This is a genomic window from Brevundimonas sp. UBA7506 (assembly GCF_002479495.1).
In the GTDB taxonomy this organism is placed as follows: domain Bacteria; phylum Pseudomonadota; class Alphaproteobacteria; order Caulobacterales; family Caulobacteraceae; genus Brevundimonas.
On sequence record NZ_DLNQ01000011.1, the window covers coordinates 721 to 54,566 of the forward strand.

Sequence of the window (53,846 nt, forward strand, 5' to 3'; positions counted from 1 at the left end):
ACGCCGATCTCGCCGCCCTGCAGTTCGGTCAGCCGCTTGGCCAGGGCCAGGCCGATGCCATGGCCTTCGATGGCCGAGCGTTCCAGTCCCAGACGGTTGAAGGGTTCGAACAACTGGGCCTGCTTTTCGAGCGACAGCCCCGGGCCGAAGTCGATCACCTCGATGCGCACCCGATGGTCGGCCCATGCCGTCTTCAGCAGCACCCGGCCGCCGGACGCGCCATACTTCACCGCATTGCCGGCCAGATTTCCGATCACCTGGGCCAGACGCTGCGAGTCCGCCTGGGCGATCAGGGCGTCGCCCTCGACCAGGACTTCGATCGAAAGGCCCTTGGCCTCCGGCTTCAGGATCAGAGCGCGTCGGACGTCCTCCAACAGGCCCGCCACGTCGGTCGGCCGCAGCTCGACCTTGACCGCCCCGGATTCGGCGCGCGCCACGTCCAGCAGATCATGCGCCAAAGTCTCGACCTGACGGGCGGTCTTGACCAGCATCTGCGCCATCTCGACCTGGTCCGGCGAGGTCGCGCCGAGTTGGCCGCCGGCCCAGAGCTCGCCTATGCCGATGATGCCGCCGACCGGGCTCTTGATCTCATGGGCGACGTTGGCCAGCAGCCGCGACTTGGCCGCTGAGGCTCTCTCGGCCCGTTCGCGCCCCGCCCGCGCCCGTTCGGCCAGACGATCGCGTTCCTCCAGCAGCGCCGCGACCATCAGGATCGGCATATAGCCCAGCAGCACGAGAAGCTGCGCCAGCAAGGCCCGGTTCTCGGCCGAAAACGAATGATAGGGGCCATGGCCCGCCATGGTCCCGCCGATGGCCATTACCGTCACCAGCACCAGGGCGGCCGCAATGCCGGACACGCGGAACCTAACGGCCATCATCAACAGCAGCGGCATCAACAAGAAGCCGTAGGGCAGGCTCAGATGGGAAAAGATCGCATAGCAGGCCGAGCCGATCAGCCCCAGCAAAGTCGCGCCTTCGACCAGACGCCCCGGCTGGCGAACGATCAGAAGATGACGCCGCTGAAGGGCCAATCCGAATGCGCCGATGACGGCGAAACCGAGCGCATGGCCGCACCACCAGATGCGGAATCCATCCATCATGTCGGCGCCGACCATGGCGTCCAGCGCCAGCGCGCTCAGAACGGCGGAAGGCAGGGGCGCGACGGCGCAAATGGCCAGGAACCGGGCCAGCCCCTCCACGGAGTTCACGCTCAAGCCGGGCACGAAACGTCGAGCGAGAACCACCGCCAGAACAATCTCAAGCAGGTTCATCGCCATGAACATGATGGACAGGGCCGGACCGTTGCCGACCAGGAACTCGCCTGCCAGCACGCCCGTCACCACCAGGACGCCGAACCCAAGGTCATAGGTCAGACCCCGGCCGCCCCGCAGCCAGACCGCCATCGCCAGACCGCCTGCGCCCCAGAGGGCCGCGACCAGGCCGTTGGTCCGGGCGAAGCTGATGGCCAACACGACCAGAATGGTCACGCCGACCGCCGTCAGGATCGGCGCCAGAGGCTGTCGGAAGAAGGCGGCATTGGGCGGAGACATGACGGCGCCGACGTCCGCGGATACGGCGTCGAGAACGGGTTCAGCCCTGTCGAGCGCTCGGCTCATCGTCATGATCGGGTCCGGAAGAGTACGCGACTAACGCCCCATCCTGCCGGACCTTTCCTAAACATCCTCTGAAGTCAGAAGGCGCTGGCGAGCACGGCGTTGAACGCTCGAACCGCCGCCGCCGGTCCCTCGGGATGGTTCCAGACGCCGGCGCTGACGGCCACGAAGTCCGCACCCGCCGCGGCCACCCGGGCCGCGTTCTGAACCGTGATGCCGCCGATGGCGACGCAGGGCGTCTCCATGGTCTCCTGCCAGATGGTCAGCTCGATCAGCTCGGGCCGATGCGTGGTGGCCTTGGTGTCCGTCGGGAAGAAGGCGCCGAAGGCCACATAGTCCGCGCCCGCTTCCGCCGCCTCCATCGCCAGATGGCGGCTGTCGTGACAGGTGGCCCCGATCATAGCGTCCGGCCCCATGATGCGCCGCGCCTCGGCCACCGGCGCGTCTTCCTGACCGACGTGAACGCCGTCGCAGCCCGTCGCCTTGGCCAGATCAGGCCGATCGTTCAGGATGACGGCCACATCGTGCGCCCGGGCGATCGGCGCCAGCCGCGCCACGGCAGCCGTGATCTGATCGTTCGAGGCGTCCTTGAGCCGGATCTGCAGGGCCGCGACCGGCCCCGCCGACAAGGCCTGATCCAGCAGGCTGGCGAAGACCTCCAGATCGGCGATGGCCGGGGGCGTGATCAGATACAGCTGACAGGGCGGACGGGGCGGTGTTGCGGGTTGACGAGCCATGCCCTGCCCTGCCCGTCCCCGCGCCGGGCGTCAATGTCGCAACCCCATGCGAACGATTTGCACTCGCCTTAATAAATGCTATAGCGAGCCATTCTCAGTAACTGCTTCGGGGCTTGTCGCCTTGTACGTCTGCAACTGTAACGGCCTTCGCCAGCGTGACGTCGCCCAGGCCATCGAGGCTGGCGCGACCCGTCCCAAGGATATTTTCGCGTCCAATCAATGCGCTCCGCAATGCGCCAAGTGCGTCTGCGAAATGCGCCAGATGATCCAGGACACCCAGGCGGCCTTCGCCCTGGCGGCGGAATAGAACCCCGCTTCTGAAAGTCGATTTCACTCGCATTATCAATGCAGTGATAAGAACTCGCAAATGATCCACGGCCATCAAGCCGTGCTATGAAAGTCGTCACGGGCGGTGTTCAGAGCCGCGGCGTCATGACGACGTCGTCCAGCGCCGCCGCATCAAGAGGACGACGACCATGAAGGGCGATCCGGCGATCATCCGCACCCTCAACGCGGTGCTGACCAACGAGCTGACGGCGGTCAACCAGTACTTCCTGCACGCCCGCATGTTCGAAAGCTGGGGCCTCAGCCACCTCGGCAACGTCATCTACGAAGAATCGATCGGCGAGATGAAGCACGCCGACATGCTGATCAAGCGCATCCTCTTCCTCGACGGCCTGCCCAATCTGCAGGACCTGCACAAGCTGAAGGTCGGCGAGGATCCGATCGAATGCCTGGGCGCCGACCTGAAGTTGGAGATCGACAGCCGCGCCACCACGCGCGACGCCGTCACCCAGTGCGAGGAAGCCCGCGACTACGTCAGCCGCGACCTGCTGATGAAGATCCTGGCCGACACCGAAGAGCACGTCGACTTCCTGGAAAACCAGCACAAGCTGATCGAACTGCTGGGCGCCCAGAACTACCTTCAGTCCGCCATGAGCGAGATCAAGACCGACGGCGCCGCCACCGGCAACTGACCGCCCAAGCCGCGGTCGGAACATTAGAGGGGCGGCCATTCGTCGGCCGCCCCTTTTGCTTGGGCTACAGCACCTCGCGCCGCGCTAGGTGGATCACGGCCAGGATCAGGACGATCAGGCCCAGCCCCCCGCCCAGCGCCAGCGCCGTCTGCATCCGCCAAGCCTCGCCGGCCAGGATATTGACCGGCATCTGCCAGGGCATGAAGACGCCCTGCTTGGCTGAGGTTGCGACGACGGCGAAGAAGGTGCCGCCGATGCCCACGATCAGGGCCGGCACGAAGCTGGCGAACCGCATGGCGACCCAGAACTGTATGGCGATCATCAAGGTGCCCGCCACCGCCATCAGCCCCAGCATCCTGGCGTAGCTCGCCAGTTCAAACGCCCCCGTCGGCGCCACGGCGGGCTTGATCAACGCCGCCAGCGACACCGAGGCCGCCGTCAGCCCCAGCACGCCCGCACTCATCAGCAGGACCAGGCCGATCACGCAGATGGCCTTGGCCGCGTAGAGGCTCCAGCGCGGGGTCGGCAGGGCGCGCAGGTGGTCCCAGGACTTCGGCCCATGCTCCATGTGCGCGACCAGGGCGGTCAGGGCCGTCACGCTCATCGGCATCATGAAGTAGGCCCAGATGGCCGAGCCGCTCATCATCCACATCTCCCATGGCGCGGACGCCTTGGCGCGCAGGGCCATGAAGAAGCCGAAGACGGCGATCAGGCTGGGCGCGGCGACGGCCAGCAGCAGGGCCAGCGAACGGTTTAGCTTGTGAACCTCGACAGACAGAACGGACAGCATTACGCGGCCTCCGGCAGGGGGTGGGCGTTTTCGGTGACCTGGCGATAGAGGGTCTCCAGCGAATGGGGGCGCGCGCCGATGGCGAAGACGGCGACGCCCTGCTCGACGAGGCTCCGGTTCAGGCGCGCCGTCACGGCGTCGTGGTCCTGGCCCGCGCGCAATCGCGCCGTCAGGCCCTCGGCGACCTCCGTCACGTCCAGATCGTGCCGGGCCAGCAACGCCGCCGCCCGAATGCGGTCGTCCACGCGCAGATGGATTTCCGGCGCCTCGGCCGCCTTCAGCGCCGCCAGTTCGCCCTCCAGAACCAATCGCCCCTGATGGATCACGCCCACATGGGTGGCGATCTGCTCGATCTCGCCCAGCAGGTGGCTGGAAAGCAGCACCGTCGCTCCGGTCCGGGCGGGCAGGTCACGCAGAAAGCGGCGCATCTCGGCGATGCCGTCCGGGTCCAGGCCGTTGGTCGGCTCGTCCAGCACCAGAACCGGCGGCGCGCCCAGCATGGCCCGCGCCAGACCCAGCCTCTGCCGCATCCCCAGAGAATAGCCTGCGACCCGCCGCCCCGCATCGGCGCGCATCTCGACCACGCCCAGCACCCGGTCGATCTCCGAGGTCGGCAGGCCCATCAAACGGCGGCTGAGATCCAGGTTCTCGCGCCCGGTCAGGTTGCCGTAGAAGCCGTGCGCCTCCAGCAAGGCCCCGACCTTGCGCGCCGCGCCGATGCGGTCGCGCGCCACGTCGACGCCGCCGATCCGCGCCGCCCCGGCCGTCGGCCGGATCAGACCCAGCAGCATCTTCAGCGTCGTCGTCTTGCCCGCGCCATTACGCCCCAGGAAGCCATAGACCGCCTGATCCGGCACCGTCATCGACACCGCATCCACCGCCGGTCGCGCGCCGAAGCGCCGCGACAGCCCCTCCGTCTCCACCATTCCGGCCATCGCCGCCTCCATTTAACTCTTAGATAAAGTTGCGAAGGCGCAATCTTTAAGTCAAGATTAAAGAAACGTCAGAATCGGAACCCGCCATGACCCGAGACCTCGACCGCTTTCGCCGCCTGTGCGGCCAGTACCGCTGGCTGGCGGTCTTCATGGTGGCCAGCGTGGGGCTGCTGTTGGTCGCGGCCAACCTGATCGCTCCGATCGTCCTGTGGGCGCGCGCTCCGACCCTGGTCAGCGGACGCGCCGTCGCCGCCTCGCTGATCTGGATCACCCCGGCGCTCTGCTATCTGTTCGGCGTCTGGTCGATCGGCGGCGGCATGGGGCAGCTGGCCAAGGGACGACTGATACAGCCGACCCTGGCTGCGACCCTGCGTCGGGTCGGCCTGGCCCTCGGCTTCGGCGGCGTGATCAGCGTCTTCGTCGTCACCAACCTGCTGCGCCTGATCGGCTCCACCCAGGGCGGCTATCTGCATTTCGACGTGGCGGGCATGACCCTGGGCATGATCGGCGGCGCCCTTTTCCTGCTGGGCCGCGTCGTGGATCAGGCGGGGGCCGTTCAGGCCGAACTGGACGAGATGATCTGATGGCGGTTCGCGTCACCCTCGACGCCCTGATCGTCGCCAAGGGCATCAAGGCCCGCGACCTGGCCGCTCAGGTCGGGCTCAGCGAGACCCAGTTGTCCCTGTTTCGCTCCGGCAAGGTGAAGGGAATCCGCTTTCGCACCCTGGCCCGGCTATGCGCCGCCCTGGGTTGCCGCCCCGGCGACCTGCTGGACTACGATTTGGACCCGGCCGACCTAGAGCCGCCCGGCGGCGATGAGGCGGACTGACGGAACCGCCTAGAGGGCGGGCGACTTGATTTCCTGACCCTTTGCAGGAGCCGCCATGTCCATCGAAAACGCCCTCGACACCGCCCGCGATCAGGCCTCCGGCCTTCTCAACGCCGAGGGGCGCAGCTGGGCTCATGTCGGACTGGGCCTGGCCCTGACCGCCGGCTTCGCCCTGGCGGCCACGACCGCAGCTTCAAAGCTGATCCGCCCCCAGCCGCGCCGAGCGCTGCAGCCGCTGGGCGGCGACGCCCCGATCACCGAACGACCGCGCGGCCCGATCAGCCTGATCCTGCCGGCCATGTTCTCGGCCACCACCCTGTCAGCCGTGCGGGTGTGGAACGCCCCGGCCCGCCCCGAGCGGCGCAGCGCCATGGCCCTCTGGCTCGCTGCCCAGACGGTCAGCGCCGTCTGGCTGGCCGTGCGGCCGACACGCCTGACGACCCAGGTCCTGGCGGCCATGTCCTCGGCCGGTCTGGCCGCCGCCTTCGCCCACGAGGCGCGCAAACTGGACCCCGGAGCCGGCAAGCTGGCCTCGCCCACCGGCATGGGCGTGCGCCTGGCCAATCGCGCCGAGGCTCGGCTTCGCGACAGGCCGACCGTTCACTGATCCGCAGGCCGGCGATCAGCGCCCCCATTGCCCTTTTTCCACTGTTCCTCTACGGCTCGCCGCGATTTCGCGCGCCCGCCTGTGAAGCGGCCGGGCCGCCCCCTGCCCTCACATCCAGCGGTTTCTATGAAAATCAACGGCAACACCATCAAGCCCGGCATGGTCCTGCAGCACAACGGCGGCCTCTGGGTCGTCACCAAGGCCAGCCACGTCAAGCCCGGCAAAGGCGGCGCCTTCGCCAACGTCGAGGCCAAGAACCTCGAGACCGGCAACAAGCTGAACGAACGCTTCCGTTCGGAAGACAAGGTCGAGCGCGTCACCCTGGAACAGAAGGACTTCTCCTACCTGTTCGACAACGGCGACAGCCTCGTCTTCATGGACGACGCCACCTACGAGCAGATCGAACTGCAAAAGGACTGGGTCGGCGACGAACGCATCCCCTATCTGCAAGAGGGCATGAAGGTCGTCATCGAGATGCATGAAGACCGTCCGATCGGCCTGGAGCTGCCGGAACAGGTCACGCTGGAAGTCGCCGAGACCGAGCCCACCGTGAAGGGCCAGACCGCCTCGTCCTCCTACAAGCCCGCCATCGCCAACAACGGCGTGCGCATCATGATCCCGCCCTACATGTCGGCCGGCGAGCGCATCATCGTCGACACCACGACCGGCGAATACGTCCGCCGCGCGGACTAACAAAGACCGTCTTTCCCGGCCAAGGTCGGGCGCTTAAGACATATCTACAGGGGCGCGGATGGTCCGCGCCCCTTTTGCTTCTCCGTCTCTCCGGGCCGACAGGGCCTTCAAGGACAGCCGGACCAGGAGAACCCCATGGCCCTCGCCTCTGCTCTCGTTCAGGTCATCATCGGCGCCGTGCGCAAGACCGCCCGCCCCATGCTTCGCGATTTCGGCGAAGTCGCCCAACTTCAGGTTTCGCGCAAAGGGCCCGGCGATTTCGTCACGGCCGCCGACCTGAAGGCCGAGGACACCCTCTTTGAACTGCTGATGAAGGCCCGCCCCGGCTACGGCTTCCTCGGCGAGGAACGCGGCCTGATCGAAGGCACCGACAAGTCGCACACCTGGATCGTCGACCCGATCGACGGCACCACCAACTTCATGCACGCCATGCCCCACTTCGCCATCACGGTGGGCCTGGAGCGCAAGCACCCCGACGGCTCGTCCGAAATCGTCGCCGGCGTCACCTACAACCCGGTGATGAACGAGCTGTTCTGGGCCGAAAAGGGCAAGGGCTGCTACCTGAACGACCAGCGCATCCGCGTCTCGGGCCGCCGCGACCTGTCGGAAAGCCTGATCTCGACCGGCCTGCCCTTCATCGGCAAATCGGGCCACGCCCAGTCGATCAAGGACATCCATGCCGTCGGCCAGCGCGTCGCCGGCATCCGTCGCCTGGGCGCCGCCTCGCTGGACTTCGCCTGGGTCGCCGCGGGCCGCTACGACGCCTTCTTCGAGCGTAACCTGCAACCGTGGGACGTGGCGGCGGGCATCCTGTTCGTCACCGAAGCCGGCGGCCTGGTCACCACCATCGACATCGACGGCGACCCGAAGAACGGCAAGCAGATCGTCGCCGCCAACCCGGAACTGCAGCCGCAGCTGCGCAAGATTCTGCAAGCGGCTTAAAAATCTCCCTCCCCTTCATGGGGAGGGTGGCCGAGCCGTCAGGCGAGGTCGGGTGGGGGCGGCGCGGTCATTGACCCGCCGCCTTTTGCTTGCCTGGCCCTCCCCAACCGATCACCGCTTCGCGGCGACCACCCTCCCCATGAAGGGGAGGGAGAAATCACACGCGCGTCACGTCACGCCCCTACCCTCAAGGCATGATCCGCTTCATCCTGACCGCCGCCCTCCTCCTCAGCGGAACCCCGGCCATGTCTGCGCCCGCCCCTCAAGTCATCGCCCATCGCGGCGCTTCCGGCGAACGGCCCGAGCACACGGCCGCGGCCTATCGCCTGGCGGTCGAACAGGGCGCGGATGTCATCGAACCCGATCTGGTCATGACCCGCGACGGCCAGTTCGTCGTCCGCCATGAAAACGAAATCGGGGGCGCCACCGACGTGGCCGATCGGCCAGAGTTCGCCGCCCGCCGCACGACCAAGGTCATCGACGGCGTCCAGACCACTGGCTGGTTCACCGAAGACTTCACCCTGGCGGAACTGAAAACCCTGCGCGCCCGCGAGCGCCTGCCCCTGCTGCGCCCCGCCAACACCGCCTGGGACGGTCAGGAGCTCCTCCTGACCTTTGACGAGGTCGTGGCCCTCGCCCGCGCGGAGACCGCCCGCACCGGCCGCGTCATCGGCGTGGCGCCGGAACTGAAACACCCCTCCTATTTCGCCAGCATTGGCCTGCCGATGGAGGACGCCTTCGTCGCCGCCCTGCAGCGCCACGACCTGACCGGGGCCGACGCGCCCCTCCTGATCCAGTGCTTCGAGGTCGGCCCGCTGCAAAGGCTCAAGGCCCGCATCGAGGCCCCCCTGCTGCAACTGATGAGCGTGGCGGGCGGCCCCGCCGACCGTCCCGACCTGAGCTACGCCGCCATGAGCACGCCTGAGGGCCTGCGCGCCGTCGCCGCCTATGCCGACGCCATCGGGGTCGAGAGCGGGATGATCCTGCCGCGCGACGCCGCAGGCCGCAGCCTGCCCGCCGCGCCTCTGGTCGCCGACGCCCACGCCGCGGGGCTCAAGGTCGTGGTCTGGACCTTCCGCGCCGAGAACGCCTTCCTCCCGCTGGAGCACCGCCACGGCGACGCCCCCGCCAACCACGGCGACCTGAACGCCTACCTCAAGACCTTCTACGCCCTCGGCGTCGACGCCGTGTTCAGCGACTTTCCAGGCGCGGCGGTCGCTGCGCGCTAGAGCTTACGTCCCCTGGAACTGCAGCTGCGCCAGACGCGCATAGAGGCCGCCGCGCGCCGTCAGTTCGGCGTGGGTGCCTTCTTCGACCACCTTGCCGCCGTCCATGACGACGATGCGGTCGGCCCGCAGGACCGTGGCCAGCCGGTGGGCGATGACCAGGGTGGTGCGCGCCTCCATAGCCTGATCCAGCGCCGCCTGCACCAGACGCTCGTTCTCGGCGTCCAGCGCGCTGGTGGCCTCGTCCAGCAGCAGGATCGGGGCTTCACGCACAAGCGCCCGCGCGATGGCCAGACGTTGCCGCTGACCGCCCGACAGGCTCTTGCCGCGCTCGCCCAGCGGGGTGTCGAAGGCTTGAGGCAGAGCCTCGATGAAGCCCAGGGCCTGGGCCTCGTCGGCCACGGCGCGAGCCTCGGCCAGGGTCGCGTCCTCGCGACCGAAACGGATGTTCTCCAGCGCCGAACCCGAGAACAGGGGCGCCTCCTGCGACACCCAGGCAAAGCGCTCTCGCACCGCAACCGGATCGGCGGCGCGCACATCCACGCCGTCCACCGAGACCAGACCCGACTGCGGATCATAGAAGCGCAGCAGCAGGCGGAAGACGGTGGACTTACCCGCGCCAGACGGCCCGACCAGGGCCACGGTCTCGCCCGGACGCACGGTCAGGCTGAAGCCCTTCAGCGCCGGCAGGTCGGGGCGGCCCGGATAGGCGAAGTCCACCGCCGACATCGACACCTCGCCCAACGGCGGCTGCGGCAGGGCCACGGGGTTGGCCGGCGGGGCGATGGCGGGCACGGCGCGCATCAGCTCGTCGATCCGCTCCATGGCCCCGGCGGCCTTCTGCACGTCGCCCCAGCTTTCGCCGAGCGCGCCCACGGCGGCGGCCGAGAAGACCGACAGGAGGACGAACTGCAGCAGGGCGCCCGGCGTCATGTTTCCGGCGAGCACGTCCTGCGCCCCCAGCCACAGCACCAGAGTCACGCCGCCAAACATGACGACGATGATCATGGCGGTCATGACGGCACGCGCCCGCATACGGATCAGGGAGACGCCGAACGCCTCCTCCACCGCCGCGCCAAAGCGGGCGATGGCGCTCTTTTCACGACCGAAGGCTTGCACCGTCTCGATGGCGTCCACGCTCTCGCCGGCGAACCCGACCGCCCCCGCGAAGGTGTCCTGGGACTTGACCGTCAGCTTGCGCACCTGACGTCCGAAGATGAACAGCGGCACGATCAGCACCGGCACAATCAGCAGCACCAGACCGGTCAGCTTGGGGCTTACGAAGAACAGAAGAATCACCCCGCCGATCAACGTCAGGAAGTTTCGCAGGGCGTAGCTGACGGATGTGGTCAGCAGGGTGTCGACCAACTGGATGTCGGTGGTCAGGCGCGACAGCACTTCACCGGTACGCATATGGGCGAAAAAGACCGGGTCCAGCGTCAGGATGCGCTTGAACAAACCGGTGCGCAGATCGGCGATGATCCGCTCGCCGGTCTTGGTGACATAGAAATAGCGCAGGGCCGTGGCCAGCCCCAGAATCAGGGCGTTCGCGCCCAGAATCAGAAACCAGGTGTTGATGTCCCGGCCGCCGTTCTCGAAGCCGTTGTCGATGGCCCCGCGCGCCGTCGCCGTCAGCGCCAGGGAAGCCACGGTCGAGCCGATCAGCCACAGACCCGCGATCGCCGCGTTCAGCCGATGCCGCATCATGAAGGGCAGCAACTGGGCCAGGGGCCTGATGTTGCGGGTCTTGGCGCGCTTGCCGCCCGCCTCCTCCATCTGCTCGGCCAGCAAGGCCCCGGCGCCGGGACGTCCCCGGGCGGCGGCGTCAGGCGAAGCGGAAGGCGAGGAAACTTGGGTCATGCCAGCGCTCTTGCCCCGGAACGCCCCCCGGTGTAAACGCCGCCGCTCATTCCCGCCGTTTAGCCTCGGCGGGTTTCTCTATTTACGCGCACTGACGGTCGGCATCGTCGAAGCGCAGAGACGGATCAGACCCATGAAAGCGGACACGCACCCCGACTACCACTTCATCACGGTTGTGAAGCCGGATGGCAGCACCTTCCAGACCCGTTCGACCTACGGCAAGGAAGGCGCGACGCTGGCCCTCGACATCGATCCGTCGACCCACCCCGCCTGGACCGGCGGCAACGCCCAGATGCTCGACCGCGGCGGCCGCGTTTCGCGCTTCAACAACAAGTTCGGCGGCTTCATCAAGAAGTAAGCCTTACGGCCTGCGACATAGTCGCCACAGAAGCGCCGGTCCGATGGGCCGGCGCTTTTTGTTTGCCCGGAACGTCGATAACATGGGGGCGTTCGATCCTTCGGGGCGCAGGCGACGGGTCTGGCGCCGGACCGGACTAAGAGCGTTAGAATGAATCGACGGGAATTGGGCTTTGGCGTCGCGACGACGACCCTGACCCTTGGCGCGACCACCTCCGCACTGGCGCAGAGCCGACCGGTCGATCCCCAGGTCTTCATCGCCGGCTTCGACGCCCAGGCCGCCCGCCTGCCCGAGGCTGTTCAGGCCGACGTGCGCGCGATCTATCAGCTGACCGGCGGCAAGCCGATCTGGACCGCCGACCGCCTGCGCATCCTGCGCGAGGTCGCAGCCGGCGCCGAGCGCCACGCCCTGCCCGCCGGAGACTTCTTCGACTTCGTCGGTCTGGCCGCCGATCCCGCCTCGGCCGAGATTCGCACCACCGCCGCCGCCGTGGCCTATGCCCGTGTCCTGGCCGAGGGCCGCGTCCGTCCCGAGACGGTCGAGGACCTGTGGGAGATGCAGAAGAACAGCGTCGACATCCCGACTGGCCTGACCCAGGCGGTCAGCGCCAATCGTCTGGCCCAGTGGTTTGACAACCTGGCTCCGACCGACATCGGCTACACCAACCTGTCGGCCGGTTACGCCCGCTATCGCCGCATCACGCGCGCCGGCGGCTGGCCCGCGTTCCGCCAGGGCGGCACGATCGAGCCGGGCGCCAGCGACAACCGGATTCCGGCCTTGATCGCCCGTCTGGTGGCCGAGGGCGACCTCAGCGCCGCCGCCGGCGAACGCCTGAAAGGCAATCTGGCCTACGGGACCGAACTGCAGCAGGCGGTCCGCAGCTTCCAGACCCGCCACGGCCTCGGCGCGGACGGCCGCATCGGTCCCGGCACCCAGCGCTCGCTCGGCGCCACGGCCGAGGACCGCGCCCGCCAGATCGCATTGAACCTTGAGCGCCGCCGTTGGCTGAAGCGCGAACTGAATCCCGAGCGGATCGAGGTCAACACCGCCGCGGCCATCATGGTCTACTGGAAGGACGGCAAGCCGGTTCACTCCAACCGCGTCGTGGTCGGCTCGACGGAAAACCAGACGCCCAGTCTCGAGAAGCCCTTCGCCTCGGTCGTGGCCAATCCGCCGTGGACCGTGCCCATGGGCATCGCCCGCCGCGAAATCCTGCCCAATGGCCCCGGCTATCTGGCCGCCCACGACATGTACATAAACGCCGACGGCTGGGTGGTGCAGCGCGCCGGCCCGCAGTCGTCGCTGGGCTATGTGAAGTTCGAACTGCGCGACAGCTACGCCATCTTTCTGCACGACACCCCGTCCAAGGGCGCCTTCAACCTGTCGGTGCGTCAGCGCAGCCACGGCTGCGTGCGGGTGCAGAACGCGGTCGAGTTCGCCCGCCTGCTGCTGCAGCCCGACCCGGCCAAGCTGGCCGACTTCGACGCGGCCCAGGACAGCCGCGAGACCAAACGCGTGACGACCGGCCGCGAGATCGCCGTGCGCCTGCTCTACTGGACCGCCTTCGTTGACGGACAGGGCCGCGTCGCCTTCCGCGAGGACGTCTATCGCCGGGATGAAAAACTGGCCCAGGCCCTGGGCATTGCGGTCAACCTGCCGCGTGTCATCGCCGACGGCCCCAGCGACGCCAACGACGTCGGCCCTTAGGCCTCGCTTGTCCGGGGATCGGGGGCCTAGCCCCCGAAAGCCGCCTGCAGGCGATCCAGCTGGCTCTGCACCGGATTGACCGGCTGCTCCTCGTCGCCGCCCAGATACATCCGCTGGTCCAGATGCAGGACGCGGTCGTACAGCTTCTCGGCGCGCACGGCGTATTCGATCAGAGCGATGGGCAGCTCGCGATGGCTGGGCTCGCTCTCGACCTTGCGATCGGCCAGACGATAGCGCGGCTCGCAGGCTGCGGCGGCGGTCATGTCCTCCTCGCGCACCGCCCGCTGGACCAGCAGCCAGGACGCGATCTGCATCAGCCGCGTGGTCAGCTTCATGCTTTCGCCCGCATAGGCCAGGGCGGCGGCGCGCGACAGCAGCCGCGAATCCTGACGCCCGTCGCCGTCCAGATAGGCGGCGGTCTCTTCGACCAGCTCCATGCCCTCACGGAAGGTCCGATCAAACAGCTCCGACCGCGCGAAATCCAGCACCTCAGCGCTGCGCGAACGCAATCCGACCATGTCAGCGTCGATGGCGGTCAACTCGATCCTACCCATGAAACGTCACGCGCGTCCGTCAAACTCGCGGGTCAGAACGACTCCGCACGGACTGGAACTGCAAACGTCATGCCACGGATTACGAAAGCGCGGGAGAGGCTGATCAGCGGAAATTGAACAGGGCGTCAGCGGCGCTGCGCTTGGAGGACTTGCCGTCGATGGCGGCTTTCGAACGCGCGATCTCGGCCTCCAGCGCGGCGATCCGCTCGTGCAGATCGTCGACGGCGTATAGGTCCAGGTCTTCCCGTCCCAGGGCCTTCAGCGCCTCGCCGGCTCGGGGCCGCGGCTCCAGATCTTCGAACGACATCATCGCCTCCGTGGTCAGCGACCGCACGAACCCGTATGAAAACGCCCCAATGACTAGGATTGCAAGCGGCGGAGGCATCATGCGGGTCATCGAGATCGAAGGCGGAAAGGGCCCCGCCGAGGCCCTGCGTCTGGCCGAACGCCCCTTGCCGGAGCCCGCTCCCGGCGAGATTCGCATTCACGTGCGCGCCGCGGGCGTCAATCGGCCCGATATTGTTCAACGCAACGGCCTCTACCCGGCGCCGCCCGGGGCCTCGGACATTCTGGGCCTCGAAGTCGCGGGCGAGGTCGATGCAGTCGGCGACGGCGTGACCCGCTGGCGCGTCGGCGACCGGGTCTGCGCCCTGCTGGGTGGAGGTGGTTACGCTGACTGCGCCGTGGTCGACGCCCGTCACGTCCTGCCTGTTCCCGACGGCCTGGACTTCATCCAGGCGGCCGCCCTGCCCGAAACCGCCTTCACCGTCTTCGCCAACGTCTTCGAGGGCGGGGGGCTGAAGGCCGGCGAGACCCTGTTGATCCACGGCGCCACCAGCGGCATCGGCGTCATGGCCATCCAGATGGCGAAGGCGGCAGGGGCCCGCGTCATCGCCACCTCGCGCGGCGCCGCCAAGGCCGAGGCGGCCCGCGCCCTGGGCGCCGACGTCAGCCTGGACGCCACGAACGGCGACCTGCTGGACGCCGTCAAGGCAGCAGGCGGCGCCGATGTCGTGCTGGACATGGTCGGCGCGGACTACGCCGAGCTGAACCTGAATGCGCTCAAGCCCGGCGGACGCTGGGTGGTCATCGCCACCCTGACCGGCGCCCTGGCCCAGATCGACCTGATGCGGGTCATGCTGAAACGGATCGTCCTGACCGGATCGACGCTGCGCAGCCGCCCCGCCGATGAAAAGGCGCGCCTGACCGCCGCTGTCGAGCAGACGGTCTGGCCATGGATCGCGTCCGGCGCCGTGCAAGCCCAGGTTCAGGCGACCTTCCCTCTGGATCAAGCCGCCGCCGCCCATCAGCGACTGGAGGCCGGCGACCATGTCGGCAAGATCGTTCTGACCGTCTGACAGTCCAAGAAAAAACGGGAGGCCGAAGCCTCCCGTTTCATCGTCCTTACCAGTTGCCGCCGCGACGGGCCGGCCGCAGCGATGAAATCCGGTCGTTCAGGCCAGAGCGCCCCAGATCGCGCACGTCGCTGCTGATGATCTGGCAGCGGCCGCGATAGTTGGCGTCCTCGCAGACTTCCCAGCTGCCGCGGCTCAGACGCATCGAGCTGATGGCGTCGTTCAGGCCGCTGTTGCGCAGGTTCGGGATCTCCTCGCGGAAGGTCATCGACTGGCCGCGATAATTGGCGTCGCGATAGACGGTGATGGAGGTGTTGCCCCAACCGCCGCCGTTGCCGCCGCCCGGGCCGCCCGGCCAGCCGCCGTTGCCGCCGCCGGGCCGACCATTGTCCTCATAGTCGCCCCGGTGATTGTAGCAGACCAGCAGGCCGTTATCGTTGCCGATGTCGCTGCTGGAGCAGCGGGCCAGTTCGATCGAGGTCTCGCGCATCCGGCCGCGCGTGTCGCGACAATCGGCATAGAGGCGCCCCTGATTGACGTAGGAGCCCGTGCACGACTGGGTGTAGCTGCCGCGCGGGGCGCCGCGCGCCTGCGCCTGAGCCTCGGCCGGACCGGACGGCACGGTGACGGCGCCGCCGAAGGCCATGACTGCGCCGGCGGCGATAATCGCGAACTGTCTCATGAGAGCTGTCCTTCCCTGAAATCCCTCAGCGCACCAACGCGCCACAAGCGAGACTGTTCAACACCCTCCATGAACCTTTGCTGTACGGGCAGTTCGGACAACGTTTTCTTTTGCCGAAAATGGGCCTATACAGAAGGCCTCAGCGCCCGGCCGAAAGGTCGGGCGCCGTCGATTCAAACGCCCGATTTTCGGGCCGCAAAGCCGGGACGCACGCCCCATGACCGACATCCTGATGCCCAAGGCCACCGCGGTCTGGCTGGTGGACAACACCTCGCTCTCCTTCGAGCAGATCGCGGACTTCTGCGGTCTGCACCCGCTGGAAGTGCGCGGCATTGCCGACGGCGACGTGGCCCGCGATATTCGCGGCGCCGACCCCATCGTCAACGGCCAGCTGACGCGTGAGGAGCTGGAAAAGGCCCAGGCCAACCCCGACTACCGCATGAAGGCTGTGGTCAGCCGCCACGCCGAACTGTTGAAGCCGTCCAAGACCGGTCCGAAGTACACGCCTGTGTCGCGTCGTCAGGACCGCCCCGACGCCATCGCCTGGTTCGTGCGCAACCACCCGGAAGTGACCGACGCCCAGATCGCCAAGCTGCTGGGCACCACCAAGTCGACCATCGAGACCGTGCGCAACCGCACTCACTGGAACTCGGCCAACATCAAGCCGGTCGACCCTGTGACCCTGGGCCTGGTCGGCCAGCTGCAACTGGACGAAATCGTCAAGAAGGCCGCCGACAAGAAGGCCAAGGACGACGCCAAGTCCGGCGGAGGCGTGCTGCAAGCCATCGAAGCAGAGCCGGAAGAGCCCGAGTTCGTCCCCGAGGAGCGCGTGCGCCCCGGCGCCGAGCCGACCGCAGAATCGGTCTTCGGCCGCAACGACGACTGATCGTTCCGACCTGAAATGGAAACGGCCCCGAAGAGCGATCTTCGGGGCCGTTCTCTTTTCATGGGGAGGCCTAGTGGGTCCTGGCCTCCAGACTAGTGATCTCTTCCTTCAACCTGAGCTTTCGCTGCTTGAGTTCCCTGAGGTGTGTCGGGTCCGCGGTGGGCCGGCGCGTCTCCTGCTGAATGGTCTCATCCAGCGTCCTGTGCCGATTTCCCAGTTCGCGAATACGAGCCTCGATGGTCATGGCTTGCGCCTCCATGTCTAAGGGACCACTACACTGAGCGCCCGGAACGACGGCCTGTGGAATCACATTGCGGTGACCCCTCGTCGCTCCGAACACGGAGACTGTGGAAGTCAAAATGGCCGATGATGTGAACTCGACCATACGGAACCCGAAGCCTTCGCGGTTGGTCGTTGGAATCTCTGGCGCTTCCGGCGTCATCCATGGCGCGCGGGTGCTGGACGCCCTGCGTGAACTGGGCGTGGAGAGCCATCTGGTGGTTACGAAGGCCGCCTTGCTCACATTGTCGCAGGAGACGGATCTGAGCCCCGACGACCTGATGTCGAAGGCGGACGTGACCTACAAGCTGGCCGACGTCGGCGCCGCCATCGCCTCGGGCTCCTTCCGCACCATGGGCATGATCGTCGCGCCCTGTTCGGTGCGGACCATGAGCGAAATCGCCACCGGCGTGACCTCGACCCTGCTGACCCGCGCCGCCGACGTCGTGTTGAAGGAGCGCCGCCCCCTGGTCCTGATGGTGCGTGAGACGCCGCTGCATCTGGGCCACCTGCGCACCATGACGGCGCTGACCGAGATGGGCGCGACCATCGCGCCGCCCTTGCCCGCCTTCTACGCCAAACCCGCCAGCATCGCCGAGATGGTCGATCAATCGGTCGGAAGGGCGCTGGACCTGTTCGGTCTGGACTGGGCCTCGGTGCGACGCTGGGAAGGGCTCAACGCCGGAACCCAGGCATGAGCGACCTCTGGACATGGGCCGTCGCGGCCTATGACGCCCCCGGCGTGGCCGAGGTCTGCCTGAGTCTGCAGGACCACAACGAGCAGAACGTGCCGCTGATGCTCTGGGCCGCCTGGGTCGCCGTCACCGGCCGCCGCCCGGACGAGGAGACGATCGAGGCCGCCTGCGACGCCGCCCGCGCCTATGACACCGTCGTCGTCGCCCCGCTGCGCGCCTTGCGGCGGACGCTGAAGGCGCCCATCCCCGACGTCGACAATGAGCACCGCGAGGCCCTGCGCCAACAGGTCAAGGCGTTGGAGCTGGACGCCGAACGCCGCCTGATGCTGGAGCTTGAAGCCTTGGCGCCCGCCCCGTCGGGCGCCCCACGCCGCGCCCTCGACGGCCTGGCCGAGACCGCGAAACTGTGGGCCCGAGTCGTGCCGCGTCCCGCGTTGACGACGCTGGCGGATCGCCTTCCCGCCTGACCGCCGGTCAGTTATAAGAGGGGGCTTCCGGGGCGAGCCATGAACGACGACCAACCTTTCCTGTCCGACGAGGACCAGCAGCTTCGCGATCAGCTGAAGGCGCTTCTGCAGGAGCATGCCGACCTCGACGCCTCGATCGAGGCGCTCGGCCACATGCCGATCCCCGATCAGCTGCGGATCGCTCGCCTCAAACGCAAGAAGCTGGCTCTGCGCGACGAGATCGTGAAGATCGAAGATCGCATCCTGCCCGACATCATCGCCTAGGCCCGCAAAGGCTCAGCGGGCCTTCTTCCGCAACCACATGGCGGCGTCGGCTTCCGACAGCCAGGCCTCAGGATCGGTCTGCCCCGCATAGGCGCGAACGCCGAATGAACCGCCCAGAGCGACGGTCGCGCCTTCCCAGACGAAGCCTTCGGTTTCCAGCGCGCTCGCCAGACGCTTCGCCTTTTCGCGCCCCTCGTCCGCGCCGGCATTCATCAGCAGCAGGGCGAACTCGTCGCCGCCCAGACGCCCGACCGCATCGGACTCGCGCACATTGGCCAGCAGCAGGTCCGCCACGGCCATAAGGGCGGCGTCGCCCGCCGCATGACCCAGGCCGTCGTTGACGCCCTTGAAGCCGTCCATATCCAGATAGAGCAGCGCCGCCTCGACCTCATGGCGGCGGCAATAGGCCATGCTGCGGTTCAGCACCGTCATGAAGCCGCGCCGGTTGAGCGCCCGTGTCAGAACGTCGTGGTCCGCCAAGGCTTCGGCCGTCTCGGCGCGAACGGTCAGGGCGGCGACTTCGGCGCGCAGCCGTTCGATCTCGGCGTGCAGATCAATGCCTGCAGTCGGTTCGGCCACGTCGGTCAAGTCAGGCTCCGGTATCGCGAATCGCGGGCGACTCAGGCCCTCGCGACGATGATGATTCTAACGACCTTGGTTGCGGGCGCAACGCGCGTGCTGTAACGGGCCGCTTTCCGTGTGGGGAGCCTTCGCATGACCGCCTCGACGCCGCCCGTTTCGACTCCAGAAGTCGCCATCATCATGGGCAGCCGGTCCGACTGGCCGACGATGAAGCTGGCCGCCGAACGCCTGGATCAGCTGGGCGTGACCTGGGAAGCCCAGGTCGTCAGCGCCCACCGCACACCGCAGCGCCTCTATGACTTCGCGACGAGCGCCAAGGCCAAGGGCCACAAGGTCATCATCGCCGGCGCCGGCGGCGCGGCCCACCTGCCCGGCATGGCCGCCTCGATGACCGACCTGCCCGTCCTGGGCGTGCCGGTCCAGTCCAAGGCCCTGAAGGGCATGGACAGCCTGCTCTCCATCGTCCAGATGCCCGGCGGCGTACCGGTCGCCACCCTGGCCATCGGCGAGGCGGGCGCCGCCAACGCCGGCATTCTGGCGGCGCAGATCCTGGCCCTGTCGGACCCCGACCTTGCCGAACGTCTGAGCGCCTTCCGCGCCGCCCAGACCGATTCCGTCGCCGAAACCGTCGAGGACTGACTTGCCCCAGCTGCCCCTGAGCCCCGGATCGACCCTCGGCATTCTCGGCGGGGGCCAGTTGGGCCGGATGCTGAGCCAGGCCGCCTCGCGCCTCGGGTTCGACGTGGTGATCCTCGACCCGCAGCCCGACTGTCCGGCCGCCCGCGTCTCGCGCGCCCAGATCACCGCCCCCTACAATGACCCCGACGCGCTTCAGGCGCTGGGCCGGCTGTGCGACGTCGTCACCTTCGAGTTCGAGAACGTCCCGGCCTCGTCGGTCGAGACCCTGGCCGAGGCCGGCGCCCTGGTCGCGCCCGGACCGACGGCTCTGGCCGTGGCTCAGGACCGGGTGGACGAGAAGACCTATCTGAACGCCGTCGGCGCCGTGACCGCCGACTTCGCCGCCGTCTCGACTCTGGACGACCTCGTCAAGGCCATCGACAGGCTGGGCCTGCCTGCCGTGCTGAAAACCCGGCGCGAGGGCTATGACGGCAAGGGCCAGGTCTGGATCCGCGACGCCGCCGACGCCGAGGCCGCCTTTGACGCCATCGGCCGCCGTCCCGCCGTGCTGGAAGCCGCCGCCGTCTTCAACCGCGAACTGTCGGTCATCGCCGCGCGCGGCCACGACGGCGCGATCGCCGTCTATCCCCTGGGCGAGAATATCCACGCCAATGGCGTGCTGAAGACCACCCTGGCCCCCGCCGCCGTCGACGCCAAGACACAGGCCCGCGCCGTGGAGATCGCCTCGGCGGTCCTCGACGGCCTCGACTACGTCGGGGTCATGGGCATCGAGTTGTTCGACATGGGCGCCGATTCTGAAGGAAAGCCCGTCCTGCTGGTGAACGAGGTCGCTCCGCGCGTCCACAATACCGGCCACTGGACCCAGGACGGCTGCGTCTGCGACCAGTTCGAGCAGCACATCCGCGCCATCGTCGGCTGGCCCCTGGGTCCCACCGAAGCTCACGCCCGCATCGGGATGACCAACCTGCTGGGCGACGAGGTCGATCAATGGCGCGCCCTGGCCGCCGAACCGAACGCTCGCCTGCACCTCTACGGCAAGCACGAGGCCCGCGCCGGTCGCAAGATGGCGCACGTGAACAAGATTCTCTGACCCTCTCCCAATAGGAGAGGGCTTGAGCGCACGAGCGCGTCAGCGATCGTCCTTGCGCGAAAGGGTGAGGGTTCGCGACTTGCCATGCCTGCGCGACGCTCGCACACTTCTTTCATGACGCCCCCGCGAACCGACCGCGCACGCAAGTTGCGCCAATCCTCCGGCCGTGCCGAGGAGCGCGTCTGGTCGGTCCTGCGTGGCGGTCGGATCGACGGCCACAAGTTTCGCCGTCAGCATCCCATCGGACCTTACTTCGTCGACTTCGCCTGCGACCGTCTACGCCTGATCATTGAGATTGACGGCGGCGTGCATCAGCTAGACGAGGTCATGGCGCGTGACCGCCAGCGACAACAAGCGCTTGAGACGTTCGGCTGGACAGTGATCCGAATGACCAATGATAAGATTTTCAGTGCGCCGGAGGTATTGATCGAGGCCGTCATGCAGCACGCCCGGCGTCTTCAAGGCTGACCGTCGCCCCTCACCCTTTCGCGCAAGAGCGGCGACTTCGCCGCCGCGCGCTCAAGCCCTCTCCCATCGGGAGAGGGAGGCTCAAGCTTCCTTCGCCCCATACCTCAGCCGCCCCAGGGCGTCCGTGACGGCCTTGATCGGGGCGTCGAAGTCCTTGCCGGCCTTCCACTTCTCGAAGGCCATGACGTTCTCAATGCGGCGGGCGACGAAGGCTTCAGCGGCCTCACGCCCCTCGAACCAGCGCATGGTCAGGGCCGGGATCAGGATGCCGCCAAGGATGGCGCGCTTGGAATAGTGGTTCTGGTCCGTCGCCGTGTCCCCGGCCCACCGCCACAGATGATCGGCGCTTTCCCAGGCCAGCTTGAAGCCCAGGTCCACATTGGTCGGCAGGGTCAGAAAACCGGCGCAGCGCTTCGCCGCCTCGATGTCCTGCGCCCCCGCCTCCATCCGCGCCGAGACGGCGGCGGCGATTCGCTCGCGAATCTTCATCGTGGCGGCGGGCGTGGCCTCCAGCGCCTCAAGCGCTCGCGAATCGTGGCGACGCGACAGCAGGACAGCCAGGTCGCGCGCGCCGTTCGGCAGCAGCAGTTCCTCGTCCCCCAGCGACAGGCCGTTCGCCTCGCAGGCGGCGCGCACCAGACGGCTGTTCCAACCCATTGCGGGCGCGCACTCTATGGCGGCGTCAAGCACGGCCTGCTCCATACGGGAGGCCCAGTCGGTTTTGGGAGCGGCGGCGTCAGCGGTCTCGATCATATCCCCAGAATAGTCCTGTCCTCGTGGCTTTTCGACCCATCACGATTGCCTGTGTCGATCTGGACAGGCCCCCGCTCGTCGTGTATCAGCGCGCCTTCATCCGAGAGCCCAGTCTTTCGGGAGAGATTTTATTTTGTCTGCCCGTCTCCCTTTGAAAGGACGCGGCGGGCGGCCAAAGGAGAGATAACCCTGGTTCAGATTTTCGTTCGCGACAACAATGTCGATCAGGCGCTGAAAGCCCTGAAGAAGAAGATGCAACGTGAAGGCAGCTTCCGTGAAATGAAGCGCCACGTGCACTTCGAGAAGCCCTCGGAAAAGCGCGCTCGCCAAAAGGCTGAAGCCGTTCGCCGCGCTCGCAAGCTGGCCCGCAAGCGCGCCCAGCGCGAAGGTCTGCTGCCGGCTCCGAAGCCCCGCACGCCGGGCGGCCGTTAATACGGCCCCAGCCACAGGCTGAAAGATCAAGGCCCGCCCCGGGAAACCGGAGCGGGCCTTTTCTTTGTCTTGGTGTCCGCTGAGGCCCTAGAAAACGCCCACGGCGGCATCAGCCCAGATCAGCAGCACAGCGAAGACCAGGGCGCCGCCGATCGCCAGCCGCCAGGCCAGCTTTTTCGTGCGCCAGGCCGCCAGTTCGAAGACCAGGCCCGCTCCGACCAAAAGGGCTCCCGCGAAGGCGAAGTCTGCGGCGTCCCACGCCACCTCACGGGTGAACTGCATGGCGATCAACGGCAAAAGCAGCAGGGCCGCGATCAGCCCCCACATCGCCAGACGCCACTGGCCGCCCGTTCTGAATATCGTCGTCGCCATGATCCGCCTCGATGATTGAGCCTCTGCCCGGGTGAACGGACGACGACGCGCTCGGTTTCGCGCCGTCGTCTCGCCCGCTTCAGGCGCCCCCGCGCACCGCGCCGAGGAAGCTCTTCCAGTTCAGTTTCACGTCCGACAGGGCGCCGGCGCGGAAGGCCCGGCCCGCCACCCAGACCATCAGGGCGGCGAAGACGAACATGCCGATCAGGGCGCCGACGATCTCAATCAGCGGCGGGCCGCTGGGCGCGCGGGCGGCCATGACGAAGGGGGTGAAGGGCGGGATCAGGCTCATGATCTTCACCACCGGGGCGTCCGGCGTGCGGATGGCCATCTGCATGACCAGCAGCGGCACGAAAAGCACCATCATGATCGGCCCCATCAGGGTCTGGGCGTCGCGCGGCGTCTCGCAGAAGGCGCCGATGGCCGCGAACAGAACCGCGTACATCAGATAGCCGCCGACCATGAACAGCAGGAAGTAGACCAGCAGGCCGTTGCTCATCAGCACTGAGCCTACGTCGCGGGCCATGTCCGGCGCCCCGGCGACCAGGGCGATCCCGCCCAGCCCGCCCCAGGCGATGAGCACCGTCAGCGTCAGCAGGGCCACGCCCAGCACCTTGCCCGTCAGGATTTCGGTGGCTGAAGCCGAGGAGAGCAGGACCTCCAGGATCTTGTTCGACTTCTCCTCCATCACGCTGTTCAGCAGGATCGAGGCGCCGGTGATGATGAGCGACCACAGGATGAAGCCGACCGCCAGACCGACCACGGTGGGCAGCTTGTCGCGGAACGAGACCTCGCCGCCCGAACGCGCCTTGGGCGAGAAGACCGACAGTTCAGGACGGAACCGATCCGTCTGGGCCACCACGGCCGGGTCGATTCCGCTGGCCGCGAAGACCTGATGACGGTTGGCGTCCTTCAGGGCGTCGCGAACGGCGTCCTCGACCGCGTCGTCGGTGGCGCGCGCCGTCCAGACGCGGGCGCCCGGCTGGCCGTTCGCCTCGGTCAGGAAGACCACACCGCTCAGCTTCTGCCCCTCTGACGCGTCATCGCTGACATAGCGCCTCGCCAGGGCGTCGCGCGCCTCGCCAGGGGCGGCGGCGGCGATCTCGGCCGGCGGCGCGACCAGGGTCAGGTTGCGCTTGGGCAGGTCAAAGGCGGCGCCCGCGCGCGGGGCTTCGCGTTTCAAGGCGGCCACGCCGGCGTCAAAGCCTTCGGTCTCGGCGATCTTTCGCACCCGGTCGCCGCCGGCCACGCCCGCCTCGGGGATGGCGGCCATGCGCAGGGCGCTGATGTCGCCTCTCGCCTGCTCGCTCTCCAGAGCCTGCTTCACGGCGGCGGCCAGGCCGGAACCGGCGGGCGCTTCATCGACCAGCGCGACCTGTCGCGTCGGCTCTGCGCTCTTCATCAACAAAGGGATGGCGCCGCCCAACACGCCGAACAGCGGGAAGGCCAGCAGCGACAGCCAGAAGCCGACGGTCTTGGCGTAGGCCATGAACTCGCGGCGCGCGATCAGAAGGGTGCGGTTCATCGGGCGGCCTCCGTCTTGAGAGCGTCACGGGCGCCATCGCGGGCGACAGTCTGGTCATCGTCCGGATGATCGCCGGTCAGGGCGATGAAGGCGTCGTGCAGGGTCGGCTCCTTGATCTGGAAGCGCCGCACGTCCAGCCCGCTCAGGAAGGCCGACTTCAGCGCCTCCTGCCCGCCCGCGCCCTGCGCCAGCCCGGCGCGCAGCGTGCGTGCGCCGTCCTGCTCGTTCAGAACCTCGACGCCGCTCACCCCCGGCAGGGCCGAAACGGCGGCGACGTCCAGCGCGCCTTCCAGCTCCAGGAAGCGCGGCGAGGTCGCCCGCGCCTGATCCACCGTGCCTTCAAACGCCTTATTGCCGCGCGCCAGCAGCACGACCTTGTCGCACAGGCGTTCGGCGTGCTGCATGACGTGGGTCGAGAACAGGACGGTCGCGCCGTCCGCGGCCAGGGCCCGGATCATGGCCTCCAGGCCTTGCTGGTTCATCGGGTCGAGGCCGGAAAACGGCTCGTCCAGAATTACGAACTCGGGGCGATGCACGACCGAGGCGATCAACTGGACCTTCTGGGCCATCCCCTTGGACAGCTCCTTCATCTTCTTCTTCTGGGCGTCGCCGAGGCCCATCTGGGTCAGCATCTCGCGGGCGCGCTTGCGCCCCTCGGACGCCGGCACGCCCTTCAGCCCGCCGAAGAAGGCGATGGCGTCCACCGGGGTCATCTTCTTGTAGAGTCCACGTTCCTCGGGAAGAAAGCCGATGCGATCACGCACCTTGCGCCCGTCGTCGGCGCCGAGGATCTCGATCCTGCCCGAGGTGGCGGGCTGTAGTCCCAGGATCATGCGCAGGGTCGAGGTCTTGCCCGCGCCGTTGGGGCCGAGGAAGCCGCAGATGGTGCCCTTCTCGACCTCGAAGCTCAGGTCGGACACGGCCTGAAAGCCGCCGTACCTCTTGCTGATCCCGTCCAGCGTCAACGCCGCAACCATGCCGTCCCCCTCGCAATCACAGAACGCGAATCCTAACGGTGCGAGGCGGGAAATGGAAAGGGCATTTTACATTACGGATCGGTCATGATCCGTGCCGCCCTACTTGGGCGCGATCACCTTCACATCGAAGCTTTGGCCGACGACCTTGGTCGGATTCACCTGACCGCCGTTGCGGCGCACCTCGAAATGCAGGTGCGGGCCGGTCGAATAGCCGGTCGAGCCGACCAGGCCGATACGCTCGCCCGTCGCCACTGACTGGCCGGTGTGGACGTCGATGCGGCTCAAATGGCCGTAGACGCTGCTCATGCCGTTGGGGTGCTTCACCTCGATGAAGTTGCCGTAGCCGCCGGCCTGAAAGCCAGCCCGGATCACCTTGCCCTCGGCGGTCGAATAGACGCTGGTGCCCTTGGGCGCGGCGATGTCCACGCCCTTGTGGGCGCGGGCCTTGGCCTCGATGGCCAGCTTGCGCAAACCAAAGGCCGAGTTGATCCGATAGCCCTTCACCGGAGCCTCGAACACGAGCTTGCGCATCAACGGACCGGCGGGCTTCGCCACCGCCATGACCGGCGGCGCGGCGGGCGCGGAAAGGTCCTCGACCTTGTCCGGGGCGGGATTGGCGCCGTTCAGCGGGGCCGCAGCCATGGCCAAGAAGGCGGCGCCGGCCAGCAGGGTGATATGGCCGACATGAAACACGAACGGCCGGGCGGCCGGAGGTAAGAAACGCATACTGGAACAACAGCTCCTGACGCTCTTTCAAGCGGGAGGGCCGTCATGATCGCGCGGGGCGCGGATGGCGGAAAACGCTCGCCGACGGCCGGGGTTGTCCTTTTCTGGCATTACACCGGGACCTGAATGGGGCGCCGCCAAGGCGACAAGGGGTCGCGGGTCGGGAACTAAAACGCTCCTGACGAAATGAAAGGGGCCGCGCGATTTGCGCCGCGCGGCCCCCTCCCCGCCTGTCGAACGCCTTACAGCGGCAGGGTCAGTTGCACCCCGCCCATGTGGCTGTCGGCCTGATCACCGAAGCGACCCTTGTAGCCGATCGAGACCTTGAGCCGCTCCATGATCGTGCCCTCGATGCCCGCCGAAGCCAGGAACTGACCGCCCCAGGGGCTGTCGATGTCGCGCGCCAGGACCTGCGCCGGGTTTCCGGCGATGCCGGTGCGCACCGGGTCGCTGTCGTCGCTCAGGCTGTCGCGATAGCCGCCCTCGGCGTAGAAGTGGAAGCGGTCGACGCCGCCCTCCGCGCGCAGGGCGATCTCAGCGGTCGTGCCCTGAACGGAGCGGTCCTTATAGGCGTATTGCGCCGCCGGGCCCTGCTCGTCGAAGCCGTCCACGTCGCTGTTGATCCAGGCCACGGCCGCGCGCGGCGACAGGGCGATGCCGCCCATGTCGAACCACATCCCGCCCTGCAGACGCGCGCCCGTCGAAACGCCGCGCGTCGAGCCTGTGTGTACGACCGGCGCCAGGGAGGTCAGGCGGCTGATGTCGTTGAAATCGTCCTGGGCCACGCCCGCCGCCGCATTGACAAACAGGTCGCCCGAGCGCCAGCCGCCATAAACGTCGAGCCCGAAGCTATCCAGATCGACGTTCAGGCTGCCCGCGTCCACGTCGGCGTTGCGATAGCTGCCGGCCAGACCGAACCTCATCCTCTCCGAACCCGCCTCCAGCGCGATCCGCACGCCGTACCCGTCCGAGGTCGCCTCGCCGATCCGGCCGCGCGCGTCGGTCTTGGTCCGGTCCGCCAGGGCCGAGACCGAGATCGCCGTTCCCGTCGTCCAGGCATCGCGGCCCGACAGGCTGGCGGTCGCGCCGTCCAGCGCATCCTCGCGGTGGCGCCAGGCCGTCTCGCCCAGCACGGCGGTCTGCGAGCCCAGATCGCCGTAATACAGGTAGTCATTAGCCAGACGCGCGATCACGGCATGGCCCGTGGCCGTCGGGTGCACCCCGTCGAAGTAGAAGTAGTCGTTGGGGTTGGCGCAGACCGTCACCCCGTTGAAGCAGGGCTGGGTGACGTTCGACACACCGAAGGCGCCGGGGTTGGCGGCGATGACGTCGCCGATCTTGAACAGGTCCATCATGATGATGTTGGTGCCCGGCCGCGCCGCCGCCGTAGCGTTCAGACCCGTCAGCAGGGCGCCGTTGAAGGTCGTCACCGCATAATCGGCCAGGGGCGCGGCGGGCGTGGCGCGGAACTGCGGCGTCAGGCTGAGCTTGGGCAGGTTTGTGACCAGGATGGTCCCCGCCCCCGCCTGGGCCACGCTGCCGACGATGAAGTTCATGTCAGCCGCGGCGCCCAGCGCCACCGGCGCGATGCTGCCTTGCGGGTTGGAGGAGGCGCCCGCCGCCGGCAGGCCCTGGAAGATGTTGTTGGCGCCGCCCAATATGCTGACCAGATCACCGGCCCCGAACACGCCGCCCCGCGACTGATACTGGGCCAGTTGGACTCGCATTCCCATCGGGGCGGCCTGGCTGTCAGTGCGCGCCCCGCCGAAGGCGTAGTTGATGCTGCCGCTCACCGGCCCCATGAAGTTGGCGGCGTTGAAACCCAGCCGCTCGGTGAAGACCGGCCCGCTGGAAAAACGCCCCTGGTAATAGGGCGGCGAGGCCGGGGTCGATCCGCCCGTCGCCAGATAGAGGTTGCCGTTGTCGGACAGGCTGTCGCCGAAGACGACCAGCCGGTTGTAGCTCTGGGCCCCGGCGGCGCTTGCGGTCGAGACGGCGGCCAGGGTCAGGGCGGCCAGGGCCGCTCCTCGAAGAAGACGAGACATCGATGTTCCTCCCTCGACCGTCCGTATGCGGTCGTTATCCGAAGGATGCGCTGCTTTGCCGTGAGCGCAAGATGCCCCTAGGGAAGCTGAACAGCGATCAGTGAAGCATTCGGAAGCGCACTGTGCCCGGCAGGTCACGCAGGACCTTCAGCACCTCGGGATCATAGTCACGATCCACGTCGGTGATAACGTAGCCGGTCCGCTCGTCCGTCTTCAGGTGCTGGCCCAGGATGTTGAGGCCCACCGCCGACAGGGCGCGGTTCAGCTCGGCCAAGACACCGGGCTGGTTCCTGTGGATGTGCAGCAGGCGGTGGGCGCGCGACACCTCGGCCAGTTGCACGTTCGGCAGGTTGACGCAGAAGGTGGTATCGCCCCGGTTCAGATAGCCCAGCAGACGCTCGGCAGCGAACTCGGCGATGGCTTCCTGCGCCTCCTCGGTCGAGCCGCCGATGTGGGGCGACAGGATGACGTTCTTCAGGCCCTGCAGGGGGCTGGCGAAGGGGTCGGCGTTGGTGCGCGGCTCCTCGGGGAAGACGTCCACCGCAGCGCCCGCGATCCGGCCCGACTTCACCGCCTCGGCCAGGGCGTCGACATCGACGACGTGGCCGCGCGACAGGTTCAGGAACAGGGCGCCGGGCTTCATCTTGGCGAACTGGGCCGCGCCGATGACGTCGGCGTTATCCTTGCGTCCGTCGACATGCAGGCTGACCACGTCGGCCTCGGCCAGCAGGGCGTCCAGCGAGCGCATCCGCCGGGCGTTGCCCAGGGCCAGGCGTTCCGACAGGTCGTGGAAGATGACCCGCATCCCCAGCCCCTCGGCCAGAACCGACAACTGCGAACCGATAGCGCCGTAGCCGACGATGCCCAGGGTCTTGCCGCGCAGTTCGCGCGAACCGGTGGCCGACTTGTTCCACTTGCCCTGATGCATGGCCGCCGACTTGTCAGCCACGTCGCGCATAAGGACGATGGTCAGGCCGATGGCCAGTTCGACCACCGAGCGAGTGTTGGAATAGGGGGCGTTGAACACAGCCACCCCGTGTTCGGCGGCGGCCTCCAGATCGATCTGGTTGGTGCCGATGCAGAAGGCGGCGACGGCCAGCAGGCGGTCGGCGTGTTCCAGAACCCGCTTGCTGACGTTGGTCTTGGAGCGGATGCCAAGGACGTGCACGCCCTTGATCGCCTCGATCAGGTCGTCCTCGTCCAGGGCGCCCTTCATGGTTTCGACAGTATAGCCCGCCTCCTCCAGCCGCTCGACGGCGGCGGGGTGGATGTTCTCCAGCAACAGCATGCGGACGCGGTTGCGCGGATAGGACCAGCGCCCGGCCACGCCCTCGGCGAACAGGACCTCGTCCAGCGAAGCGGCGGTCGCGTCGGCGACCTCGATCACCTTCTGGCGGCCGACGACCTCGGTGAAGGCGTAGAAGCGGTCGGCGGCGCCGGCCAGCTTGACCTCGGCGTCGGTCCAGCCATCACCGACCATGACCACGGGTCCGGTCAGGTTCAGGGCCTTGATGACCTGCGGCTTGCCGTTGTCGCGCGACAGGGGATTGGCGTCGTCCACGCCCGTGACCCGGCCCTCGTCGTCATAGATCAGGTCGTTGGCCAGGACGTGATCGGCGGCGATCCCCAGACGCGCGGCCAGGGGCGCGATCACCTCGCGGAAACCGCCCGACAGGATATAGACCCGCTCGGCGTGGCGTTCGAAGAAGTCGACGTTGCGGCGGATCGAGGCGCTGGCCTCGTCCAGGATTCGATCCGTCAGGACCTCAACGTGCCCGCGGGTCAGGGCCAGAAGCTCCAAACGACGACGCAGGGCCGTGCCGAAGTCCACCTGCCCCGTCATGGCCTGATCCGTCAGGGCCGCGATCTCGGCCTTTTTCGCCGCCGCGTCGGGCGCATCGGACAGGGCGATCTCAGCGAGCGCTTCAAGCGTCTCGATGCGCACCAGGGTGGAGTCGAAGTCGAAGATGAAGACGGGCGAAGTCATGCCCCGCACCTAGCTCACCTTCGCACTTGCAGCAATGAAAAGGGGCGCCGAAACGCCCCTTCCCGCACGAATTTTCCAAGAACGTCACAATTTGCCGAAGCCGCCCGACCCCCCGCTTCTGCGACGGCTTTCCAGGGCGGCGGCGCCGATGGCGGCGGCGATGGTGGCCACGGCCAGCAGGGCTCCGCCCTCCTTGGCGTGATCGCGGGCGAAGTCGCCCGCATCCTCGGCGTATCGGCGCGCCTGCTTGGCGTAACGCTTCATCGACTTGCCGGACTTTCCGCCCGAGCGGTGCAGCCAGTGATCGGCCCGCGCCCGCGCCTCTCGGCCAAGGCGGCCGGCGCGATCGCTGGCGTAGTCGCCCAGATCCGCCGCGCGATGTCCCAGGCCGTCGGCGCCGTGCCGCACGCCGCGCGCGATGTCGTCGAAGCGATGGCGCAGGGCCTCGGCGTCGAACCAGCCGCGCGGATCAACCCGATCGCGGATACGCTCATAGCGCGTCGGGCCGCTGCGCTGGTTCAGCAGCAGGGCGGCGATGCCCACGCCCGCCAGCACGGCGACGACGCCGGCGGCGATCCCCGGATGTTTGCGGACCTCGTCCACGGCGTTGAACTGTTGAACCATGGGCAACCAACCTCTTCTTGTCGAAACACTGTCTTCGGACAGGAGCGAACCGCGCCGCAAGAGGTTCCGCCTTAAACGGCCAAGCTGCAAGCCTGGACGACCGATCGCGCCCTCCCCCTTACCAAGCGCCGGTCGCCTCCCTATGTTGCGCCGCTTCCAGACAGTTTCGCCTTTTTCAGGATCTTCGCCGTGACCGATCACGCGCCCGCCGCACAGCCCGTCAACGCCCCGACCGACGACTTCGCCGCCGCCTTCCAGATTGAAGGCTGGCCGGTGCGTGGCCGCCTGGTGCGGCTAGGCGAGGTGGTGGACAAGATCCTGTCGGCACACGACTACCCGGAACCCGTCGCCGCCCTGCTGGGCGAGGCCTGCGTCCTGGCCGCCATCGTCGGTTCGGCGTTGAAGTTCGAGGGCCGCCTGATCGTTCAGGCCCAGGGCGACGGCCCGGTGCGCTATGTCGTGGCCGACTACGATACCTCGGGTCACCTGCGCGGCTTCTGCCGCTTCGATCCGGAAGAAGTGGCCAAGGCCTCCGAGGGCTTCGCACGCCCCGGCGCCCAGACCCTGCTGGGCAAGGGGGTCTTCATCATGACCATCGACCGGGGCGAGGACTTCGAGCGCACCCAGGGCATCACCCCGATCGAGGGCGAGAGCCTGTCGCTGTGCGCCGAACACTACTTCACCCAGTCAGAGCAGGTGCCGACCAAGGTGCGCCTGGCCGTCGGCGAGGTCACGACCGAGACCGGAAGTTCGTGGCGCGCAGGCGGAGCCATGATTCAGGTCATCGCCGGCGACGAGGCCCGCGGCTCGACCGAGGAGGTGTGGGAACGCACCCGCGCCCTGTTCAACACCCTGGGCGACGACGAACTGATCGACCCCACGGTCAGCGCCGAGACCCTGCTGTATCGCCTGTTCCACGAGGACGGCGTGCGACTGGAAGGCGCCCAGGCCCTGGCCGCCGTCTGCCGCTGCTCCAAGGAACGACTGGTCACGGTCATGCAGTCCTTCCCGGCCGAAGATCGCGCCGCCATGGTCGAGGACGACGGCATGATCCACGCCACCTGCGAATACTGCTCGACCGTCTACAAGATCGACCCCGCCGAGATCGAACAGCCGGCCGCCTAGACCAGCATGAAGATCGCATTGCCGTAGTTGTGCAGGAGGATCGGCAGCAGCACGCTGCCGGTCTTCTCGCGCAGCCACACCAGCAGCAGGGCCGCACCACCCGTCGAGGCCATCAGCAGGGGCTCGAAGGTGAAGCCCCCGTCTGAATAGCCCAGGGCATGGGTCAGGCCGAAAGCCAGCGACGACAGCACCGCGCCCCAGCCCATCCATGCGCCCAGAATGCGAACCGGCTTGCCGAAGGCCTCGTTCAGCATCAGCAGCAGCACGCCGCGATAGAAGAGCTCCTCGTCCAGTCCCGGCATGGTCAACTGGAAGGCCAGGCTGTCGAGATCGACCCCCTGCCCCGGGAAATAGAGGGCCAGCCCGAGAAACAGAGCGACCAGCAGACCCGACAGGACCAAGGCCCCCGGCAAACCCCGGCGATCCTGCTTCAGCGTCAGGCCCGACCGCCGCCAGCCGATGACCGGCAGGCTGGCCACGGCGAGCGACAGCAGGACCGCCATCGCCTTGCCTTCCCAGTTCCAGTTCGAGGTGCCGAACGACAGGGGAATATGGCCATAGCCCCGCGTCAGCAGCGCATCATAGACCGCCATCAGCAGCAGGGCGGCGATCAACCAGCCCCACCGCACCCGCCCCTTCATCAGAACCGCCGCCAGCCCTCCAGCCAGAGCGACAGCCCCGACCCAGCCCAGCATTGCAATGATCGCGTCCGGCATCGCGCCCCTCCCCATGACCTGTCGTCATGAGGCGCGCCAGGCCGTCAGCAGATGCGGATGACCGAAATTTAACGCGCCGGCCATCGCCGGCGACGCCGACGCCCTAGCTGTTCAGGTCCAGCGAATAACCCGCCGAACGCACGGTGCGGATCGGGTTGACGGTGCCCTCGACGTTCAGGGCCTTGCGCAGGCGACCGACGTGGACGTCCACGGTGCGCGCCTCGACATAGACGTCCGAACCCCAGACGGCGTCCAGCAACTGCTCGCGGCTGAAGACCCGGCCCGGATGCTTCATCAGGTGATCCAGCAGGCGGAACTCAGTCGGCCCCAGATGGACCTCCTTGCCCGCACGGCGGACGCGGTGGGCGACGCGGTCGATGACGATGTCGGCGTGGTTGATGCGGTCGTCGGCCAGACCCGGACGGATGCGGCGCAGGACGGCGCGGATGCGCGCAGTCAGCTCCGTCATCGAGAAGGGCTTGGTCATGTAGTCGTCGGCGCCGGTGTCCAGGCCGCGCACGCGATCCGTCTCTTCGCCGCGCGCCGTCAGCATGATGATCGGCAGGTTGCGGGTCTCGGCCCGGCCGCGCAGACGACGGCAGACCTCGATGCCCGACAGCTTGGGCAGCATCCAGTCCAGCAGCACCAGATCCGGCAGGCGCTCGTCGACCTGAAGCAGCCCCTCCTCCCCGTCCGCCGCCACGGTCACGTCATAGCCTTCCTTCTCCAGATTGTACTGGAGCAGGGTGGCCAGGGCGTCCTCGTCTTCCATCACCAGGATATAGGGTTGCACGTCAGGCTCTCCGGTCGGTCGAAGTCGTCAGCAGGAAGTAAAGTCAGTCGTCCGTCAGATCGGACGGCAGGGTCGAGATATGGGGCGTGGGCGTCTGTTCCTCGCCCGGACCGGGGACGGCCTTGGGCCTCTCGCCCAGCATTTCCTCGCCGGTGATCTCATAGTGGACGGTCTCGGCGATATTGGTCGCGTGATCGCCGATCCGCTCCAGGTTCTTGGCCATGAACAGCAGATGGGTGCAGGCCGTGATCGTGCGCGGGTCGCCCATCATGTAGGTCAGCAGCTCGCGGAACAGGGCGTTGTAGTGCTCGTCCACCTCGTCATCGGTGCTCCACACCGACAGGGCGCGCTCGACCTCCGAGGCCGTATAGGCGTCCAGCACGTCGCGCAGGCGGGTCGACACCAGACGGCCCATCCGCTCGATCGAGCGGGTCAGGGGCTGCATCGGCTCGCCCTCGGCCAGGATCAGCGCCCGCTTGGCGATGTTCTTGGCAAGGTCGCCGGTCCGCTCCAGATCGGACGCCAGCTTCATGGCCCCCAAAGTCCGGCGCAGGTCCGAAGCCACCGGCTGACGCAGGGCGATCAGGCGGATGGACTTCTTCTCGATGTCCCGATGCAGGGCGTCGAGGCGATTGTCGCGATCGACCACCGCCCTGGCCAGGGCCACGTCGCGCCGGGCGACGGATTCGATGGCGTCCGCCACCTGGGCCTCGGCCAGACCGCCCATGCGGACAACCTCGGCCGTCAGCTGGTTCAGTTCGTCGCCGTAAGCCTTGACCGTATGCTGGTTCATGCTCGCGCCCTTAGCCGAAGCGGCCGGTGATGTAGTCGAGCGTGCGACGCTCGCGCGGGTTGGTGAAGATCTCTTCGGTGTCGCCGGTCTCGACCAGCTTGCCCATGTGGAAGAAGGCCGTGCGCTGCGACACGCGGGCCGCCTGGGCCATGGAGTGGGTGACGATGACGATGCAGTAGCGCTCGCGCAGTTCGTCGATCAGCTCCTCGATCTTGGCCGTAGCGATCGGGTCCAGCGCCGAGCAGGGCTCGTCCATCAGGATGACTTCGGGTTCGACGGCGATGGCGCGGGCGATGACCAGACGCTGCTGCTGGCCGCCCGACAGGCCGGTGCCCGGCGAGTGCAGGCGGTCGGCGACCTCGTCCCACAGACCGGCGCGCTTCAGCGCCTTCTGCACGATGTCGTCCAGCTCGCCCTTGGACGAGGCCAGGCCGTGAATCTTGGGCCCATAGGCGACGTTCTCATAGATCGTCTTGGGGAAGGGGTTGGGCTTCTGGAAGACCATGCCGACCTGGGCGCGCAGCAGCACGGGGTCGATCTTGCGGTCGTTGATGTCGCCGCCGTCCATCTCGATCTCGCCGGTGACACGGCAGCCGGGAATGGTGTCGTTCATGCGGTTCATGGTCCGCAGGAAGGTCGACTTGCCGCAGCCCGACGGGCCGATCAGGGCCGTGACGGTCTTGTCCGGGATGTCCAGCGAGACGCCGAACAGGGCCTGCTTCTCGCCGTAGAAGACGCTGACATCGCGCGCGGCGATCTTGATCGGGCCGAGCGGCGCCGAGGCGTGAGCGCCCACGGTCGGAGCGGTCGTCAGGGTGGCCCCGGCGGAACCGCCGTCGGCCTGGCCATCGGGAGCGCGGAAGATTTTGGACTTCATAAGACTTACCACCGGCGTTCGAACCGCCGACGCAGCAGGATCGCGGCGGCGTTCATGACGATCATGAAGGCGAGGAGCACAAGGATGGCGGCGGCGGTCCGCTCGTGGAACGCGCGCTCCGAGGCGTTCTCCCAGATGTAGATCAGCGAAGGCAGGGCGCCGACCGGCTCGTCGATGGCGTGCGGCACGCCGGGGACGAAGCTGATCATGCCGATCAGCAGCAGGGGCGCCGTCTCGCCCAAGGCGTGGGCCATGGCGATGATCGAGCCGGTCATGACGCCCGGCATGGCCAGGGGCAGGACGTGGCCGAACACCGTCTGGGTGCGGCTGGCCCCCATGGCCAGGGCGGCCTCGCGGATCGAGGGCGGCACCGCCTTCAGCGACGAGCGCGTGGCGATGATCACCGTCGGCAAGGCCATCAGCGCCAGCACCAGACCTCCGACCAGCGGACTGGCGCGCGGCAGGTGCATGAAGTTGATGAAGAGGGCCAGACCCAGCAGGCCGTAAACGATCGACGGCACGGCGGCCAGGTTGTTGATGTTGACCTCGATGATCGCCGTGATGCGGTTGCGCGGCGAATATTCCTCCAGCCAGACGGCCGCGCAGACGCCGACCGGAATGGCGATCAGGGCCGTCACCAGCAGCATTAGGGCCGAACCGACCACCGCACCCAACAGGCCCGCCAGTTCCGGCTGGGTCGAGTCGCCCTTGGTGAAGAGGGTGGTGTTGAAGTGGGCGCGCACCGCGCCCGAGGCCTTCATCCGGTCCAGCCAGGCCATCTGCTCATTGCTGACGCGGCGCTGATCCTCGGGCACGGCCCTGGAGATCTCGCCCTTCAGATAGAGGTCGGCGTTGTCGGACAGCGGCGCGGTGACCGGCACGGTCTGCCCCAGCAGGCTGGGTTGACGCGCGATCATGCCCGACGCCTGGAACTTCAGCTCGGACGAGAACAGGGCCTTCATGGCCGCCGCCTTCGTCCCCTGGGCATCGTCCTGGATGCCCAGGCGGCGCAGTTGCTGCTCGGCCACGATCTGCTCGAAGTTCGCGCCCTGCGGATAGGAGCGGTCGATCCGCGACGCGTCCATATAGACCGGCAGGGTCACGCTGTGGCTGTAGAAGGCCGTGCGGCCCTGCATGATGATGCTGCCCAGCAGGATCACCAGGAAGATCAGGGCGAAGCCGATGGCCGCGCGGCCATACCACTTGAAGCGGGTCTCGCGGGCGTAACGACCGCGCAGACGGGCCTGCAGGCGCTGGGTGCGCGGGCTGACGGCGCCCGAGTTCTGCCCCACCGGGTTTTGGGCGGCGTCAGTCATACTGTTCCCGATAGGCTTGCACGATGCGCATGGCGACGATGTTGAGCAGCAGGGTGACCACGAAAAGGGTCAGGCCTAGGCCGAATGCGGCCAGGGTTTTCGGGCTGTTGAACTCCTGGTCCCCGGTCAGCAGGGTGACGATCTGCACCGTGACGGTCGTGACCGTGTCCAACGGGTTCAGCGTCAGCTTGGCGGCCAGACCGGCGGCCATGGTCACGATCATGGTCTCGCCGATGGCGCGCGACACGGCCAGCAGGAAGGCCCCGGCGATGCCCGGCAGGGCGGCGGGCAGCAGCACCTTCTTGACCGTCTCGGACTTGGTCGCGCCCATGGCGTAGGAGCCGTCGCGCAGGGACTGAGGCACGGCGTTCATGATGTCGTCGGACAGGGAGCTGACGAAGGGGATCAGCATAATCCCCATGACCGCGCCGGCCACCAGGGCCATCTGGTTCTGCACCAGCAGCAGGTACTGCCCCACCCCGTCCAGCGGTCCGCCGGCCATCCAGCCGCCGAGGGTGTTGAAGAAGACGCGGAAGGCCGGCCCCACCGTCAGGGCGGCGAAGAAGCCGTAGACCACCGTCGGCACACCCGCCAGGACCTCGAGCAGAGGCTTGACCACGGCGCGGGTGCGACGTCCGGCGTATTCCGACAGATAGATGGCCGAGAACAGGCCGATCGGACCCGCCACCAGCATGGCGATCAGCATGATCAGGAAGGTGCCCGCGAACAGGGGCACGGCTCCGAAGGCGCCGGACGAGCCGATCTGGTCGGCGCGGATGGCCATCTGCGGGCTCCACTTGGTCCCGAACAGGAATTCGGTGACCGGCACGGAGGCGAAGAAGCGAAGGCTGTCCCACACCAGGGAGAAGATGATGCCCACGGTGGTCAGCACCGCAACCGCCGAACAGGCGAACAGGACGACGCTGATCCAGCCCTCGACCTTGTTGCGGGCGCGCAGGTCGGGCCGGATGCGAACGAAGACGAAGACCCCGCCTAGGATGGCCGCGATCAGGGCCGCGACGCCGCCGCCCCAGCTCAGGGCAGAAGAGATGCTGTGGGCGCGACGGCCCTCGGCGGGCAGTTCCTCGGCATAGGGGGCGGGCCAGATCTGCTGGGCCTCAAGGCCGTCGCCGATGCGGCGCGCATCCGAGAAGAAGGCCTCGCGACGGAAGGGCTCCAGTTGCGTGACGCTCTCAGGCGCGCCTGCGGCCAGCATCTGGCGCTCCAGCGGCGCGGAGAAGATTGAGGCGGCGGCCAGGACGACCAGGGCCGGCACGCCGACCCAGATCAGGGCGTAGAGGCCGTGCTGGCCCGGGCGCGAGTGGGCTCTGACGCCCTTGCTGCGACGCGCGGCCAGGCGGCGTCCGCCCAGATAGGCGAGCACCGAAAAGCCGATCAGCAGTAACAGGAAAATCCAGATCATCCGGGTCCGTGCACGCGTGAATCATTAACGTGCCGGGTCCGGCGCGTTTCGGCCGGGAAACTGCCTGCGATTGGCGAGCGGATTAAGACGGGCGCGTGACAGTTCTGTTACGGCGCACATCCTTCATGTCGCGCGGCCTTCACGTCGCCGGGTCAGCATCACGCGCCGAGGCCAGCGGGAAGCAGGCGGCGAAGATCGCTCCCTGGCCCAGCGCGCTGTCCACGGTCAGGCCGCCGCGGTGGCGGATGATGATGTGACGCACGATGGCCAGGCCCAGGCCCGTGCCCTGACGCTCGCCGCTCTTCTGGCCCTCCACGCGATAGAAGCGCTCGGTCAGGCGCGGCAGATGCTCGCGCGCCATGCCGGGTCCGTGGTCGCGCACAGTGACGACCGCATACTTCTGCCCCGCCTCGCGGTCCGGCGTGACCAGCGACAGGCGCGTGCCCTCGGGCATTCGCGCGGCCATGGCTTCATCCAGCGTCCGGTCACGATTGATCGACAGTTCAACGACGCCGCCGTGACTGGAGTACTTCAAGGCGTTGTCGATCAGATTTTGGATGACCTGAACGATCTCGTCCCGGTCGCCGGTGACCGTGGCCCCCCCCTGCCCAAGGTCGGCCTTGATGGTCACGCCGCGCTCGCGCGAGATGACGCTGACGGCGTCCACCACGTCCGAGGCCGCTCGCGCCAGGTCCACCCGGCCCAGGGGCGCGATGTGCTCGTTCAGTTCGATCCGGCTCAGAGACAGAAGGTCGGCGACCAGACGCCCCATGCGGTCGGCCTGGATGGCCATGATGTCGAGGAACTTGTCGCGCGCCTTGGGGTCGTCCTTGGCGTGACCCTTCAGCGTTTCGATAAAGCCCGACAGCGAGGCCAGCGGCGTGCGCAATTCGTGACTGGCGTTGGCCAGGAAGTCGACGCGCATCATTTCCATGCGGCGGGCGTCGGTCTCGTCGCGCAGCGCCAGCAAGGCCAGTGCGCCCGCGCCCCAAAGATGGGCGTCCCGCTCCGGCAGGGGCCGGATGAAGGCCCTCCAGTGCCGCTCCTGGGCGCCGCCGCCGACATAGTCGACCGTACTGCTGAAATCGCCGAACAGGGCCTCGTCCACCGCCTCCAGCACCTTGGGATCGCGGATCACCGAGACCAGCAGCCCCCCGCCCGTCCCGTTCAAACGAAACAGCTCGCGCGCCGCGGCGTTAGCCAGGGCGATTCGCCGGCCGGCGATATCGTCCGCTTCACCGCCGCTGATGATCAGGATCGGATCGCCCAGGGCTTCGAAAACATCACCCAGCAGCGCGCCGTCGGGGACCAGATCAACCGGCCCGCCGCGGTCCAGTTCACCGATGCTGACCAGAGCCGGAGGACGGCGATTGACCAGCCAGGTCGCCGCCGCGACAGCCACGGCGCCCGCCGCCAGCCAGCCCGACAGCTCGGGCTTCATCACCGCCAGCACCGCCATGACCAGAATCGCCACGCCGCCGCTGGCGCCGGCGGTCCAGAGCCGGGACGAGGCGGTCGGCGCGACCGGCGAAGGCGAATGCTCATACGGCATGAAGATCGACGTTATCTCATTATTCAGCCACTGACCCTATGCTGGTCGCGACTCGAAAGGCGACCAGCCGGGCGAAGATTCTCGCGCATAGCGTAGTTTGTTCACCGATTTGCGGCAGTCTTTTCGACAGGTTGGAGGGGCTTGTGACGTGAATACGATCCTGAACTGCCTGGTTCAGCAACACGACTGGCGGATTCTCCCGTTCGCCCTGCTTGTGTCCGTGTTCAGCCTGCTGATCGCCCTTTCCTTGTTCGACCGCGCCCGCAACGTCGCGCGACGTTCGCGGCGCGCCTACCTGATCGCCGCGCCCCTGGTCGCCGGGCTCGGTGTCTGGAGCACCCATTTCATCGCCATGAAGGCCTACGACGCCGGCGTGCCGATGCGGTACGACATATCGGAAACGGTGGTCTCGCTCGGGGTCGTCGTCATCGCCTTCTATGTCGCCATGCAACTGGCCCTCGCGGAAAGCGGTCGAGTCAGTCGCATCGTGGCGAGCCTGACCTGCGGCCTGGGCGTCGCCGCCATGCATTTCATGGGCATGGCGGGATTGCGCATGTCCGGGGCCACCCTGTCATGGAACGCGCCGCTGGTCGTGGCCGCGGTGATCGGCGGCCTGCTGCTGGTCAGCGCCGTCGCCCTCCTGCCATGGCGCAGCGGCGCCAAACGGGTTGTCGCCGCCACAGTCCTGGGCGCCGCCAGCGTTTGCTGGCTTCATTTCGTCGCCATGAGCGCGGTGACCGTCACGCCCACGCCCGGCATCCTCCTGCCCGCCGCCGCCGCCGCCGAGACGACCCTGACCTTGTGGATCGGCGCCAGCGTCGCCCTGTTGGCCATCATCGCCGCCTTCCTGACCGGGATGGTCTGGTGGTCGCGGCACAGCGCCCTGGGTCAACTGCGCGAAGCCATCGAGGCCATGCCGGACGGCCTGGGCTTCTATGACGCCGACGACCGCCTGGCGATCTGGAACAAGCGCTACAGCGAGATCAATCCCGAGGTGACCGCCGCACTGAAGGTCGGCGTCACCTTCCGCGAAGTGCTGATGGCGGGCATCAACGCCGGCCTCTATCCCGCCGCCCTTGGGCGGGAAAATGCATGGATCGCCGAACGCATGGCCAACCGTCGCCGCCCCATGGGCGCGATGGAGCAGCAGATCGGCGGGCGCTGGCTGCGCGTTCAGGACCGCAAGACCGCTGAGGGCGGCACGGTCACCGTCTGCTCCGACATCAGCGACATGAAGCGCGACGCCCAAGCCCTGGCCGAAGCCCGCGACGCCGCCGACGCCGCCAACCGCGCCAAGAGCCAGTTCCTGGCTAATATGAGCCATGAGATCCGCACGCCTCTGAACGGCGTCATCGGCGTGGCTCAGGCCCTGGCCCGGACCGACCTGACGGCACAGCAACGCGAGATGTTGGACCTGATTCACTCGTCCAGCCGCACTCTGCAGACCCTGCTCAGCGACATCCTCGACCTGGCCCGCGTCGAGTCCGGTCGCCTGGAACTGGGCGACGAACCCTTCGACCTGACCAAGACCGTCGAAGAGGCGGGCAAGCTCTACGCCGCCGCCGCCCGCGACAAGGGCTTGCAGTTCTTCGTCGAGGTCGCGCCTGAGGCCCGCATCTGGATGCACGGCGATCCCGTGCGTCTGAAGCAGATACTGACCAATCTGGTCTCCAACGCCGTCAAGTTCACCGCCTCGGGCTTCGTCAGCCTGACCGTCGACGCCGCGCCGCAGGGTCTGCGCTTCGTGGTTCAGGACACCGGCATCGGCTTCGACGCCGAGACGCGCGAACGCCTGTTCAGCCGCTTCGAACAGGCCGACGGCGACATCACCCGTCGTTTCGGCGGCTCAGGCCTGGGCCTGGCCATCAGCCAGGAACTGGCGGCCATGATGGGCGGCGGGCTGGACTGCGAGAGCGAGCCCGGCGGCGGCGCCGCCTTCATCCTGACCTTGCCGCTGCGTCCCGCGGAAGCCCCCGCCGCTCCGACGCTGAGCGTCGCCCCGACGGACGCGATCTTCGCCGAGACGCGCCGCCTGCGCATCCTGGTCGCCGACGACCACCCCACCAACCGGCGCGTGGTCGAACTGATTCTGGATCAGGAAGCCGTCGATCTGGTCTCGGTCGAGGACGGGGCCCAGGCGGTCGAGGCCTGCCGCGCCTCGGTCTTCGATCTGGTGCTGATGGACATGCAGATGCCGGTCATGGACGGCCTGACCGCGACACGTGAGATTCGCCTGCACGAAGTCGCCATGGGCATGCCGCGCACGCCCATAGTCATGCTGACGGCCAACGCCCTGCCTGAGCACATCATGGCGGGGACCGAGGCCGGCGCCGACCGCCACCTGGCCAAGCCTTTCAGCGTCGAGGCCCTGCTGGCCATGGTGGCGGAGCTGACCTCGGACGCGCCTCAGGCCGCGGTTCAGGCGGCCTGAGGGTCTTTTCTTCCTATTCGTAGCCGTGCGCGGCTTCGTTGATGACCTGACTGGGCATGGACGAGAAGTCCACGCTCAGCGGCCGAGCGGCCTTGGACTGGAAGGTCTTGATGACGTGCTCCAGGCGACGGCGCACTTCGCGTTCGGCCTCGGTTGCTCCATCCAGCGCCAGAGGCGCCAGACAGAAGTCGATGATGGCTTGCGGTCTGCTGAGCGGTTCCATGACGTATCCTTTCCTATGAGGCGTGGAACTCAGGCGGCGTGAAACTGGGCGGTCTCGGTCGAGTCCTTCAGGGCCGTGGTCGAGGACTGGCCGTTCGAGATGACCGTGGCGACCTGATCGAAGTAGCCGGTGCCGACTTCGCGCTGATGACGGGTGGCGGTGTAACCCGCCGCCTCGTTCGAGAACTCGCGCTGCTGCAACTCGGAATAGGCCGCCATGCCGCGATCGCGATAGCCGTCGGCCAGCTCGAACATGGAGTTGTTCAGGCTGTGGAAGCCGGCCAGGGTCACGAACTGGAACTTGTAGCCCATGGCCCCCAGCTCGCGCTGGAACTTGGCGATGGTGGCGTCGTCCAGCTTGGCCTTCCAGTTGAAAGAGGGCGAGCAGTTGTAGGCCATCAGCTTGCCCGGATGCTTCTTCTGGATCGCCTCGGCGAACTTCTTGGCGTCGTCCAGATCAGGGTGCGAGGTCTCCCACCACAGCAGGTCGGCGATGTTGGCGTACGAAAGCCCGCGCGCGATGCAATGGTCCAGACCCGTGCCTTCCTTAAGACGGAAGAAGCCCTCGGGCGTGCGGTTCTCGCGGTCGATGAAGGGCTGGTCGCGCTCGTCGATGTCCGAGGTGATCAGTTGGGCGCTCTCGGCGTCGGTGCGGGCGACGGTGATCGTCGGCGTGCCCATGACGTCGGCGGCCAGACGGGCGGCAACCAGGTTGCGCTCATGCGCCTGGGTCGGGATCAGGACCTTGCCGCCCAGGTGGCCGCACTTCTTTTCACTGGCCAGCTGGTCTTCGAAGTGGACGCCCGCGGCGCCCGCCTCGATGAAGGCCTTCATGATCTCGAAGCTGTTCAACGGCCCGCCGAAACCGGCCTCGGCGTCGGCGACGATGGGGGCGAACCAGTCCCGTTTCGCGCCGCCCTCGGCGTGCTCGATCTGATCGGCGCGCTGCAGGGTGCGGTTGATGCGACGGCACAGTTCCGGCGCGGCGTTGGCCGGGTACAGCGACTGGTCCGGGTACATGGCCCCGGCGGTGTTGGCGTCGGCCGCGACCTGCCAGCCTGACAGATAGATGGCCTTCAGACCGGCGCGAACCATCTGCATCGCCTGATTGCCGGTGACGGCGCCCAGGGCGTTGATGAAGGGCTCGTCGTGCAGCAACTGCCACAGGCGGTTGGCGCCGCGCTCAGCCAGGGTGTGGGTGATCGGCACCGAGCCGCGCAGGCGCAGGACGTCCTCCGGCGTATAGGGGCGTTCGATGCCGTCGAAACGGCCGGCGGGCGAAGGAACCAGATCGGCGAAGGTCGTCATGTTCGTCTCGGCTTTTGAAGGGCGCGGTCATGCCGCCGCTGCCGAAACCAGAACACGCCTCCGTCATGATTGACACAGCACAAGCCACGCCATTCAAGTCAAACAGTCACATCATGATACTTGCCAATCAGTCATATCATGACATCATCGCGTCATGAACGCCGCCGCCGATCGCAAACTCTTCCTCGGCGGCCGCCTGAAGCGGCTGCGGCGCGATCTCGACCTGTCGCAGACGGCGATGGCGGCGGACCTGGGCGTCTCGCCCTCCTATCTGAACCATATCGAGCGCAATCAACGCCCCGTCTCGGCCCAGTTGCTGCTGCGTCTGGCCGAAACCTATGACGTTGATCTTCGCAACCTCGGCCAGTCGGGCGGCCCGGCGTCGGAGGCGGAACTGTCCGAGATCTTCGCCGACCCCCTGTTCCAGGGCCTGGCCGTGCCCCGCCACGAGATCATGCAACTGGCCGAGGATCAGCCCGCCGCCGCCGACGCCGTGCTGCGCCTCTACCGCGCCTTCTCCGACCGCCGCGTGCGCGACCGGGCCGAGACCGAGGCCGGCGGCGGCGCGGCCCCGACCGACAGCCCTTCGGAATGGGTGCGCGAATACGTTCAGGCCCGCCACAACCACTTCCCCGAGCTCGACGCCCTCGGCGAGGCCCTGCACGACGCCCTCAGGGCCGAGGCGTCCTCGCCGGACGAGAGCGTCGAGGCCCTGGCCCGGGCGCGGCTGTTCGCCCGCCACGGCCTGACGGTCCGCACCCTGCCCGCCGAAGTCATGGTGGAATGGACCCGCCGCTTCGACCCGCACCGGGGCCGGCTGCTGCTGTCCGACACCCTCGGGCCGTCCTCGCGCGCCTTCGCCGTCGCCAGCCAACTGGCCCTGATGGAGCATGGCGCCGAACTTCAAGCCCTGACCGAGGCGGCCAATGCGCCCGACGCCCCGACGCGCAACCTGCTGAAGACCTCCCTGACCAACAGCCTGGCCGCCGCCGTCCTGATGCCCTACGCCGCCTTCCAGCGCACGGCCGAGGAAACCGGCTACGATCTGGCACGGCTGCAGGCCCGATTCGGCGTCGGCTTCGAACAGGCCGCCCACCGGCTGACGACGCTGTCACGCCCGACCGCGCGCGGCGTGCCCTTCTTCCTGATGCGGGTGGATCAGGCGGGCAATGTGTCCAAGCGCTATGCGTCCGGCGCCTTTCCCTTTTCGCGCTTCGGCGGGGCCTGTCCGCGCTGGCGGCTGCACTCGGCCTTCCGCACGCCCGGCCGCATCGTCACCCAGATCATCGAGACGCCTGATGGTTCGCGCTGGTTCACCCTGGCCCGCACCGTGGACCGCCAGGGCCAGGACGCCTTCACAGAGGGTCAGGACCTGGCCATCGGCCTGGGCTGCGAGCTGAAACACGCTCACCGCCTGATTTATGCCCGCGGTCTTGACCTGCAAAAGCCCGAGGTCACGCCCATCGGTCCGGCCTGCCGGTTGTGCGAGCGCCACCCCTGCGCCGAACGCGCCGCCCCGCCGGTCGGGCGGGCGCTGACGGTGGACGACTGGTCGAAGTCGGTCAGCCCCTACCCCTTCGCCTGACGACCTAGTGCGCCAGCAGAAGCGCCACCGGACTTTCCGTCATCAGGGTCTGGGTCACCCCGCCGAATATCCACTGACGCATCCGCGCATGACCCCAGGCGCCGCTGACGATGACGCCGGCCTTCATCTCGGCGGCGCAGTCCAGCAGGCGGCGGCCCGCCGAGCGGTCGTCGTGGGCGCGGGCCTCGCCCTCGGCCTTGACGCCATGCCGTTTCAGCCAGGCGGCGACATCGGCGGTGCGCAGCCGGGCGCCGTCCATGTCCTCGGGATCGCACAGCTCGACCACGCGCACGCTTTCGGCTTCGCGCAGCAGGGGGATGGCCGCCACCGCGGCCAGGCGGCTCTCGCGGCTGTCGGTCCAGGCCAGCAGCACCGGCGCACCCGCCACCGACCGCGCCGGATTGGGCGGCATGATCAGCACCGAACGCCCCGCCCGCATGGCCAGGTCGGACGGAATGGGCGAGCGCCAGCCGCTGGCGTTGGCGGAATCTCGACCCACGATCAGCACGTCGGCGGCGCGGGCGTGCTTGACGAGAAGGCTAGTCGGGTCGCCTACATCGGCCCGCCATTCGCAAGACAAGCCCGCCTTGGTCGCAATCTCGCGGAAGCGAGCCTCGGCGCCCTTCAGCGCGCTCTCGGCCCGCTCGTGCTGGGCGGTCAGCACCTCGCCTAGCAGAATTCCTGCCCCGTAAGCGTCGGCCATCGGCGTCTCCGGCGCGCAGGCCGAGACCCCGATCAGATGGGCGCCGTGCGCCTTGGCCAGGTTGGCGCCCTGCTCGATCCGCTGAATGTTGTCGGGCTCGTCATCGACATAGACGATAAGGCTGGACCAGGTCATCGCGACTTCCTCTCGTTCCAGAACGATAGAACGCGCGGCGTCAGTATGGGTCCTTGATCCCGATCAAATAACAGCGATCAGATCAGCACGACCTTGCCGTTCTCGACCCGATGTCGAACGCCCGTCTTTTGGAACAGACTGGCGATCTCAGCGGCCGGATCGGCCTCGCCCTGATCCAGCATCCTCTCAATGGTCGCGGACAACGACGGATCGCCCGAGACGCGGGTCAGGGCGTCCAGCCATTCGGCGCGGCTCAGCACGCCGTCCTCACGGTTGGCCGCCAGCACCGGACGCAGGAAGTCGAACCAGTCGCCGCCGTCGCGTCGTTTCTGCGCCCCTTCCGCCGCCATGGCGAAAACGGCCCCGCACGCATAATAGGCCCGGTGCTCGCCCCGATCGCCCGCCTCGGCCACCGGCTTGCGGCTCAGCTCGATGCAGTCGTCCACCTCGGTCTGAAGCTCGGCGCGGTCGTCATAGGCCGGGTCCAGCGCCTTCAGCGCCCGCACCGCCATCAGATCGGCCCCGCCCTCGGTGATCCAGGCGTCGCGGGCGAACTGATAGCGCACCGCCTGCCCCAGCCAAAAATGCGCGCTCTCGTGACCGATGAACCAGCGCGAGCGCTCCAGCACCTCCTTGTCGGGATTCAGCACCCCGACGCCCTCGAACTTCATGACGATCAGGCCGGGCAGGACGCTGCCGCCCATGCTGGACAGGCGCTCGGTCGGACCGTTCCAGCTGACCATGACGGTAGAGGTCTCGCTGCCCACGCCGGGCGCGCCGAGACGGCGCAGGTAGTAGTCGCCGACGTGCGGCGCGAAGCTGCGGATTTCCTCGCCGATCCACGGCGGCAGGTTGGGGTCGATGACCGTGGTCAGACCCTCGCCCGGCGTCACCCGTGCCTGGCCCAGCAGGACATAGGAGCGCTCGCCCGTCGTGGTCAGATTGGCCTGCCGCCTGCCGTTGAACAGCACCGGCCCTGCCGTGTCGCGCCAGACGACGGTAGAGGCCCCGCCTTCCAGATCGACCCCGTTCAGGTCGGCCGGCATGGCCTCGGCGGCCTCGACTGACGCCAGGGCGAAGACGTCGAACTGACGCGTGGGCAGGGCCACCGCGCCGTCCGAGAAGGTCAAGGTGCCGTACTCGGCTTCCAGATAGACGGACTTGGGCTTGAGCGAGAAACGCACCTGACGCGGCACGGGACCGCCGTCCAGAGCGCGGATCACGTCATAGTGGCCGCGCCGCTCCATGACGACGCCGGGCGTCTCGACCGTCCACTGGGTCGGCCGCCAGGGCTGACGCACGTCGGTCATCAGGGCCGAGTCCATGAAGGCCCAGACCTGCGCGTCGCGATTGAACACATAGTCCGCCGTCCAGCGGTCGCCGTCGCGCGTAACCTCGACCTGCGGCGCGGCGCGCACATCCCAGGTTCCTGGCGGCGGGGACGCCGCGGCGCAGGCGCCGAGCAAGGCCGTGGCCAAAGCGGTCGAAACGGCGAAGGCTTTCAGACGCAAAGGTAGAAACTCCGAACTGTTCAGCTTGAGCATAGACGACGCGACGCCAGCGTCAGCTTACGGTTTGCTCAGGATTGCGCCCCCTCTAGGGCGCGTCCCGCCGCCGCCAGCTCGCCGGCCATGACCGCCTTCAGCCGCTGCGGCGCCTCAATGGTCGCCTGCTCGCCCCAGGTGAACAGGTGCCAGGCCAGTTCGCGCATGCCTGAGGCGCGGAACCGCACCAGGACCGATCCGTCCGGCTGATCCTCGATGGTCTGGGTGGGGTGCCAGCGCCAGCCGCGCGCCTCGGCCGCGCCCTCGGGGGCGATGCGCAGCACCACGTCTTCGATCTCGTCCTGATAGATGCCGAAGGACTGGCTGGCGAAGGCGGCCAGGTCGAAGTCCGCGGGCGGCCGCGCCGTCCCCTCGCCCGCCTCGACCGAGCTCATGCGATCCAGACGGAAGGTCTGGATACGACCGCTCTCGCGGTCCGCCGCCACCAGGTAGTTGGCGCGCCCGAACATCAGGCCGCAGGGGGCCACGCTGCGGCTGCGCGCCTCGGCCCCCGGACGGGCGTAGATGAAGCTCAGGGGCCGTTCGGCCAGCACCGCGCCTCTGATCTCGGCCAGCACCGTCTCGTCGGCGGTGGGGCGCGGCCCGGCCTGGACGGCGATGGTCTCGGCCCGGACCAGAGCCTCCAGATCAGGCGCCATGCGGTTCAGGGTGGTCGAGCGCATGGCCGCCTTGACCTTGCGCTCCAGCCCTTCCAGCGCAGCCGCTCGCGCCGGTTCGCCCGCCGCGCGCAAAGCCGCCGCCGCCTTGGTCAGCTCCAGCATCTCGGTCGCGGTCGGGGCCTGCTCGAAGGCGGACAGGCCGCCGCGAATGCGCCAGCGCTTGCTCGGCGGATCGCTGATCTCCTCGACCTGCGGGAACAGCATCAGCACCGCGTCGCGCATCCGCTCGGCCGTGCGCCGCCCGACCCGCAGTTGCCCCGCCATCTCGTTCAGCGTCAGCCCCTCGGCGCTGGCCGCCATGCCGCGCGCCAGATCAATGACCATCGCCGCCTTGTCGTGCCGCAAGAAACTTCTCCACAGAGATACGTCCGAAACTGACGCAATGCTGTCGCATCCTCTCAACATCAGCAAGAGGCAATCGCTTCAGGAGATCACGACATGGCCTTCGCCCGCACCCCGACGTTTCAAAAGCCGGCCCGCAAGGCCTTCGCCGACCGCTACATGATCGTGCCGTGCGAGGCCGAGGGCGACCTGGCCGTCATCTGGGACCGTCAGGAAGAACAGGTCGTGGACGTTATCTCCGCCTCGGCGAGCAGCCGCTATTCCGACGAAGACGCCCTGTGGGACGAGTTCCACGCCGCACCGGTCGCCGCAGCCCACGACTGGCGCATGGCGGCGTAAACCCTGTGGGTCGCCTTTAAGGTCAGGACGCTGGCGAGGATCTGAATGCGACGTTGTGGGCGACGACGCGGGCGCGAATCTCGCCACGCATCCGCTCCAGCTCGCTCCCTTCGATCAGACGACCGCGCAGCACCAGATCGGCGATGCGCCGCGTCGCCGACACATCGACCAGCGGATTGGCGTCCAGCACCAGCAGGTCGGCCGACTTGCCCGTCGCCACGGCGCCGTAGCGCGCGCCCTGGTTCAGGAAGCGCGGCCCGTCCACGACCGAGCCCATCAGCGCCTCGCGCGGCGTCAGACCCAGCTTCACATACAGCTCCAGCTCGTCGTGCAGCGAGAAGCCCGGATAGTTGAATGAGTTGAGGAAGCCCGCATCCGTCCCGGTCAGGATCACCACGCCCGCATCGCGCAACATGGGCAGGGTGCGCGACGTCACCTCCTTGACGAAATGACGGTCCTCGATCTGCTGCGGCGTGGCCCGGGCCGCGCGCTCGACGCGCCAGTCATAAGTCGCCCGGATGCCCGGTCCGACATAGGCCAGTCCGTCGTCGTGCGAGTGGTCGTCCAGATCGAGGTTGGCCAGGGTGGTCGAGCCGTAGAGGGTCGGCGACACCGCCGTGCCCAGTTCGCGCAGTCGGGCATAGACCCGCCGCGCCGTCTCGACGTCGAAGGTGTCGGCGTAGCGCCGCATAGTCTGGGCGTAGGTATACTTGCCCGTCAGATAGTCGGCGGCGATGGCCGCTTCATCGCGCGAGCCCGCCTTCATGGCGTAGTCGAGATGCTCGATCGACGACAGGCCCGCCTCGGCGGCCTCCAGCACGGTGATGCTGGCGGGAATGTGGGCCGAGGTCTTCATCCCCCGCTTCTTCGCCTCGCTCACAGCGTAGAGGAAGAGTTCAGGCTTCAGGGTGTTGTCGGTGATCTTGACGAAGTCGACGCGCAGGGCCTGCAGCCGGTCGAGTGCGGCATCGACATCGGCCTCGCTGCCGGTCTCGATCACGCCCTTCCAGACGGGAGCAATGCCCTCGATCTTGGGGCCCGAGGTGAAGATACGCGGGCTGTCGGGCGTCGGCGGGGCGTCGCGCCAGTCCAGCACCTGCTGCGCCAGATCGCCCGCCGCGTCGCGTACCGCGACCACGCCGTTGACGACGTAAAGCGGCATCAGCTCGGCGTTTTCCTCGATCAGGGTCTCGCCCCCGCCGAAGTGGACGTGCATGTCCCACAGACCGGGCATGACATAGCGGTCACCCAGGTCCGTCGTCCGCGCCGCGCGATAGCGGCTCGCCTGTCCCTCAGGCAGGACGGCGACGATGTCCCCGCCGCGCACGGCCACCAGTTGATCGGGCGTCGTCGTTCCCTTCTCGACATCGACCACCGTGGCCGAGGTCAGCAGCAGGTCGATCGTCTCGACCGGGGTTTCAACGGCGGTCAGCGGCGCCGTGGCGCAGGCGGACAAGAAGGCGGCGGCGGCGACGATCAGGAAGGTGCGCATGACCATCCGCTATAGGCCTCTCGTCGCGCCCGGCAAGCGGATCAGGGATAGCGGCGGTTCATCTCGTCCCGACTGGCGACGCACAGGTCGCGCAGCACGCCCATGTCCACCTGATCCAGCCGCTTGATGTAGAGGCAGGCCACGCTCGTCGTGTGCGGCCCCAGCCGCTCCAGCATGGCCTCGGTCTCCGGCGCCCAGGCCAGATAGAGGGTCAGGGCCGCCTTGCGGGGCGAGAAGCCCATGCGCGGCCAGTCGGCGCTCTTGCCGTTGGCGGTGACATTGGCGTAGCGGCCAAAACCGACGATGGACGGCCCCCACATGACCGGCGCCTCGCCCGTCACCTCCTGCATCAGGGCGCTGAGGATGCGGCCTTCCTCGCGCCGTCGCGCCGGTTCGGCGGAGGCCAGGAAATCCTCGACCGAGGCGTCGGTCGGCTGGGTCTTCGGCTCAGACATGGGGCGCTTCCACAGCCTCAATGGCCAGTCCCGGCGCCGTCGAACAGGCGGCCAGGGTCCAGTCGCCCTGACTGCGCATCCGCCGCCAGGCGCCGGCGGGAGCCGCGATCTGCCTCTGGTCCGGCCCCAGCACCAAAGGCCTCAGTCCCTGATCGGTGACGATCTCCAGCGTCAGGGGCGCCCCCATGTAGAAGGCCCAGATCTCGGTCATCTCGACCAGGCGCCAGTCGTCCGCGTCGTCGGCCGTCAGCAGCCGATAGGCGGTCGCGGCCTCGGACCCGCAGGCCGCGAGACCGGGATCACGCGCCATCGGCCGGAAATGCCCGCCCTCGGGATGGGGGCTCAGCGACAGGTTGGCGATGATCTCGTCCGCGCTGAACACGATCTTCCCCTCCTCCGTCATGGCCGCCCCGCTGAAATACTCAGCGCCTTGATGGCGCTGTTCGCAGCGCGACTCAACGGCCGGCGATGAAGGGCGGCGCAGGACGCCACTGACCGTCTTCAAAGATGAAATCTTCGCCACCATTCCAGGGAACCGCGGCGGGCCAGCTTGTCCGGCCATGGCCGACCACGAGGTAACGGACGCCCGGCTTCAACGCCTGTGCAGGACCTTCGGCGACAAACCCCTTCGGCGCCTGGCCATAGATGACCTGTGTCAGCTTGCGGCAGTCGCGTCCGCGCGCGCTGACGCTCCAGACGGGCCGCATCATGGCGTTGGACGTTTCATGCACCGCCAGACTGCTGACGCAGACTCGTTCTGGGCGCACTGGATCGACCCCGAAGCTCGCCGTCGGTTGTTCCAGGGAGCCGCTGATGCGCACCGGGATCATGGCCGAGCAGGCCGCGACCGAGGCCATCAGCAACAGAACAAAACTAAGCCGCCCGCGTCGCCTCACAGCGCCTTCACGATCCCCTCGACCATCTTCTTGGCGTCGGCGAACAGCATCATGGTGTTGTCGCGGAAGAAGAGCTCGTTCTCGACGCCCGCATAGCCCGCCGCCATGCCGCGCTTGATGAAGAGGACGGTGCCCGCCTTCTCCACGTCCAGCACGGGCATGCCGTAGATGGGCGATTGCGGGTCGGTCTTGGCGGCGGGGTTGGTGACGTCGTTGGCGCCGATGACGAAGGCCACGTCGGCGGAGGAGAACTCGGAGTTGATGTCCTCCAGCTCGAACACCTCGTCATAGGGGACGTTGGCCTCGGCCAGCAGGACGTTCATGTGGCCCGGCATCCGGCCGGCGACGGGGTGGATGGCGTATTTCACCTCGACGCCCTCCTCCTTCAGGGCGTCGGCCATTTCGCGCAGGGCGTGCTGGGCCTGGGCCACGGCCATGCCGTAGCCGGGCACGATGATGACCTTCGACGCGTTCTTCATGATGAAGGCGGCGTCCTCGGCCGAGCCCTGCTTGACCGGGCGCGTCTCGACCACGCCGCCTCCCGCCGCCGCCGCATCCCCGCCGCCGAAACCGCCCAGGATGACGCTGATGAAGCTGCGGTTCATGCCCTTGCACATGATGTAGCTGAGGATGGCGCCCGACGAGCCCACCAGGGCGCCGGTGATGATCAGGGCGATGTTCTCGAGCGTGAAGCCCAGGGCCGCCGCCGCCCAGCCGGAGTAGGAGTTCAGCATCGACACCACGACGGGCATGTCGGCGCCGCCGATGGGGATGATCAGGGTCGCGCCGAGGATCAGGGCGATGGCGAAGACGCCCCAGAAGGCCCAGATGGCCGTGCCGCCGGTGCCGATCAGCACGCCGATCAGGAAGACCAGGGCCAGGCCCAGTCCGATGTTGATCAGGTGGCGGGCGGGCAGCAGGATGGGCGATCCGCTCATCCGGCCGTCCAGCTTGGCGAAGGCGATGACCGAACCGGTGAAGGTGATGGCCCCGATGGCGACGCCCAGGCTCAGCTCGACGATCGACAGGGTCTTGATGCCGCCCTCGGCCGTCATGATGCCGAAGGCGTCGGGGGCGTAGACGGCCCCGACCGCCACCAGACAGGCGGCCAGACCGACTAGGGAGTGGAAAGCCGCGACCAGCTGCGGCATGGCCGTCATCGGCACGCGTTTGGCGATCAGGGCCCCCGCCCCGCCGCCGACCACGACGCCCCCGCCGATCAGGGCCAGCGTCAGCAGGTCCAGCGCGCCGGATGCTCCCAGAGTCAGCAGGGTCACGCCGACAGCGAGAGCCATGCCGATCATGCCCAGCGTATTGCCCCGACGGCTGGTCTCCGGGCTGGACAGCCCCCGGAGGGAGAGGATGAACAGGACCCCCGCGGCCAGATAGGCCAGCGCGGCTATGGATGCGTTCATCAGATCCCCTCCCCCGAGGTCATGTTCAGTCAGGCGTTAAGTCAGAAGACGTTGACGACGGCCGGCGCGGCCGGATCGTTGGTGCCGGCGGACGTGGCCACGCCGTTCTTGACGACAGCGACGCCGACGCCGCCCTCGCCGCCCGTCTTGGTCACGCGGCAGCTGCCGTTGTCGCTGGGCAGACGCCCGGCCATGCGGCCCGTGCCGGTGTGGTTGATGCGATTCATGTGGATGCCGCGAATGGTGACCGGGGCGAACTGGCATTGCAGCGCCCAGCTGGCGCCCTGCGGCGCGGCGACGGACCAGTGCAGGCCGCCGTAGGGGTTCTTGCCCACTTCTTCGGTGTGCTGGGCCGAGGCGGCGCCCGAGGCGGCGACGGCGGCGGTCAGGGCGGCGGCGAAAATCAGGGAGGTCTTCATCACGGTTACTTTCAGCGTTTGGTCAGGCTTTGGGTGCGGGTCAGTCGCCAGAGCGCGGCGGCGATGAACAGCGGCCCCAGGAATATCATGGCCCAGTCGAAGACGGTCATCTCGCGGTTCTGAATGACGATGCGCGTCAGGACGGCGGCGAACACCAGAACCACGCCGCAGTCCTGAAACCGCAGCTTGCCGATGGGGTCCTTCACCCGGACCCAGCTCCAGATCCACAGGGCGACGCCCAGGCCGGTGACGGCCCAGGAGACGTAAAAAGCGAACAGGGCAGGCGAAAAAATCACGAGGCCTTGGGCCTTTCCTTCTTCTTGTACATGGCCAGCATCCGTCGCGTGACCATGAAGCCGCCGAAGATGTTGACGCTGGCCAGGGTCACGGCGACCACGCCCGCCCCCTTGGCGATCCAGGCGTTCGGGCCCGCCGCCTCGGGGCTGAGCGCCGCCGCCGCGATCAGGCCGCCGACGATGATGACGCTGGAAATGGCGTTGGTCACGGCCATCAGCGGCGTGTGCAGGGCGGGCGTCACGCTCCACACCACATAATAGCCGACGAAGATGGCCAGCACGAAAATGGCCAAGCGGAAGACGGTGGGATCGA

The 53,846-nt window shown here is 67.8% G+C and carries 61 protein-coding genes and 1 pseudogene (1 of these 62 running past the window's edge); 23 read left to right on the forward strand and 39 right to left on the reverse strand.

What is annotated here, in order from left to right; all coding sequences use genetic code 11:
* The coding region (locus B3K53_RS10760; protein WP_292084279.1) for a sensor histidine kinase at nt 1–1,622 on the reverse strand (1,622 nt) is incomplete at its 3' end.
* A gap of 68 nt (nt 1,623–1,690) precedes the next feature.
* Nucleotides 1,691–2,350 (reverse strand): thiamine phosphate synthase, encoded by a 660-nt coding sequence (gene thiE / locus B3K53_RS10765; RefSeq protein ID WP_292084280.1) that lies wholly within the window; start codon nt 2,348–2,350, stop codon nt 1,691–1,693.
* 121 nt (nt 2,351–2,471) lie between these two features.
* Between thiE and B3K53_RS10770 the strand changes: the two genes are divergently transcribed.
* Complete coding sequence (locus B3K53_RS10770) at nt 2,472–2,657, forward strand: (2Fe-2S)-binding protein (protein ID WP_105563100.1); 186 nt, start codon at nt 2,472–2,474, stop codon at nt 2,655–2,657.
* A gap of 169 nt (nt 2,658–2,826) precedes the next feature.
* Nucleotides 2,827–3,327, forward strand: coding sequence for a bacterioferritin (gene bfr, locus B3K53_RS10775; RefSeq protein ID WP_105563101.1), 501 nt, complete (start codon nt 2,827–2,829; stop codon nt 3,325–3,327).
* 64 nt (nt 3,328–3,391) lie between these two features.
* On the opposite strand, the gene B3K53_RS10780 is transcribed toward bfr, so the two are convergent.
* Both B3K53_RS10780 and B3K53_RS10785 read right to left on the reverse strand, forming a co-directional pair.
* Nucleotides 3,392–4,117, reverse strand: a complete 726-nt coding sequence (locus B3K53_RS10780) for an ABC transporter permease (protein ID WP_292084281.1) — start codon at nt 4,115–4,117, stop codon at nt 3,392–3,394.
* Entirely contained in the window at nt 4,117–5,052 is a 936-nt protein-coding gene (locus B3K53_RS10785; RefSeq protein WP_292084282.1) for an ABC transporter ATP-binding protein, read from the reverse strand. Before B3K53_RS10785 ends, B3K53_RS10780 begins: the two co-directional genes overlap by 1 nt.
* Before the next feature lie 86 nt (nt 5,053–5,138).
* Here B3K53_RS10785 and B3K53_RS10790 point away from each other — a divergent pair, with 86 nt between their 5' ends.
* The 6 genes from B3K53_RS10790 to B3K53_RS10815 all read left to right on the forward strand — a co-directional run bounded on the left by B3K53_RS10790 (nt 5,139) and on the right by B3K53_RS10815 (nt 9,352).
* Nucleotides 5,139–5,636, forward strand: coding sequence for a DUF2975 domain-containing protein (locus B3K53_RS10790; RefSeq protein ID WP_292084283.1), 498 nt, complete (start codon nt 5,139–5,141; stop codon nt 5,634–5,636).
* The gene (locus B3K53_RS10795; RefSeq protein WP_292084284.1) at nt 5,636–5,881 is read left to right on the forward strand and encodes a helix-turn-helix domain-containing protein; all 246 of its coding nucleotides are present in this window, start codon (nt 5,636–5,638) and stop codon (nt 5,879–5,881) included. The genes B3K53_RS10790 and B3K53_RS10795 overlap by 1 nt, the downstream gene beginning before the upstream one ends.
* Nucleotides 5,882–5,936: 55 nt before the next feature.
* Complete coding sequence (locus B3K53_RS10800; RefSeq protein WP_292084285.1) at nt 5,937–6,488, forward strand: TspO protein; 552 nt, start codon at nt 5,937–5,939, stop codon at nt 6,486–6,488.
* Nucleotides 6,489–6,614: 126 nt separating this feature from the next.
* Nucleotides 6,615–7,181: an elongation factor P gene (efp, locus tag B3K53_RS10805; RefSeq protein WP_292084287.1), complete on the forward strand. Its 567-nt coding sequence runs from the start codon at nt 6,615–6,617 to the stop codon at nt 7,179–7,181.
* Nucleotides 7,182–7,316: 135 nt separating this feature from the next.
* A complete protein-coding gene (locus tag B3K53_RS10810) occupies nt 7,317–8,123 on the forward strand; it encodes an inositol monophosphatase family protein (protein WP_292084289.1) in 807 nt (268 codons plus the stop codon).
* A 194-nt stretch (nt 8,124–8,317) separates the two neighbouring features.
* The gene (locus tag B3K53_RS10815) at nt 8,318–9,352 is read left to right on the forward strand and encodes a glycerophosphodiester phosphodiesterase (protein WP_409515784.1); all 1,035 of its coding nucleotides are present in this window, start codon (nt 8,318–8,320) and stop codon (nt 9,350–9,352) included.
* Between the two features lie 3 nt (nt 9,353–9,355).
* Here the strand turns inward: B3K53_RS10815 and B3K53_RS10820 are convergent, their stop codons facing one another.
* Complete coding sequence (locus tag B3K53_RS10820) at nt 9,356–11,209, reverse strand: ABC transporter transmembrane domain-containing protein (protein WP_292084292.1); 1,854 nt, start codon at nt 11,207–11,209, stop codon at nt 9,356–9,358.
* A gap of 133 nt (nt 11,210–11,342) precedes the next feature.
* Between B3K53_RS10820 and rpmE the strand changes: the two genes are divergently transcribed.
* Together rpmE and B3K53_RS10830 are read left to right on the forward strand one after the other, a co-directional pair.
* On the forward strand, nt 11,343–11,567 hold the full coding sequence (gene rpmE, locus B3K53_RS10825; RefSeq protein WP_292084293.1) for a 50S ribosomal protein L31: 225 nt from the start codon (nt 11,343–11,345) through the stop codon (nt 11,565–11,567).
* Nucleotides 11,568–11,717: 150 nt separating this feature from the next.
* A complete protein-coding gene (locus B3K53_RS10830; protein WP_292084294.1) occupies nt 11,718–13,274 on the forward strand; it encodes a L,D-transpeptidase family protein in 1,557 nt (518 codons plus the stop codon).
* Between the two features lie 26 nt (nt 13,275–13,300).
* Here B3K53_RS10830 and B3K53_RS10835 read toward each other — a convergent pair whose 3' ends face one another.
* Nucleotides 13,301–13,828: a DUF1465 family protein gene (locus tag B3K53_RS10835; RefSeq protein ID WP_390183116.1), complete on the reverse strand. Its 528-nt coding sequence runs from the start codon at nt 13,826–13,828 to the stop codon at nt 13,301–13,303.
* A gap of 103 nt (nt 13,829–13,931) precedes the next feature.
* The gene (locus B3K53_RS10840; RefSeq protein ID WP_292084295.1) at nt 13,932–14,135 is read right to left on the reverse strand and encodes a DUF1192 domain-containing protein; all 204 of its coding nucleotides are present in this window, start codon (nt 14,133–14,135) and stop codon (nt 13,932–13,934) included.
* A gap of 79 nt (nt 14,136–14,214) precedes the next feature.
* Between B3K53_RS10840 and B3K53_RS10845 the strand changes: the two genes are divergently transcribed.
* Complete coding sequence (locus tag B3K53_RS10845) at nt 14,215–15,186, forward strand: NAD(P)H-quinone oxidoreductase (RefSeq protein ID WP_292084501.1); 972 nt, start codon at nt 14,215–14,217, stop codon at nt 15,184–15,186.
* A gap of 46 nt (nt 15,187–15,232) precedes the next feature.
* Here B3K53_RS10845 and B3K53_RS10850 read toward each other — a convergent pair whose 3' ends face one another.
* Entirely contained in the window at nt 15,233–15,865 is a 633-nt protein-coding gene (locus tag B3K53_RS10850) for a beta/gamma crystallin-related protein (protein ID WP_292084298.1), read from the reverse strand.
* Nucleotides 15,866–16,082: 217 nt separating this feature from the next.
* On the opposite strand from B3K53_RS10850, the gene B3K53_RS10855 reads away from it, so the two are divergent.
* The gene (locus B3K53_RS10855; RefSeq protein WP_312063353.1) at nt 16,083–16,751 is read left to right on the forward strand and encodes a DUF1013 domain-containing protein; all 669 of its coding nucleotides are present in this window, start codon (nt 16,083–16,085) and stop codon (nt 16,749–16,751) included.
* 70 nt (nt 16,752–16,821) lie between these two features.
* On the opposite strand, the gene B3K53_RS10860 is transcribed toward B3K53_RS10855, so the two are convergent.
* Nucleotides 16,822–16,995: a YdcH family protein gene (locus tag B3K53_RS10860; RefSeq protein ID WP_292084299.1), complete on the reverse strand. Its 174-nt coding sequence runs from the start codon at nt 16,993–16,995 to the stop codon at nt 16,822–16,824.
* A 115-nt stretch (nt 16,996–17,110) separates the two neighbouring features.
* Here B3K53_RS10860 and B3K53_RS10865 point away from each other — a divergent pair, with 115 nt between their 5' ends.
* Genes B3K53_RS10865 through B3K53_RS10875 form a run of 3 tightly spaced genes read left to right on the forward strand, consistent with a single transcriptional unit; the run spans nt 17,111 to nt 18,456 of the window.
* Nucleotides 17,111–17,728, forward strand: coding sequence for a UbiX family flavin prenyltransferase (locus B3K53_RS10865; RefSeq protein ID WP_292084301.1), 618 nt, complete (start codon nt 17,111–17,113; stop codon nt 17,726–17,728).
* Nucleotides 17,725–18,192: a TIGR02444 family protein gene (locus B3K53_RS10870; protein ID WP_292084302.1), complete on the forward strand. Its 468-nt coding sequence runs from the start codon at nt 17,725–17,727 to the stop codon at nt 18,190–18,192. Before B3K53_RS10865 ends, B3K53_RS10870 begins: the two co-directional genes overlap by 4 nt.
* A gap of 39 nt (nt 18,193–18,231) precedes the next feature.
* Nucleotides 18,232–18,456 (forward strand): YdcH family protein, encoded by a 225-nt coding sequence (locus tag B3K53_RS10875; protein WP_292084303.1) that lies wholly within the window; start codon nt 18,232–18,234, stop codon nt 18,454–18,456.
* Nucleotides 18,457–18,468: 12 nt separating this feature from the next.
* Here B3K53_RS10875 and B3K53_RS10880 read toward each other — a convergent pair whose 3' ends face one another.
* Complete coding sequence (locus B3K53_RS10880) at nt 18,469–19,035, reverse strand: GGDEF domain-containing protein (protein ID WP_292084502.1); 567 nt, start codon at nt 19,033–19,035, stop codon at nt 18,469–18,471.
* Nucleotides 19,036–19,170: 135 nt separating this feature from the next.
* On the opposite strand from B3K53_RS10880, the gene purE reads away from it, so the two are divergent.
* The 3 genes from purE to B3K53_RS10895 all read left to right on the forward strand — a co-directional run bounded on the left by purE (nt 19,171) and on the right by B3K53_RS10895 (nt 21,235).
* Nucleotides 19,171–19,677 (forward strand): 5-(carboxyamino)imidazole ribonucleotide mutase, encoded by a 507-nt coding sequence (gene purE, locus B3K53_RS10885; RefSeq protein WP_292084304.1) that lies wholly within the window; start codon nt 19,171–19,173, stop codon nt 19,675–19,677.
* A 1-nt stretch (nt 19,678) separates the two neighbouring features.
* Nucleotides 19,679–20,767, forward strand: a complete 1,089-nt coding sequence (locus B3K53_RS10890; RefSeq protein WP_292084305.1) for a 5-(carboxyamino)imidazole ribonucleotide synthase — start codon at nt 19,679–19,681, stop codon at nt 20,765–20,767.
* Nucleotides 20,768–20,881: 114 nt separating this feature from the next.
* Nucleotides 20,882–21,235, forward strand: coding sequence for an endonuclease domain-containing protein (locus tag B3K53_RS10895; RefSeq protein ID WP_292084504.1), 354 nt, complete (start codon nt 20,882–20,884; stop codon nt 21,233–21,235).
* 81 nt (nt 21,236–21,316) lie between these two features.
* Here B3K53_RS10895 and B3K53_RS10900 read toward each other — a convergent pair whose 3' ends face one another.
* Nucleotides 21,317–21,988 (reverse strand): COQ9 family protein, encoded by a 672-nt coding sequence (locus B3K53_RS10900; RefSeq protein WP_292084307.1) that lies wholly within the window; start codon nt 21,986–21,988, stop codon nt 21,317–21,319.
* Between the two features lie 189 nt (nt 21,989–22,177).
* Between B3K53_RS10900 and rpsU the strand changes: the two genes are divergently transcribed.
* Nucleotides 22,178–22,420: a 30S ribosomal protein S21 gene (rpsU, locus tag B3K53_RS10905; RefSeq protein ID WP_105562988.1), complete on the forward strand. Its 243-nt coding sequence runs from the start codon at nt 22,178–22,180 to the stop codon at nt 22,418–22,420.
* A gap of 87 nt (nt 22,421–22,507) precedes the next feature.
* On the opposite strand, the gene B3K53_RS10910 is transcribed toward rpsU, so the two are convergent.
* The 8 genes and pseudogenes from B3K53_RS10910 to B3K53_RS10940 all read right to left on the reverse strand — a co-directional run bounded on the left by B3K53_RS10910 (nt 22,508) and on the right by B3K53_RS10940 (nt 30,676).
* Nucleotides 22,508–22,792, reverse strand: coding sequence for a hypothetical protein (locus B3K53_RS10910; protein ID WP_292084308.1), 285 nt, complete (start codon nt 22,790–22,792; stop codon nt 22,508–22,510).
* A gap of 79 nt (nt 22,793–22,871) precedes the next feature.
* Nucleotides 22,872–24,317 carry an ABC transporter permease gene (locus B3K53_RS10915; RefSeq protein WP_292084309.1) on the reverse strand — a complete coding sequence of 482 codons (1,446 nt, stop codon included), beginning with the start codon at nt 24,315–24,317 and terminating at the stop codon, nt 22,872–22,874.
* Nucleotides 24,314–25,294 carry an ABC transporter ATP-binding protein gene (locus B3K53_RS10920; RefSeq protein WP_292084311.1) on the reverse strand — a complete coding sequence of 327 codons (981 nt, stop codon included), beginning with the start codon at nt 25,292–25,294 and terminating at the stop codon, nt 24,314–24,316. Before B3K53_RS10920 ends, B3K53_RS10915 begins: the two co-directional genes overlap by 4 nt.
* A 99-nt stretch (nt 25,295–25,393) precedes the next feature.
* Nucleotides 25,394–26,020 carry a M23 family metallopeptidase gene (locus tag B3K53_RS10925; RefSeq protein ID WP_292084313.1) on the reverse strand — a complete coding sequence of 209 codons (627 nt, stop codon included), beginning with the start codon at nt 26,018–26,020 and terminating at the stop codon, nt 25,394–25,396.
* Nucleotides 26,021–26,262: 242 nt separating this feature from the next.
* Nucleotides 26,263–28,065 carry an autotransporter domain-containing protein gene (locus B3K53_RS10930; RefSeq protein ID WP_292084316.1) on the reverse strand — a complete coding sequence of 601 codons (1,803 nt, stop codon included), beginning with the start codon at nt 28,063–28,065 and terminating at the stop codon, nt 26,263–26,265.
* A 97-nt stretch (nt 28,066–28,162) separates the two neighbouring features.
* Entirely contained in the window at nt 28,163–29,392 is a 1,230-nt protein-coding gene (gene serA, locus B3K53_RS10935) for a phosphoglycerate dehydrogenase (protein ID WP_349680933.1), read from the reverse strand.
* A gap of 135 nt (nt 29,393–29,527) precedes the next feature.
* A pseudogene (locus tag B3K53_RS16180) lies at nt 29,528–30,052 on the reverse strand (HAD-IB family phosphatase); the annotation flags it as partial.
* A gap of 84 nt (nt 30,053–30,136) precedes the next feature.
* A complete protein-coding gene (locus B3K53_RS10940) occupies nt 30,137–30,676 on the reverse strand; it encodes a hypothetical protein (protein ID WP_292084506.1) in 540 nt (179 codons plus the stop codon).
* A gap of 189 nt (nt 30,677–30,865) precedes the next feature.
* Between B3K53_RS10940 and B3K53_RS10945 the strand changes: the two genes are divergently transcribed.
* Nucleotides 30,866–31,801 carry an Hsp33 family molecular chaperone gene (locus B3K53_RS10945; RefSeq protein WP_292084318.1) on the forward strand — a complete coding sequence of 312 codons (936 nt, stop codon included), beginning with the start codon at nt 30,866–30,868 and terminating at the stop codon, nt 31,799–31,801.
* On the opposite strand, the gene B3K53_RS10950 is transcribed toward B3K53_RS10945, so the two are convergent.
* From B3K53_RS10950 to B3K53_RS10980, 7 genes are all read right to left on the reverse strand, one after another.
* Nucleotides 31,798–32,517 (reverse strand): CPBP family intramembrane glutamic endopeptidase, BDIM_20840 family, encoded by a 720-nt coding sequence (locus B3K53_RS10950; RefSeq protein WP_292084319.1) that lies wholly within the window; start codon nt 32,515–32,517, stop codon nt 31,798–31,800. The genes B3K53_RS10945 and B3K53_RS10950 overlap by 4 nt on opposite strands.
* Nucleotides 32,518–32,620: 103 nt before the next feature.
* Nucleotides 32,621–33,310 carry a phosphate regulon transcriptional regulator PhoB gene (gene phoB, locus B3K53_RS10955; RefSeq protein ID WP_105562885.1) on the reverse strand — a complete coding sequence of 230 codons (690 nt, stop codon included), beginning with the start codon at nt 33,308–33,310 and terminating at the stop codon, nt 32,621–32,623.
* 43 nt (nt 33,311–33,353) lie between these two features.
* Nucleotides 33,354–34,103 carry a phosphate signaling complex protein PhoU gene (phoU, locus tag B3K53_RS10960; protein ID WP_292084320.1) on the reverse strand — a complete coding sequence of 250 codons (750 nt, stop codon included), beginning with the start codon at nt 34,101–34,103 and terminating at the stop codon, nt 33,354–33,356.
* A gap of 10 nt (nt 34,104–34,113) precedes the next feature.
* A complete protein-coding gene (pstB, locus tag B3K53_RS10965; protein ID WP_292084321.1) occupies nt 34,114–34,980 on the reverse strand; it encodes a phosphate ABC transporter ATP-binding protein PstB in 867 nt (288 codons plus the stop codon).
* Nucleotides 34,981–34,985: 5 nt separating this feature from the next.
* On the reverse strand, nt 34,986–36,296 hold the full coding sequence (gene pstA / locus B3K53_RS10970; RefSeq protein ID WP_292084322.1) for a phosphate ABC transporter permease PstA: 1,311 nt from the start codon (nt 36,294–36,296) through the stop codon (nt 34,986–34,988).
* Nucleotides 36,289–37,719 carry a phosphate ABC transporter permease subunit PstC gene (pstC, locus tag B3K53_RS10975; protein ID WP_292084323.1) on the reverse strand — a complete coding sequence of 477 codons (1,431 nt, stop codon included), beginning with the start codon at nt 37,717–37,719 and terminating at the stop codon, nt 36,289–36,291. The genes pstA and pstC overlap by 8 nt, the downstream gene beginning before the upstream one ends.
* A gap of 139 nt (nt 37,720–37,858) precedes the next feature.
* Entirely contained in the window at nt 37,859–39,271 is a 1,413-nt protein-coding gene (locus B3K53_RS10980; protein ID WP_292084324.1) for a sensor histidine kinase, read from the reverse strand.
* Nucleotides 39,272–39,419: 148 nt separating this feature from the next.
* On the opposite strand from B3K53_RS10980, the gene B3K53_RS10985 reads away from it, so the two are divergent.
* A complete protein-coding gene (locus B3K53_RS10985; RefSeq protein WP_292084325.1) occupies nt 39,420–41,702 on the forward strand; it encodes an ATP-binding protein in 2,283 nt (760 codons plus the stop codon).
* 13 nt (nt 41,703–41,715) lie between these two features.
* Here B3K53_RS10985 and B3K53_RS10990 read toward each other — a convergent pair whose 3' ends face one another.
* Together B3K53_RS10990 and aceA are read right to left on the reverse strand one after the other, a co-directional pair.
* Nucleotides 41,716–41,925, reverse strand: coding sequence for a hypothetical protein (locus tag B3K53_RS10990; RefSeq protein ID WP_292084326.1), 210 nt, complete (start codon nt 41,923–41,925; stop codon nt 41,716–41,718).
* A 29-nt stretch (nt 41,926–41,954) separates the two neighbouring features.
* Nucleotides 41,955–43,232, reverse strand: a complete 1,278-nt coding sequence (gene aceA / locus B3K53_RS10995) for an isocitrate lyase (RefSeq protein WP_292084327.1) — start codon at nt 43,230–43,232, stop codon at nt 41,955–41,957.
* 154 nt (nt 43,233–43,386) lie between these two features.
* Between aceA and B3K53_RS11000 the strand changes: the two genes are divergently transcribed.
* A complete protein-coding gene (locus B3K53_RS11000) occupies nt 43,387–44,817 on the forward strand; it encodes a helix-turn-helix domain-containing protein (RefSeq protein WP_292084328.1) in 1,431 nt (476 codons plus the stop codon).
* A gap of 4 nt (nt 44,818–44,821) precedes the next feature.
* Here the strand turns inward: B3K53_RS11000 and B3K53_RS11005 are convergent, their stop codons facing one another.
* The 3 genes from B3K53_RS11005 to B3K53_RS11015 form a co-directional block, all read right to left on the reverse strand.
* Nucleotides 44,822–45,655 (reverse strand): universal stress protein, encoded by an 834-nt coding sequence (locus B3K53_RS11005; RefSeq protein ID WP_292084331.1) that lies wholly within the window; start codon nt 45,653–45,655, stop codon nt 44,822–44,824.
* 77 nt (nt 45,656–45,732) lie between these two features.
* Nucleotides 45,733–47,166 (reverse strand): hypothetical protein, encoded by a 1,434-nt coding sequence (locus B3K53_RS11010; RefSeq protein ID WP_292084333.1) that lies wholly within the window; start codon nt 47,164–47,166, stop codon nt 45,733–45,735.
* Between the two features lie 68 nt (nt 47,167–47,234).
* Nucleotides 47,235–48,224 carry a WYL domain-containing protein gene (locus B3K53_RS11015; RefSeq protein ID WP_292084334.1) on the reverse strand — a complete coding sequence of 330 codons (990 nt, stop codon included), beginning with the start codon at nt 48,222–48,224 and terminating at the stop codon, nt 47,235–47,237.
* Between the two features lie 93 nt (nt 48,225–48,317).
* On the opposite strand from B3K53_RS11015, the gene B3K53_RS11020 reads away from it, so the two are divergent.
* Complete coding sequence (locus B3K53_RS11020) at nt 48,318–48,560, forward strand: hypothetical protein (RefSeq protein ID WP_292084337.1); 243 nt, start codon at nt 48,318–48,320, stop codon at nt 48,558–48,560.
* 22 nt (nt 48,561–48,582) lie between these two features.
* Here B3K53_RS11020 and B3K53_RS11025 read toward each other — a convergent pair whose 3' ends face one another.
* The 8 genes from B3K53_RS11025 to B3K53_RS11060 all read right to left on the reverse strand — a co-directional run.
* Nucleotides 48,583–50,052: an amidohydrolase family protein gene (locus tag B3K53_RS11025; RefSeq protein WP_292084338.1), complete on the reverse strand. Its 1,470-nt coding sequence runs from the start codon at nt 50,050–50,052 to the stop codon at nt 48,583–48,585.
* 41 nt (nt 50,053–50,093) lie between these two features.
* Nucleotides 50,094–50,507 (reverse strand): DUF1801 domain-containing protein, encoded by a 414-nt coding sequence (locus B3K53_RS11030; protein WP_292084340.1) that lies wholly within the window; start codon nt 50,505–50,507, stop codon nt 50,094–50,096.
* Nucleotides 50,500–50,889, reverse strand: coding sequence for a cupin domain-containing protein (locus tag B3K53_RS11035; RefSeq protein WP_292084342.1), 390 nt, complete (start codon nt 50,887–50,889; stop codon nt 50,500–50,502). The genes B3K53_RS11030 and B3K53_RS11035 overlap by 8 nt, the downstream gene beginning before the upstream one ends.
* Nucleotides 50,890–50,962: 73 nt before the next feature.
* Nucleotides 50,963–51,364: a hypothetical protein gene (locus B3K53_RS11040; RefSeq protein WP_292084344.1), complete on the reverse strand. Its 402-nt coding sequence runs from the start codon at nt 51,362–51,364 to the stop codon at nt 50,963–50,965.
* Between the two features lie 35 nt (nt 51,365–51,399).
* Nucleotides 51,400–52,818 (reverse strand): NAD(P)(+) transhydrogenase (Re/Si-specific) subunit beta, encoded by a 1,419-nt coding sequence (locus B3K53_RS11045; RefSeq protein WP_292084345.1) that lies wholly within the window; start codon nt 52,816–52,818, stop codon nt 51,400–51,402.
* 41 nt (nt 52,819–52,859) lie between these two features.
* The gene (locus tag B3K53_RS11050) at nt 52,860–53,237 is read right to left on the reverse strand and encodes a hypothetical protein (RefSeq protein WP_292084346.1); all 378 of its coding nucleotides are present in this window, start codon (nt 53,235–53,237) and stop codon (nt 52,860–52,862) included.
* An 11-nt stretch (nt 53,238–53,248) separates the two neighbouring features.
* Nucleotides 53,249–53,533: a hypothetical protein gene (locus B3K53_RS11055; RefSeq protein WP_292084347.1), complete on the reverse strand. Its 285-nt coding sequence runs from the start codon at nt 53,531–53,533 to the stop codon at nt 53,249–53,251.
* Nucleotides 53,530–53,846, reverse strand: the 3' portion of a protein-coding gene (locus B3K53_RS11060; RefSeq protein ID WP_105562904.1) for an NAD(P) transhydrogenase subunit alpha. The gene runs 10 nt beyond the window's last position; only the last 317 of its 327 coding nucleotides appear in the window; the start codon falls outside the window, past its right edge — the gene reads right to left on this strand; the stop codon is at nt 53,530–53,532. The genes B3K53_RS11055 and B3K53_RS11060 overlap by 4 nt, the downstream gene beginning before the upstream one ends.

What these genes read in the sequence shown, in the direction of transcription:
- B3K53_RS11020 (WP_292084337.1), top strand. Translation starts at nt 48,318, where the DNA reads ATGGCCTTCGCCCGCACCCCGACGTTTCAAAAGCCGGCCCGCAAGGCC.
- rpmE (WP_292084293.1), top strand. Translation starts at nt 11,343, where the DNA reads ATGAAAGCGGACACGCACCCCGACTACCACTTCATCACGGTTGTGAAG.
- efp (WP_292084287.1), top strand. Translation starts at nt 6,615, where the DNA reads ATGAAAATCAACGGCAACACCATCAAGCCCGGCATGGTCCTGCAGCAC.
- B3K53_RS10815 (WP_409515784.1), top strand. Translation starts at nt 8,318, where the DNA reads ATGATCCGCTTCATCCTGACCGCCGCCCTCCTCCTCAGCGGAACCCCG.
- B3K53_RS10895 (WP_292084504.1), top strand. Translation starts at nt 20,882, where the DNA reads ATGACGCCCCCGCGAACCGACCGCGCACGCAAGTTGCGCCAATCCTCC.
- B3K53_RS10940 (WP_292084506.1), bottom strand. Translation starts at nt 30,676, where the DNA reads ATGGTTCAACAGTTCAACGCCGTGGACGAGGTCCGCAAACATCCGGGG.
- B3K53_RS10950 (WP_292084319.1), bottom strand. Translation starts at nt 32,517, where the DNA reads ATGCCGGACGCGATCATTGCAATGCTGGGCTGGGTCGGGGCTGTCGCT.
- bfr (WP_105563101.1), top strand. Translation starts at nt 2,827, where the DNA reads ATGAAGGGCGATCCGGCGATCATCCGCACCCTCAACGCGGTGCTGACC.
- pstC (WP_292084323.1), bottom strand. Translation starts at nt 37,719, where the DNA reads ATGATCTGGATTTTCCTGTTACTGCTGATCGGCTTTTCGGTGCTCGCC.
- B3K53_RS10850 (WP_292084298.1), bottom strand. Translation starts at nt 15,865, where the DNA reads ATGAGACAGTTCGCGATTATCGCCGCCGGCGCAGTCATGGCCTTCGGC.
- B3K53_RS11000 (WP_292084328.1), top strand. Translation starts at nt 43,387, where the DNA reads ATGAACGCCGCCGCCGATCGCAAACTCTTCCTCGGCGGCCGCCTGAAG.
- B3K53_RS11030 (WP_292084340.1), bottom strand. Translation starts at nt 50,507, where the DNA reads ATGTCTGAGCCGAAGACCCAGCCGACCGACGCCTCGGTCGAGGATTTC.
- B3K53_RS11045 (WP_292084345.1), bottom strand. Translation starts at nt 52,818, where the DNA reads ATGAACGCATCCATAGCCGCGCTGGCCTATCTGGCCGCGGGGGTCCTG.
- B3K53_RS10840 (WP_292084295.1), bottom strand. Translation starts at nt 14,135, where the DNA reads ATGTCGTTCGAAGATCTGGAGCCGCGGCCCCGAGCCGGCGAGGCGCTG.
- B3K53_RS10795 (WP_292084284.1), top strand. Translation starts at nt 5,636, where the DNA reads ATGGCGGTTCGCGTCACCCTCGACGCCCTGATCGTCGCCAAGGGCATC.
- B3K53_RS10800 (WP_292084285.1), top strand. Translation starts at nt 5,937, where the DNA reads ATGTCCATCGAAAACGCCCTCGACACCGCCCGCGATCAGGCCTCCGGC.
- B3K53_RS10915 (WP_292084309.1), bottom strand. Translation starts at nt 24,317, where the DNA reads ATGAACCGCACCCTTCTGATCGCGCGCCGCGAGTTCATGGCCTACGCC.
- phoU (WP_292084320.1), bottom strand. Translation starts at nt 34,103, where the DNA reads ATGAACCAGCATACGGTCAAGGCTTACGGCGACGAACTGAACCAGCTG.
- B3K53_RS10980 (WP_292084324.1), bottom strand. Translation starts at nt 39,271, where the DNA reads ATGCCGTATGAGCATTCGCCTTCGCCGGTCGCGCCGACCGCCTCGTCC.
- B3K53_RS10845 (WP_292084501.1), top strand. Translation starts at nt 14,215, where the DNA reads ATGCGGGTCATCGAGATCGAAGGCGGAAAGGGCCCCGCCGAGGCCCTG.
- B3K53_RS10930 (WP_292084316.1), bottom strand. Translation starts at nt 28,065, where the DNA reads ATGTCTCGTCTTCTTCGAGGAGCGGCCCTGGCCGCCCTGACCCTGGCC.
- B3K53_RS11040 (WP_292084344.1), bottom strand. Translation starts at nt 51,364, where the DNA reads ATGGCCTCGGTCGCGGCCTGCTCGGCCATGATCCCGGTGCGCATCAGC.
- B3K53_RS10875 (WP_292084303.1), top strand. Translation starts at nt 18,232, where the DNA reads ATGAACGACGACCAACCTTTCCTGTCCGACGAGGACCAGCAGCTTCGC.
- B3K53_RS10810 (WP_292084289.1), top strand. Translation starts at nt 7,317, where the DNA reads ATGGCCCTCGCCTCTGCTCTCGTTCAGGTCATCATCGGCGCCGTGCGC.
- pstA (WP_292084322.1), bottom strand. Translation starts at nt 36,296, where the DNA reads ATGACTGACGCCGCCCAAAACCCGGTGGGGCAGAACTCGGGCGCCGTC.
- B3K53_RS11025 (WP_292084338.1), bottom strand. Translation starts at nt 50,052, where the DNA reads ATGCGCACCTTCCTGATCGTCGCCGCCGCCGCCTTCTTGTCCGCCTGC.
- B3K53_RS10925 (WP_292084313.1), bottom strand. Translation starts at nt 26,020, where the DNA reads ATGCGTTTCTTACCTCCGGCCGCCCGGCCGTTCGTGTTTCATGTCGGC.
- B3K53_RS10920 (WP_292084311.1), bottom strand. Translation starts at nt 25,294, where the DNA reads ATGGTTGCGGCGTTGACGCTGGACGGGATCAGCAAGAGGTACGGCGGC.
- aceA (WP_292084327.1), bottom strand. Translation starts at nt 43,232, where the DNA reads ATGACGACCTTCGCCGATCTGGTTCCTTCGCCCGCCGGCCGTTTCGAC.
- B3K53_RS10790 (WP_292084283.1), top strand. Translation starts at nt 5,139, where the DNA reads ATGACCCGAGACCTCGACCGCTTTCGCCGCCTGTGCGGCCAGTACCGC.
- purE (WP_292084304.1), top strand. Translation starts at nt 19,171, where the DNA reads ATGACCGCCTCGACGCCGCCCGTTTCGACTCCAGAAGTCGCCATCATC.
- B3K53_RS10830 (WP_292084294.1), top strand. Translation starts at nt 11,718, where the DNA reads ATGAATCGACGGGAATTGGGCTTTGGCGTCGCGACGACGACCCTGACC.
- B3K53_RS10870 (WP_292084302.1), top strand. Translation starts at nt 17,725, where the DNA reads ATGAGCGACCTCTGGACATGGGCCGTCGCGGCCTATGACGCCCCCGGC.
- B3K53_RS10910 (WP_292084308.1), bottom strand. Translation starts at nt 22,792, where the DNA reads ATGGCGACGACGATATTCAGAACGGGCGGCCAGTGGCGTCTGGCGATG.
- B3K53_RS10865 (WP_292084301.1), top strand. Translation starts at nt 17,111, where the DNA reads ATGGCCGATGATGTGAACTCGACCATACGGAACCCGAAGCCTTCGCGG.
- B3K53_RS10900 (WP_292084307.1), bottom strand. Translation starts at nt 21,988, where the DNA reads ATGATCGAGACCGCTGACGCCGCCGCTCCCAAAACCGACTGGGCCTCC.
- B3K53_RS11005 (WP_292084331.1), bottom strand. Translation starts at nt 45,655, where the DNA reads ATGACCTGGTCCAGCCTTATCGTCTATGTCGATGACGAGCCCGACAAC.
- B3K53_RS10855 (WP_312063353.1), top strand. Translation starts at nt 16,083, where the DNA reads ATGACCGACATCCTGATGCCCAAGGCCACCGCGGTCTGGCTGGTGGAC.
- B3K53_RS10785 (WP_292084282.1), bottom strand. Translation starts at nt 5,052, where the DNA reads ATGGCCGGAATGGTGGAGACGGAGGGGCTGTCGCGGCGCTTCGGCGCG.
- thiE (WP_292084280.1), bottom strand. Translation starts at nt 2,350, where the DNA reads ATGGCTCGTCAACCCGCAACACCGCCCCGTCCGCCCTGTCAGCTGTAT.
- B3K53_RS10835 (WP_390183116.1), bottom strand. Translation starts at nt 13,828, where the DNA reads ATGGGTAGGATCGAGTTGACCGCCATCGACGCTGACATGGTCGGATTG.
- B3K53_RS10780 (WP_292084281.1), bottom strand. Translation starts at nt 4,117, where the DNA reads ATGCTGTCCGTTCTGTCTGTCGAGGTTCACAAGCTAAACCGTTCGCTG.
- B3K53_RS10990 (WP_292084326.1), bottom strand. Translation starts at nt 41,925, where the DNA reads ATGGAACCGCTCAGCAGACCGCAAGCCATCATCGACTTCTGTCTGGCG.
- B3K53_RS10820 (WP_292084292.1), bottom strand. Translation starts at nt 11,209, where the DNA reads ATGACCCAAGTTTCCTCGCCTTCCGCTTCGCCTGACGCCGCCGCCCGG.
- B3K53_RS10860 (WP_292084299.1), bottom strand. Translation starts at nt 16,995, where the DNA reads ATGACCATCGAGGCTCGTATTCGCGAACTGGGAAATCGGCACAGGACG.
- pstB (WP_292084321.1), bottom strand. Translation starts at nt 34,980, where the DNA reads ATGAAGTCCAAAATCTTCCGCGCTCCCGATGGCCAGGCCGACGGCGGT.
- B3K53_RS11050 (WP_292084346.1), bottom strand. Translation starts at nt 53,237, where the DNA reads ATGAAGACCTCCCTGATTTTCGCCGCCGCCCTGACCGCCGCCGTCGCC.